We start from the raw sequence: 44,423 nt of genomic DNA on the forward strand, positions 1-44,423 counted from the left end.
TTCCTCATGTCTGCGATTCTCCTGAATGGCGGACCCCTTGCTACTTCACATTGGTACGGCCTGGGGGGAGCAGGTCAAGCCAGCGCTCGCATGACCAGCCGGAAAGCATTTTCCGCTCCCCATCTCTTGAGGCCTGTGTTCGAAAAGACCAATAAAAGGGCGATCGCCACCAAATTGATTTAAGTTCCACGGGCAATCCATATTTGTCAATACCTTAAGAAGGCTCACCAAAATTACACTGACCAAACTGGATAAAATCAGGTAAAGCAATGGGGACCGCCATTTTTTCCGCTGTTCAGATTTGGAGGCAAGTACAAATATATATAGTGCAATGATCACAACGATTGCTAGGGTGCTCAGATGCTTCCCACCCTTATGAAGCAATTTGTTTGTAACCCAATGATCATTCAAAGACCATTCATAACCCTGCAGGGCATATATTTTCTCGGCAAAGAAAAAGTCCCCTCCAAGATACATGAAATAATAAAAAATTAGCGCCAGGAAAGTAATCGGAATCAGTAAGTGATTTACAAAGAATTCTCTATTTATATTATTTGGCATCTTCCAGCTTGTCACTTTTTGAAAATATTCATTATTTCAACCAACGAAATAGTTGGCAACTACTTTGTCGCGAATTTTATTCTTCTACTACCAGAATTAAAAAAAGAGCGCAAATAAATGCGCTCTATGAATGACCAACTAAATAAAATTAAACTAATTTCGACAGCATTTGCCCCATCTCTACATATTCATCGACAGCTTGATTCATAGCGAATTGTGTACGAATAGCATTAGCTGTAAATGATGCCCTCTCTTGATCGAGATCAACCGTATTTCTATCCATTGCATTCTGAGAGACAGGGCGAAATGCAATCTGAGGATCAATTGATGTTGGAGCAATGTTCCCAAGGTGGGACTTATTCGTAGACTGCACTGTCAGCATTTGCCTTTGCGTCTCTTCAAGCGCAGCCTTGAAGTCTATATCTTTCGCTTGGTATCCAGGAGTGTCAGCATTCGCAATATTGCTTGCTAATACTTCCATCCTCTTAACTCTAAGATATAGAGCGGCATCCTCGAATCTAAGAGAATCCATAGGATTTTTCTAGTAAATTTCGAAGCTTCAATGGTAGCGAAGTTGTCCTCTCAGCAAGATTACATTTTTGACACTATTCAGCCATTTACATGGTCTGAAGATTACATTTCTGACACCTTCTTGTAATCTGAGATCTCAGGAGAACAGAGATCACCCAGCCGATCATCTGCTCTCCCTAAGTTCTAAGCAGACTTTCCGCAGTTTGAGCAAAAACGCGATCCAAGCGCCATCTGCACGCCGCATGCGTTGCAGGCCTGGGGGGCTAGGCCGCTTCCGCACTGTTGACAGAACCGTGCTTGGGGAGAGCTTTGAGTTCGGCAGTTAGGACAAATGATCCCACCGGACACTCCTGGATCGTTGTAGGAGGCGGGTGTCCGTTTTTGATGATGACCATTCCCATGATGATCGCCACCAGATCGGTGATGGCCTCCGAGTAGGCGTTCAAAAAAGCTCATAACTATCCTCACAATTCAAGCTAGTGCACACGAAAACTCTCTGTCGAATTCAGGACTTGGGCACTTTTCCAAGCAGCCTTAGCCCATTGACTACAACTAGGAGACTTGCCCCCATATCTGCGAATACCGCCATCCACATGGATGCATTCCCGAACACTGCCAAGACTAGAAATACGGCCTTGATGCCAAGAGCAAGAGTGATGTTTTGCCAAAGGATCGCATGGGTGGATCGAGACAGCTTCACTGTCTCAGCAATCCTTCGCAAGTCATCATTCATCACGACGACGTCGGCTGCTTCCATAGCGGTATCTGTACCGGCGGCACCCATGGCAACCCCGACGTCTGCTTGGGCCAGCGCTGGGGCATCATTGATACCGTCGCCCGTCATTGCTGTGAGTCCATATTGGCCCTGGAGCGTTTTGATGGCAGCTAGCTTGTCCTCCGGCAACAAGTTTCCTCGTGCTTGCTCGATACCAGCTTCACTGGCTACTGAAGAGGCGGTGGCTTGGTTATCTCCAGTCAGCATGACTGGGGTGATACCAAGCGCTTTCAATTCAGATATAGCTTCACGAGAGGAGCCCTTAATCGTGTCGGCAACTGCAAACAGTGCGATGACTCGTTCCGGGTCGGCAAGCAATGTGACAGTACGGCCGGATTCTTCATGCCGCTTGAGCGTGGCTTCAAGCTCTGAGGAGCATTGGCCACGTTCCTCAATCAAGCGATGATTCCCTAGTACATAGACTGTTCCACTCAGTTCGGCCTGCACACCTCGTCCAGCAAGTGCCGTGAAGTTCTGAATGTCTGCGTTGTTAGGCTTCAGGCCCGCTGCGATGGCGCGCGACACAGGATGATCTGAGTGGCCAGCGAGAGCTGCTGCCACCGACTCCGCGGTATCAAGGCTGCTCGCGGCATCAACCAACGACCAGTCCACAAGGCGCGGCTTGCCCTCGGTAATTGTTCCGGTCTTGTCCAGCGCGATTGCCTTAAGCTTGCGCGCCTCTTCCAGATAGATACCGCCTTTGATCAAAATACCACGGCGGGCTGCTGCCGCTAAGCCGCTCACAATCGTCACTGGTGTGGAAATGACGAGTGCGCAGGGGCAAGCAATAACTAGCAGAACCAGTGCCTTATAGACGGCCTGCATCCACGTCCAGCCAAGTAGCCAGGGGCCTACCAATGCTACGACGACGGCGATAACGAAAATTGCAGGTGTGTAAATTGCAGCAAATCGATCAACGAACCCCTGAGTAGGTGCTCGAGTCGCTTGTGCTTGCTCAACGGCATGAATAATCCTCGCCAACGTCGAGTTGGAGGCCAATGCAGTAACTTCAAACTCAAAAGTTCCAGACTCGTTGATGGTGCCCGCAAACACCGGGTCACCCACCGCCTTGTCAACGGGGATACTTTCACCAGTTACGGGGGCCTGGTTGATGCTCGTTTGTCCTGCCTGAACGACTCCATCCATAGGAACGCGCTCACCTGGCTTGACTCGCAGCGTCGAGCCCACTGCGATTTGTGCAACTGCGACGGTTAGCCAACTACCGTCACTTTGGCGAACCGATGCTTGGTCCGGAGCCATCGCAAGCAACCCCTGAATGGCATTGCGGGCCCGATCGACTGCCCTCGCCTCGATTGCCTCGGCGATGGCATACAACGCCATCACCATCGCCGCTTCAGGCCATTGACCGATGACAAACGCACCAGTCACAGCAACAGTCATCAATGCATTGATGTTCAGCTTGCCACGACGCAGTGCTCCAAACCCTTTTTTATAGACGTCAAAGCCCGCAAGCCAAATCGCAATCGCGGCGACTGCAAAGCCGGCGACTTTCCAAGCCATGGTTTCTGGCGCGAAGTAGCCGACACCTTCCGCAGCGATAGCAAGAGCAAGCGCCGCGACCAACTTTGGAGTTGTGCCACGCACAAGCTCATTGTCGTGGCTGTCGCCGGCCGCATGGCTTGAGTCCGCAGTGTTCGATGAGATCAGCTTTGGCTCAAAGCCAGCTTCAGTGATTGCCAACAATGCGGCAGCAAGGGCATCAGTGTCCGCATCAATTTTGAGAGTTCTCTGCGAGAGCTGGAATCTGAGTCCCCGGATACCTGCAATTGGTTCAAGTGCACGACGTATCTCAGCTTCCTCGCCAGCGCAATCCATCGTTGGAATGCGGTACGTTAGCCCTCGATCCAACGGAGTTGCCTCCACGCTCGGGATGGTGTGTGAGCTACAGCAATCCGTGGTGGCGGTACTAAGCATGTTGTCATCAATGTTTGGGGGCTTCATACTCGATCTCCTGTTGACCATGTGGCAATTAAAAACCTTTTAGTTAGTATAGAGTCAACTCATTTCGAACCGGGTCTATGAAGATTGGTGAACTGGCTGAGGTCGCTGGTACGGCGGTTGAGACCATTCACTTTTATGAACGCGAGAAACTGCTGCCTTCGGCTGCTACAGCTGAAAACAACTACCGTGTTTACTCGACGGACCACATAGACCAACTTGCCTTCATTCGATGCTGCCGATCGCTGAATATGACACTTGATGAAGTACGTTCTTTGCTCTCGCTACGGGAGTCATCTGCGAAGGACTGTGCAGAGGTCAATGCGCTCTTGCACACACACATAGAACATGTCAATCATCGCATCCAGGATCTGAGTGTTCTCGTTGCTGAACTTCAGACGATTCGTGCAAGCTACAGAGCTTCACAGGCACTTTCTGAATGCGGAGTTCTTTCTAGGCTGATGTCAGGTTCCACGACAAGCTGCGGGTCTCCTCGTCCCCAGCGCCATATCTACGGCGCGCACTAGGAAGCCATGCGCTGACAAATTGACCAGACGCTCATGGCTTTCTATTGTTGTGCACACGGGTAGCAATCAATGGCGCTCGAGCTCATTTTTCGCAACGTAGATCTTTAGCGTGCTACCTGCAAACGCTGCAGGTGCGATCTTCGACAGGTCGACGGGCCTATGACCCATCACATCAAATTTCCAGATGAACTGTTCCTTGCCGTTGGTGAACTCGACCGTCTCTCCACATACAAGATTGAGATATTGAGTGCTTCGTGTTGTGTCTACAACGCGTGAGACCTGAGACTCAGCACCTGCTCGTCCAAAAGTTCTGTCTGCAGTACGTGTGGTCGAGCTGGTACTTTCGAAGGACTTTGTAGTCGCGCTTTCCGATGGACCCAAGACGCCACTTTCATTTGCAGATGCAGACATTGAAACGGTGGCGCAGGACAGCACGATTGAAGCCAGAAATACGAGATTAGTTTTCATGATAAAGATTCCTTGATCAATTACTTGAAGAACGTCTGAGTGCTTTTCTACCCAGACACATCAAATATATAGATAGGCACTTTACGCAATATTGTCTGCAACATGATATTTTTGTAATCCACAGCTAAAATTAACCTGATTACTAAAATGTAATCTGAATGTCAGATTTCTGTCGGTATTGCACACATAGAGTTCTGTGCCCCTATTCCAAATCGAATTTCGATATTTCCATTAGGGTTAATAGGATTTCTATGAGCGCACCAGCATCCGAAGATAATCTTAAATTTCACCGGTCAAGAATAGCATTGTTTTTTCAAAAATCTACCGATCGCCATAAGCTATGGGTAACTATTATTGCTCTACTTGTGATGCAAGTTGTTTTTGCATCTCTAGGATATGAAGGCAGAAAAATATTACAGATAAGCGTCCTACTTATACCGACTCTATTATTGTTACTAATTCCAATCAATAACTCTAGATTAAATCTAATTAGAGCATTTCTTGTTTGGAGTTTTGTTCTTGTATTTTTATTAGACTCAGCCGTCCGAGCGCATCTCATCTCAATTTATGCTGCTGCGCCAGATAGTACGATGGTGGTAAGTGCACTTGCAAACACAAATACATCGGAAATGGGAGGCTATATCTCCACACACATCCGTGATTTCAGTGGATCTAGCATTATTTTACTTATTTCAGCGGGTGTTGCTCTCTGGTTATCTTTAAAAGGGGCAAGGAAAAGAACGAAGGTCTCGAAGATTGAGCTGATTGCTTTATCCATCATCATTTTGATATCCGCCGTTTCATACATCAGCAAGCCATGGAGAAGGATAAATCCTCTAATTTTTTGGTCTAATTTAGCTGAATCCGTAAAGAATACGAAAGATAGCTGGGCATCATATGGAAAAGAACGCGCCTTAGCACAAAGGTCAGCAAAAAGTGAGATTCCTTCGATTGCTAGAAAAGACAAATCCACCGTAGTTCTTATTATTTCTGAAAGCATAAATCGAGATAACATGCGCATTTATGGCTACGAAAGAAATACGACGCCGATGCTCGAAAAGCTTCAAAAAGATATGGGCGATAGATTTCTCGTTATCCGTAACTCATGGTCCACGGAAGCAACCACTATTCCTGCCATTGATAGCATGATGAACTTCACAACTGCTGAAACAGATACGAAACTAAACATAATTGCTCTCGCAAAAGAAGCAGGATATAAAACTTGGTGGATAAGCAATCATGATGATATTGCAATTACGCAAAAGCATGCAGCAATGGCCGATGTGATTTCCATGGAAAATAATAAACCAGGTAGATCTAGCAATTCACTTGATGAGATTTTATTACCATCATATGAGAATGCCCTTAAAGATTCACACCCTCGGAAATTGATTGTTTTACATATGCTGGGTGCTCATCCTCATTATCGTCTGCGATACCCGGAAAAGCAGCCTATATTTACCGATGATGAAGTATCAAGAATAATGTCTGCGGCTGAACGTTCAATGTGGGTTCAGGAATTTAGAAATGACTACGATTCAGCTGTTGTTTATCAAGACAGGGTAGTTGCATCTGTCTTTGAAAAATTAATAAGTTCCCCATCCAGTGCAGATGACTATAAGTCCATTATTTACGTATCAGATCACGGACAAGAAGTTGGACATCAAACAAATAAAGTTGGTCACAGTCCAAGTACTGCATCCGGTTATAAAATACCCACAATAATTTGGACATCGACTGGAACTGATGTTGCTTCTAAAAATATATCTGATAGACCATTTAGAGCTGACTGGCTCGCTTGGACCATGTCGGATTTAATGGCATTAAGATGGAATAGTTACGAGCCATCTCGAAGCATTATCAACCCAAGCTATAGCTGGGTTAGCCCAAGCTTACCTATAAAAGACCCAATAACTGGGGCGTTGTTGCACATATCAGCCCCAGGCCAGATTTCCCCAACCCCAGGCGCGGCTAGGCCACAGCCACCGTCTGCGGGCAGCCCAGTTCAGTAAACCGATTGGGGATGGCGGCTCGAATGTGCAGTTCGGCAACTTGGCGGCGACACTCTGGCTCATGCTTTTTGCACTTCCACTCGGCTTCGTCCAGGAACTTGATGCCCGTGGAGTCGACCAGTAGGCGCAGGCCGGCGGAGCTGGACCGGTAAGACTGCGTTAGCGGTTGCACAACGTGCTGAAGTCGGGAACTGGTCACAGCAGTCCAGACAACGCCAGTAGTGTCAGAACAAAGCATGTGGTCTGCCGCAAGGTCAATCCAAAGAGGTTTGATGGTCAGGCCGTACTGGATGGCCGCATCGGAGAACTTCGGGCTGTGCCCGCGTTTGCCGCTGGCAGCTGCAAACCAGCCATGCCTTTGTCCAGCCAGATGGTCGGTGAGCCCCGCGCATTGAGCGCTGCGTTGTATTGCTTCCAGTTGGTGGTGCGATAGCGGGGTTTGGACTACGGGGACTGACACATCGCACGAGGCTACCTAGCCTTAGCCGGCAATTTGAATACGAAGGACTTCCCGCCATCTTGGTCTGCTGGATACGCAGTGTCACGTTGGATCGGCAAGCCAATTTCTTCGTCATTCATCAGGAGTCGTGCCATGCAAAACATCGTCCGTGTTGGGGTAGATCTCGCAAAGAATGTGCTGCAGGCCCATGCAGTCAATGCTCAAGGGAGGATGGTCACTAACCGGGCCATCCAGCGCAGCAAGTTCTTGGCATGGTGTGCGCAATTACCTGCAGGGTGCCTGATGGTCATGGAGGCTTGCGGTGGTGCGCACCACTGGTGTTCGGCAGTTGCTGCGCATGGACTTGGATGCACGCATGATGGCAGCAGCATTGGTTGCACCCTATCGCTTGCAGGGCAAGAGCGGAAACAAAATGCCAATTATGCCGCTGCCATTTGCGAGGCAGCCAGCCGTCCTCAGATGCGCCTTGTTCCCGTTAAGACTTCAGAGCAGCAGGGCATACTATGTGTGCATCAGCCGCGCGAAGGGTCAATGAGGAACGCACAGCATGCATCAAACGTATTCGAGAAATGCTCGCCGAGTTTGGCATCGTCCTGCCGCAAAGCCCCAGAGGCTTGCGCACCTATTTGCACGATATCTTGGAAGATGCGAGCAATGACCTCGCAGGCGCAGCCCGCATTGCGCTACAGCGTGCACTCATGCATTGACAAGAGCTCGATGAACATCTTCACTGGTGTGAGCAGCGTATTACAGCTCACTGTGAAGAAGATGCCCAGGTGCAGCGAGCTGCCGCCATCAAGGGCTTGGGATCACTCACTGCATTAGCGATGGTCGGCGACTTCAAGCAGTTTAGGAAGGGTGCACAGTTTGCCGCCTGGCTTGGGTTGACGCCCAGACAGAATTCCAGCGGAGGCAAATCCAACCTCGGAGCCATCACCAAGCGAGGCGATAGTTACCTGCGCACTTTGCTGGTGTAAGGAGCCAAGGCCGTAGTGCTGACCGGCAAACACAACCTCGACCCTATCTCCCAATCGGTAATGGCCTTGAGGCCGCGCAGTGGCTGGCAAAAGGCCGCCGTGGCTTTAGCCAACAAAAATGCACGCATCCTGTGGGCGCTCATGACACAGGAGCGCACCTGTAACGCAGGCCATGCCAGCGAACGCCCTAGACCACCCATTTCTGCCGTTGCCTGAGGCAAGCACTTCAACATGCCAGACGTGAAATCAAAGATGCAATGAACAGGTTAGATCAGCAGCAGGCAAGCTCGGTTGTTGCATTGTGAGTCGCAATACGTCACGAGATTTGAATAGCACCCTGCTGCGCGGTTTGTTTCAGGGGGCGCACACCTCGTGCCTAACACCGTCTGTAGATGTGCAGTCTGTTTCTCGTTTCAAGCACCTTGATCGTCTTGGCAGTCAGGTTAGTCAAAAGTTACTGATCAGCGCTTGCGTTGACGGGAAGTCCCTGTAGTGCAACAACGCCAATGACAGTCCCTTCTTCTATCAATGGTTCGGTTTCAATTCCGTGACCATAGCTTTGCCATTGATCGACTCTGCTTGGAACTTCACCTTATCGCCAACCTTTAAGCCGTCGAGCATCTTCTTATCGGATACCTCGAAGCCCATGGTCATGGCCGGCATCGCCAGGTTCGGAATATCTCCGTGACGCAGGACGACAAGGTTCTTTTGGATGTCAACCTTGCGGACTTCACCATCAACTAAGGGCATGGTGGAAGCTGATGCACTTGCAGCTGGCTTCATTGGCATTTTCATGTCCTGAGCATGGACTGTTGTGAACGCTGCACATGTGAGGGCTGCGGCAAGTAAGTGAGTTGTTTTCATGGGTCTTTCTTTCTAAAAAATGGTTATGAAGCCTCGACTGAGGACGCTTTTAGGTTCGGAGAGTGGTGTTTAGTGATGGGGCGCTTCCGATGGATCAAGTACCAGGCAGCGGGGATGACAAGCATGCTCAATAGCGGGGCCGTGACCATCCCGCCGACCATGGGAGCAGCGATGCGGGTCATGACTTCAGAGCCGGTGCCATGTCCGATCAGGATGGGCAATAAGCCCGCCATAACCACGGCAACAGTCATGGCCTTTGGCCGCACGCGCATCACTGCGCCCTCGCGAATGGCAGCCAGCAACGTCTCCTCATTGTCTGGCTCGCCCGCGGCCAGATGCTGTTTCCATGCGTTCTGCAGGTAGACCAGCATCACGACGCCAAACTCCGCGGCAACGCCGGCCAGAGCAATGAATCCCACAGCGGAGGCGACTGACACAGCGTGGCCAAGTGCCCAGATGAACCAAAAGCCTCCCACCAACGAAAACGGTACTGCAGCCATGACCAATGCAGCGTCACTTGCGCTACGAAACAGTAAGTAGAGAAGCATGAAGATGACGGCCAATGTGAGTGGCACGACGACTGTCATGCGCTCTGTGGCACGCTCTAGATACTCGAACTGACCGGACCAAGACAATGAATAGCCAGCAGGCATGGTCACCTGTTTTCCGACTAAAGCTTGCATGTCGTGAACGACGGAGCGCAGGTCCCGGCCACGCACGTCCACATAGACCCAGCCCGAAAGCCGTGCGTTCTCACTGCGGATCATCGGAGGTCCTTCCGTGACGGCGATTCTCGCCACATCCTGCAGGAGGACGGTCGCCCCCTTGTCAGTCACGAAAGGTAGCTTGCGCAGGCGTTCCAGCGAATCACGGATTTCGCGTGGGTAGCGTACGTTCACTGGGAAGCGCTCTCGCCCCTGAATAACTTCCCCTACATTCTCACCGCCGATGGCGGTGGATATGACCGCCTGCACGTCAGCCACAGAAAGGCCGAACCGTGCCGCGGCGTGTCGGTCTACATCCACGTCAATGTACCGGCCTCCAGTCAAGCGCTCTGCCAAGGCAGAAGCAACACCAGGCACGCCGCGCACGGCGGACTCAATCTGTGCCGCGAGCTTGTCGATGGTGGCGAGGTCCGGTCCGGCGACCTTGATGCCGACGGGACTCTTAATGCCGGTGGCCAGCATGTCGATACGGTTGCGGATCGGTGGCACCCACACGTTTGATAGACCCGGAACCTTGACCACCCGGTCCAGTTCTTCAACCAACTTCTCCGGGGTCATACCAGGACGCCATTGCTCACGTGGCTTGAACTGGATCGTGGTCTCGAACATCTCCAGCGGCGCAGGATCGGTCGCAGTATCTGCTCGTCCTGCCTTGCCGAACACACGCTGAACCTCGGGCACTGTCTTGATAAGCCGGTCTGTCTGTTGCAACAACTCTGCGGCCTTTGAGACCGAAATACCAGGTAACGCCGAGGGCATGTACAACAGATCGCCTTCGTCCAGCGGCGGCATGAACTCACCGCCCAGCCGCATGACCGGAATTGCGGTGATGGCCAGGGCCAATGCCGCTGCCAGCAGCGTGGACTTAGGAAAACGCAAAACCAACTCCAAAGCAGGCCGGTAAATGGCGATAAGGCTTCTGTTGATAGGGTTCGCAGTTTCCTTTGGAATGCGTCCTCGAATGAGGTATCCCATCAGCACTGGAACCAGAGTCACCGACAAGCCAGCAGCAGCAGCCATTGCGTAGGTCTTGGTGAAAGCCAGTGGTGAGAACAGCCGTCCTTCCTGGGCCTCTAGGGTGAACACGGGCAGGAACGACAACGTGATGACCAGCAACGAGAAGAACAGCGCAGGGCCGACTTCCACGGCTGATTGCGCGATCAGTTCCCAGCGCTCGGCCACGGACGGTGGGCGTCCATGTCGTTCTTCAAAGTGCTCCAGATGCTTGTGCGCAGCTTCGACCAGGACCACCGAGGCATCGACCATAGCCCCTAGAGCAATGGCCACACCGCCCAACGAGAGAATGTTCGCGCTCACGCCTTGCCAGTGCATCACGCCAAAAGCCGCTAGCACCCCAATAGGCAGCGTTACAACGGCCACCAGCGCCGAGCGCAGGTGGAATAGGAAGATGGCACAGACTACGGCGACGACGGCGAACTCCTCCAGGAGCTTGACACGCAGGTTATCGACCGCACGATCAATGAGCTGGGAGCGGTCATAGGTTTCCACCACCTCAACGCCTTTGGGCAGACTGGGCTTTAGCGTCTCTAGCTTGGCTTTGACGGCTTCGATGGTGGCACGGGCATTCTTTCCGGAGCGCATGACCACCACACCGCCCGTGACTTCACCCTCGCCATCCAGTTCGGCGATGCCTCGGCGCATTTCTGGGCCGATCTGGACAGTGGCCACGTCTTTAAGCAGCACAGGTGTCGCTCCGCTGAGGGTGAGCGGGATGGTACGGAAGTCCTCCAGTGATTGAAGAAATCCGCGCGAGCGCACCATGTACTCGGTCTCGGCCATTTCCACTACCGAACCGCCCGACGACTGATTGGCCTTCTGCAGAGCCTGCACGACCACGGACTGCGTAATGCCGAGCACTCGCATCCGGTCCGGGTCGAGCACCACTTGATATTGACGAACCATGCCGCCGATGCTGGCGACTTCTGCCACATCCGGAACGGTTTTCAGCTCGAATTTCAGAAACCAGTCGTTGAGGGCTCTCAGCTGTCCAATATCGTTATGGCCGCTGCGGTCGACCAGCGCGTACTCGTAGACCCAGCCCACACCAGTGGCATCCGGGCCTAGCGCGGCTGTCGCACCTACTGGTAAGCGGCTTTGCACCTGGTTCAGATACTCCACCACCCGTGACCGTGCCCAGTATGGATCGGTCTTGTCGTCAAACAGGATATAGACGAAGGAGTCGCCAAAGAACGAATAGCCTCGGACGGTTTTAGCCCCAGGTACGCTCAGCATGGTTGTGGTCAGCGGGTAGGTCACGAGGTCCTCCACCACCTGGGGCGGCTTGCCTGGGTAGGTGGTGCGAACGATCACCTGTACGTCGCTGAGGTCCGGCAATGCATCGACCGGGGTGCGAGATGCCGACCAGATGCCTACCGCCACGAGGAACGCGGTGGCAATCAGCACTAGAAAGCGGTTGGTGATGGACCAACGGATCAGAGCAGCAATCACTTGGCGCCTCCGGTGGTTCCAGCGGCGCTGCCGCTTTTCTGCACGGAGATGACTTCCCAATCCATGGGCCCGCCTTTTCGGAACTCGAAGCGCACCAGATCTCCTGGCTTCAAGCCCATGAGCGTCATCGAGTCGGCCTTGCCAAAGCTCATTGTCATGGCGGGCCACTTGAGAGCCGGCACAGGGCCATGCGAGATCGTGATCCCGTCGTCATCCATGCTTTCCACCTTGCCCTCGGCGCGGAAGATGTCGGGGGCTTCGGTGGCCGTAGCGGGCACAGGCTGGGATTGCCCGGCCTCCATGGCTCCCAGAGCTGACTTGAGCCGCGCTTCCGAGTCCACTAGGAATTGGCCGCTGGCAATCACCTCTTCGCCTTCGCGCAAGCCTTGCAGCACCTCCAATTGATCACCCAAGTCCTCGCCCAGTTTGATTTCCCGAGGCTCGAAGTTGCCAGACTCCTTGCGGACGATGACCAATGCACGGGTGCCGGTACGGATGACGGCTTCGGCAGGCAGGACTAGGCGCGAGGCTGGAGCGTCGCCGACCTGCAGGCGCAGCAGCAACCCGGGTATCAGTTTGCCGCTGCGGTTATCGACCTCGAATCGCGCTTGCAGGGTGCGTGTGCTGGCGTTGACCTGTGGCAGGATTTCCTTCAACTCGCCTTCGAAGGTTTGGGATGCATCGGCTTGCAGAACGGCCTTGACCTTCTGGCCACGCGTCAGACGTACGGCTTGTGCTTCCGGCACTTCAGCCACGGCCCAGACCTTCTCTAGGCCGGAGATACGGAACAACGTAAGGCCAGGTGACACCTGGGCTCCATCTCGCACACCAAGTTCCGTCACCACGCCATTTACCGGAGCCTGCAAGGTATAGCGAGCTTGGGCGACCCCGGTTTCCTCACTCTTGCGTACCAGTTCTGCGGGGATGGACATGGCGCGCATGCGCTCACGGGTTGCCGTAATAAGCTCCTGAGGTACACCTGAACGCTTGAGTGCGAGCAGTTCGTTTTGTGGCCCCAGCCACTCGGGCGCAAAAATGGTGGCCAAAGCCTGACCTTTGCGAACCTGCTCCATGGGAGCGCGCACAGCCAAATGCTCGACATAACCGGCAACACGGGTCTGAACGGCGACACTCAGACGCTCATCGAACTGCACCGTTCCAACGGCGTCGAACGACGCGCCGATGTCGGCTCGCTTGACCGTCGCGGTCCGAATGCCGAGGTTCTGCTGCACCGTTGGACTGACTTTGACACCTGTGTCATTGGCATCGTCCGCATAGACGGGCACCAATTGCATGTCCATGAATGGCGACTTGCCCGGTTTGTCAAAGCGTGGTCCCGGCACCATGGGGTCATGCCAGTAGAGGACCTTGCGCTCGCCTGTGGGAGCCTTGGATTCCGAGGCGGCTACGGCCTGGGGGGCAGCGCCTTCGGAGGTCAAGCGGCCAATAAAGAAGCCACCGGCTGCCAGCAGTACGCCTGCCGTAACCAATGAAGTGACCAGTGCTGTGCGCTTCATTGGGCACCTCCCTGAGCGATGGGTTTGAGGTTTAGTTGGGCCTGCGTACGTACCAAATCACGCTGCAGTGCGAGGAGTTTTCTCTGAGCTTCGACCTCGGCATGTCGTGCCTCAAACACGGCGGTCAGGGCCAATTGATTTGAGCGGTAGGCGGCCAGGGCGGCGGAAGTGCGCTGTCTGGCCGGAGTCACTACGGAGCCTTGGTATCTCTCGATACGCTGCTGCAGGCGCGCGGCGTCGCTAGTCAAGGTGCGGTAATCGGCCATGGCTGCGCGCATTCCCTCCGTCAGGTCAGCCTCTGCTTTGTCGACCATGGCCAGCTTGGCCGAGGTTTCGCGGTCTTGGCGCTGGCTTGGTGCGATTTGGAGCGGGATGCTGACGCCGACTGAAACCAAATCGGAATAGCCAGTGCGCTGGCCGTAGGACACTTCCCAGGTCCAGTTGGGAGAGCGCTCCTTGGCTGCGACGTTTGCACTCTGGCGAGCAATTTCGACGTCGCTTTTTAAGCCTGCGACGGCTGGATATCTCGCCACGTAGTCCCATTCCTCGGGAGCAGGGAAGGCAGGTGGCTTGTTGAGGGCATCGGGAAGAATGCCGATCCAGCGTTGCAGACTGACCATGGCTGCAGACTGTTGTTGGCGAACCTCTTCGCTTTCATCCTCTGCAATCCCTTTGGCGGATAGGAGCTGCAACGCTTCTGCGCTGTTGCCTGTGGCAGCTGCTATGCGGCTTTTTGCCGCATTCAGCTCCTCGTGCAAGTGATGCTCGGTTTGTGTGGTTAGCTTGAGTGCTTCAGTGGCGAACCAAGCATCGACATACGCCATGCTGACCTGCAGGCGAGCCTCGGCTTCGGCAATGTCTTTTTGTACGGCATCGCGGTCGGCCCGTGCACGAGCCGCACCTTCGCGTGCGGCTCGTTTATCGGCGGAGAGCCACTCTTGGCTGATACCGATGCGCTTCATCGTCATGGACTCACGGGTACCGCTGAAGCGGTCTGAGCCGGTAACCGGCAAATTGTCGATGCCGGCCCGCAGCATGGGATCTGGCAACTGACCCGCAGCCTGTATGGAATGGACAGAGCCTTGCATCGCCGCCTGGGCTGCGCGGGCTGCTTCGGAGCGTTGGACGGCCAAGCTTATTGCCTGGTCGAATGAAATCGATTCTGCAGCAGCAACGGCCGGCAGAAATACGGCAGCCAAGGAGGCTGCTCGCAAAAAAATAGGGGACATGGAAACTCCGTGGACGAACGAGGGCATTGCCGGCGTATGGACAAGCCACGCCAGCACCAGTCAGTCGACGGAGTGATCAGACTCTGAGTCTGAGAGTAGAGAGAAAAAGAGGGTCCGGAGGCGGTCGAACCTCCAAGGTGATGGGCCAGGACACTGCAAGTGCAGCATCAAATTCGAGCACTAGCGGCAGCTCCAACACCTGCACGATGGCAGGTAATGACGCCACGGGCAGTTTGACTGCTTCGAAGGTCACATCCGGGGCATTGGTGTACTGATGACACAGAACCGGTTGCTGTTGGTCCATACCTTCGCATGGTATGCCGGCCTCCATCCTGGCCGTCATTGCATCAACGCCTTCCTCCTGTGGGCAGACGTAACCCGCCAACGCCAGCTGTGCGAACAGCAGCGAAAGCACCACAAGGACTGCGGTGGATAGGCGGTGAATGCGACTTCGTAGCATGGCAGCAGTTAGTGTAGTCAATCTACCAGGGGTACGCGGTGAAGGCCATACGTTGCTACCGATCTTTAAATGCTACAGATCTTCGGCAAGCCAGTGGTTAACTCGCATCCTAGGAGCAAACGCTACAGCTGTGTCTGAAGGAAGCGCGACACCGTATGCACAACTCAGTTCTGAAGAAGGCGGTGTCCTGTCCCATCCTCAAGTTAATGGATGAGGAAACATGCAATGTGATGCTCGGTAGCGATATCCGCCTCGGTGAGTCCGCGCATCGTTGAACCCAGTGTCGCCCCCCTAAGTGATGATTGCGATCATCTGGGCCGAAATTCTTCCGGGAAATTTGTAGTTCGCTCAAGCTGATGTTCTACATGCAGAGGCCTCTGTTGCTTGAGGCCTCTGCGGTAGATCGGAACAAAAATGCAGGAAAGAGCTGCATCCGCGATGCATGCGTCTTTGATGGAGATCAGCCTGCAAATGATTGGAGGCGAGCATCTCGCGCAGCTGGCGATTCATTACGCGTTTCGTTGATCACTTGCTCGCGGGTTTTGCTCGATCCTGTCTCGGGAGTTCCACGTGGGAAATTGCTTTCACCGTAAGAAAGGCGGCCCTGCTTCATGGCGGCTTCAGTCTCTGCCTTGACTTGAGCTCGGGTTTTCTGGCTTTCAAAGTGCTGCGGATGCACGATCACGCCTTGTTCATTGTTGGCTGGATGCTCGTAGGCTGCAGAGGCCATTCCAGGAAGAGCCAGGGTGACAACGGCAGCAACGCTTGCGAGTACGGAGGAAATGGAGATGCGGTTTTGAGACATGGTTGGCTCCTAAGACAGTTGATGAACACATCTCCTGGACCTTGATCAAGGTGAGGAGAAGATGGGTTGATCTTAGGAGTCGGAGCCCAACAAAATCAGGTCTGTCCGGTGACATTGTTGTCAGCTTTTTCGCGGCAGCTCTTACCCCAAATCTGCATACCAATAAACCCAAAGCGAAAAGCGAAGACCAACGTAGTTGACGTACACAGCGTGCTCCAGTGCATGTGCAGACAGATACTTGACATTCACATCATGTGAAGGATGAAACTTTAGCCACAAGCTTTAAAGGAGTACGTAATGGCTATTTTTCGCATCAATGACATGAAATGTGGTGCCTGTGCCGCGCGGATTCAGCGCTCCATTTTGGCGATCGATGATGAAGCAAAGATCGGAGTGAATGCGCGAGATAAAACGGTGCAAGTCTCTGGCGATCTGAGCGACGCCGACTACATGTTGGCCATCCAGACCGCTGGATACACTCCAGAATTATTGGCGTTAGCCGAAGCCGAGCAGGCAAATGCTGAGAAGCCGCAGACGAAATGCTGCGGCTCAACTTCAGCAAAGACATCTTGCTGCGGATAGTGTCTTCTTGCTTTCAAGAAAAGCCTGTTTTCTGATCTGCTTAGGAAGTCGGCTGCGGAGTGGGGAATTTCAAGGTGAAGCGAGTTCGTCCATCGGCTGAAGTGGCGGTAATGGAGCCTCCATGAGCTTCGGCAATTGCTCGGGTGATGGCCAAACCCAATCCGCTACCGTCTGAGTCCGGATGAGCCCTGGAGGGGTCTGCTCGATAGAAGCGGTCAAATAACCTGGGCAAGACTTTGGGATCAATGTCCTGTCCTGTATTTTCCACAGTGACAAGTGTCCAGGAAGCGGAGGCCGCAATGTCGATGGTGACCATGCCTGCCTGAGGCGTGTAGCGCAAAGCATTAGATAGCAAATTACTCACAGCACGATGGAACATCAGTCGATCACCATCAACGAGTCCATCGCCTTTTAACTTCAAATGAATTTGCTTTTCTTCAGCGACAGCCTCGTAGAACTCCAGCAATGCATACGATTCTTGCTTTGCGGAAAACTGTTCCTTGCGCGGCAAGCTCACGCCCCGTTCGGTTTTGGCCAGGAACAGCATATCTGACACCATGCGAGCCAAACGCTGAAACTCTTCGGCATTCGAGGCAAGAATGTCTCGGTATGTCGCGGCGTCACGCTTGGATGCCAGCACAACCTGAGTCTGCGTCAACAGGTTGCTGATGGGCGTGCGTAGTTCATGGGCCAGATCAGACGCGAAATCTGTCAGTCGCTGAAAATCGTCCTGCAACCGATCCAGCATGCGATTGAGCTCATGCGCCAAATCGGCCATTTCTACGGGTACAGCCTGGACCGGCATGCGTTCACTCATCTTCTGTCCCGTCACAACGGCCGCCCGTGATTTCATCTCTCGCAGCGGTGCCAGCCCTTGCCGAGCGGCGAGCCAAGACAGAAGTGAGCACAGCAAAATTGCTGCGATCACATAAATGGCAAAGCTTGTGCGAATTCCGTTGAGGAATTGAATGTGATGCTTGGTGTCTGCTGCGATCAGTACCTTTAATGGTGACGGTGCGTAGGCCGGTAGCGTCTCAAAGCTCAAGATGTGGAATTCTGCGTCTGCATGCCGCCACACCCCAAACGATACTTCCTTGTCGATAGAAGCCGAGTTGCGATCCGGCACTGCAAAGCCGGATGCGGGCGATTGAAATACGGTTTCTCCTTGGGCATCTTTCACCTGGACTTGAAGATCCTCGTGATAGTTCAGTGCCTCATTTAAACGCCAACGAGCATCATCGACCGACTTCGTGTTCTGGAGAATTTTCTCGATCAAATGGCGCTTGTCCTGAAGCGTCATTCGGTCCAATTCCACGAAATGCTCCTCTGTAACGACTAGGAATAGGCCGCCTAAACCTAGCACTACGGCTGCCGCAACAACCGTGAAACAGAGGGCCAAGCGACTCGTTAAAGAAAGCTTTACCTTGCGAGTGAAACGCTGCACCTATTCCTCCTCGGGGACATCAAGCACATAGCCCATTCCCCGTACGGTCTGGATCAGTTTGATCGAGTGGCCTTCGTCAATTTTGGCTCGCAGACGGCGCATGGCCACCTCAATGACGTTGGTGTCGCTGTCGAAATTCATGTCCCATACCTGCGATGCGATCAATGAACGTGGCAGCACTTCACCATGTCGGCGCATCAGCAACTCTAAGAGTCCGAACTCTTTGGCTGTGAGGTCAACACGTTTGCCATTGCGAGATACGCGACGACGCAGCAGGTCTAGCTCGAGATCTGCAACAGTCAGAGTAGTACCTTCGTTGGCCGGATGTCCACGTCTAAGAATGATGCGAACTCTGGCGAGTAGTTCTGCGAAAGAAAACGGCTTTACCAGGTAATCATCAGCGCCGAGCTCTAGTCCTTTGACACGGTCCTCGACATGGTCCCGTGCAGTAAGAAACAGGACCGGCATATGTAGTCCTCGATCACGCAAAGACTGGAGCACCTGCCAACCATTGAGGCCCGGCAGCATAACATCCAAGATCACCAAGGAGTACTCCCCTTGCAAAGCCAGATGTAAGCCGTCTGAGCCATTTGGGACGAGGTCAGCAATGTAGCCAGCCTCGGTCAATCCCTGGCGCAGGTACTCACCTGTTTTAGGCTCATCTTCAACAATCAAAATCCTCATGTACTCGCTCCGCTGCAGTGGACGATCAAGAGTGTGCCGAGTTTGAAGCCCTCTGACATGAAGATAAGAAAAATGTAATGTTCCTGAAATCCTGGCGATAGAAAGGCCAACACTGCCTCGTTGTTCCTTCCTGGGAAGTCATCAAGCGTGGCTAGCAGAGTGAACCTTTTGACTGCATCGAAGGCATTTCTGGATAGAAGCCCTCCGTCGCACCAAACATGACGCGAGCATTACATGAATGTAATGAATGAGTCACTCCTCCGAAATTCAGCACGCCCTAGCATACTGAACATATCGAGCGCTCATTGCATCAGGCAAGCGTCGCCGAAAACGAATTTCTTGGAAGCTCTGGAGGATTTCACCTTATGCCGCGTCATTCGCCATTTTTTGTCACTCCCACTCAAGGGTTCTCTCGTCGGCGCTTCGTTCAGGGGCTGGCCGCAGGAGGCGTTCTGGCGGGCCTGTCAACGCAGTCGCTCATGGCATTCGCACAGCAGAGCTCCACAGTCCGCGGGGCCGCTCCGGTGCTGAAGGGTAACGAGTTCGATTTGGTGATCGCCGAGTCCGCCGTCAACTTTACGGGCAAGCCAGGGATGGCGACAACGATCAATGGATCGCTTCCTGCACCAACCCTGCGCTGGCGAGAGGGGGAGACGGTGACGATTCGCGTCACGAACAAGCTGCGCGAGGCCACTTCTATTCATTGGCACGGCATTATCTTGCCCTACCAGATGGACGGAGTTCCAGGCATCAGCTTTGCGGGCATTCCTCCTGGAGAGACGTTTACCTACCGTTTCAAGGTTCAGCAAAGCGGTTCCTACTGGTATCACTCACATTCAGGCATGCAGGAACTCACCGGCATGTATGGAGCGATCATCATTGATCCCGCAGGACCTGAGACTATCCGTGCAGATCGTGATCATGTCGTGCTCTTCTCTGACTGGACTGACGAAGACCCCATGCGCGTTTTCGCAAAGCTCAAGGTTCAGGGCGACTACTACAATTACAACCAGCCCACGGTCTTTGATTTCTTCCGTGATGCATCGCGTGATGGCGTGTCAGCGGCATTAGACAAGCGCAAGATGTGGAACGAGATGCGCATGAATCCAACGGATTTAGCCGACCTCTCTTCTGCGACCCTGACCTACCTCGCAAATGGCGTCACACCTGCAGGCAATTGGACTGCTCTTTTCCGTCCGGGCGAGCGTGTCCGGCTGCGCATGGTCAACGGCGCGGGCAATACCTTCTATGACGTACGTATACCGGGCCTGAAGCTCACGGTGGTTCATGTTGACGGTGTCGACGTAGAGCCTGTGACTGTCGATGAATTCCGATTCGGCCCTGGCGAAACCATAGACGTGATTGTCGAGCCACGTGATGACGCCTATACGATTTTTGCCCAGTCGATGGACCGAACAGGCTACGCACGCGCTACGTTAGCAGTGCGCGAAGGCCTGCAGGCTCCAGTCCCCGCACTCGATCCCGTCGAATGGCTGGGTATGAGCGACATGATGGGCGCCATGAGCCATGGCAGTTCTGGAGCCGACATGGACATGACCGGCATGTCTGGGATGACCGGCATGTCTGGGATGACCGGCATGTCTGGGATGACGGGTATGGCCGGGATGGCTGGTATGTCGGGGGCAATGGCCGGCATGGATCATGGTGCGATGGCCGGCATGAATCACGGTGGTATGGCGATGGACCATAGTCAGCATGTCAAGCCTGCTGGGAGCTTGGCAGTGCCCAGCACCACCGCACGCCATGCTCGCACTGAATATGGCGCAAGAACAGATATGCGAGTCGATATGGCCCGAACCAATCTTGACGATCCCGGTATCGGTCTGCGCAATAACGGCAGACGGGTGCTGACCTTGGCAGATCTGCATACACCTTCAGGTCCGATGGACTCGCGCGGTCCTGGACGAGAGGTGGAGTTGCACCTGACGGGGAATATGGAGCGATATTCCTGGTCTCTTGATGGATTGGAGTTCGGGCAATCAACGCCTGTTCACTTCCGTCACGGCGAGCGTTTGCGAGTCATCCTGCACAACGACACGATGATGACTCACCCTATGCACTTGCATGGGATGTGGAGTGAACTGGAGAGCCCTGATGGTCGATTCCTCGCCCGTCGACACACCTTGCCAGTACAGCCTGCACAACGCATCAGCTTCTTGGTGACGGCAGATGCTCTGGGGCGCTGGGCATGGCATTGCCACCTGATGTTCCACATGGATGCAGGCATGTTCCGCGAAGTCGTAGTGTCTTGAACAAACCTCACAAGGAAGATCAAAAATGTCCAAAGCACTCCCTATTCGTGCATTGTCCACTGCGCTCCTCGCTCTGGTGAGTATTGCGGCCCAGGCGCAAAGCGACCATTCATCGCATGGCCAAGCGAATATGCAAATGGAAGCACCGGCAAGCCCTGCCACAACTGCAGCTGATCCACATGCAGGTCATGGTGCTATGACTGGCAGCGCTGCAAGCGGCCCTGCGATGGATCACGGCAGCATGCAGATGCAAGGGGGATCCGCACCTCCAGATGCTCGCGACCCACATGGGTATTCCAATGGGTTGACCTTGGGATCGGGCGATTACGCGGTGCCTGGCGTCCCGCGCTTGATGCTTGCGGACGAGCATACCTTTGCCTCGCTGCGTGGTGAGACCCTGGAACGCCGTTTTTCACGCAGAGGTGATGATTCAACGGCCTATGACTTGCAAGCATGGTACGGGACCTCATACAACAAAGCTGTCTTGAAGGCAGAAGGTGACGTCGCCAAAGGAAAGCTCGAAGAGTCTCGCACCGAACTGCTTTGGAGCCGTGCTGCCACAACCTATTGGGATACACAGTTGGGTCTGCGCTTAGACAACGGCGTGGGACCTAGCCGTCAATGGCTGGCATTTGGTGTGCAGGGCCTGGCCCCTTACTGGTTCGAGCTGGAGGCCACAGCCTATGTTGGCAGTGGCGGCAGAACTGCGCTTCGCCTAAATGCAAGCTACGAACTATTGCTGACTCAGCGCCTGATCCTTGAGCCAAGAGCTGAAATGCAGTTTTACGGCAAGGATGATCCAGAGCGGCATATCGGCAAGGGCCTAGCCGAAGCATCTGCGGGCCTGCGACTGCGCTACGAGTTCAGCCGTCAGTTCGCTCCATATATCGGAGTGGAACGTGCGGGAAGTTTCGGGCGAACCGCTGATCTCGTTCGTGCCGACGGTGGCCGTGCTCAGCAAACACGTTGGGTGGCCGGTGTCCGCTTCTGGTTCTAGCCAGACCAATGTCCCCTTCCTAGTTGGCGCGTCCTTGGGAGCGCCAACTCTACAGACCTAGATTCGACATCTGTTTTCAAACCACCATCACACTTAGATAGGAGTCTCTCATGAACCGCTCAAACCTGGTCGCTAAGTTCATCGCGCCAATTGCCGCAACACTGTTCGCTTCCGCAGCATTTGCACATCCTTCGTTAGTTTCCTCCTCTCCTGCGGATAAGTCGCAGGTCGCGGCACCTGCCACGATTGAGTTGAAGTTCTCGGAAACGCTGGTTCCTCAGTTCTCGGCAGCGAACTTGATCATGACGGGGATGCCCGGAATGCCGAACCACGGCGCAATGAAGGTCAGCGCAAGCGTCTCTGGCGCTAGCGATGGCAAAACCATGGTCATTACTCCCGCTCAGACGCTTCAACCCGGTGCCTATCGCGTGGATTGGCGTGCAGTGTCGTCAGACACACACCCTATCAATGGCAACGTCACATTCCAGGTGAAGTAAGCAAATGGCCGAGGATTGGTTCACCATCGTATTGCGCCTTGCGCTGTATCTGGACATGGCTGCAGGTTTTGGCGTCGCCATGTTCAGCGTCTATGCCCTTGGCCACGACGAGCGATCCTTGGCAATTGCGCGTCGCTATCGCGTTTGCGTTGGTGTATGTGCAGTAATCGGGATTGGACTGTCAGTGATTGGCATGACAGTCCTTGCCAAGGCCATGTCCGGTGCGCAAACTTACTCCGAGTTGTCAACGCATATCTTCGAGATGCTCATCACCGGCACTCACATGGGCCTTGCTTGGTGCATTCGTATTCTTGCGCTAGCGCTTTGCATCTTGATTGCCCTAGTGAAGTTCAATCCAACGTTTCGCTTCGTTGCCATGTCCGTATCTAGCGGTGTAGCGCTGGCGACACTGGCCTGGGCTGGTCATGGAGCGATGGACGACGGAATGCGTGGATACATCCACCTTGCTTCAGACATCTCCCACCTCTGGGCAGCAGGTGCATGGGTCGGCGCGTTGCTTGCTTTTTTGATCTTAGCCACAAGTAGGGCAAATGCGACACAGGACACCGTAGCCATATTGAGCCGCACATCAAACGGCTTTGCCCATGTCGGAACGCTGATCGTTTTCGTTCTTGCGGCCAGTGGTGTAGTCAACTATGTATTGATCGCAGGGCCTTCGCTTGATCCGCTTGTTTCGACACTCTATGGTCAGTTGCTGCTAGGCAAGCTAGTGCTGGTTCTCGGAATGCTTGCTTTGGCAGCTGCAAATCGGTTCCGGCTTAGTCCAAGTCTGGAGGCATCATTGGGCTCAGGGAATCGCGCGCAAGCAGTCGCTAAGCTACGCCAGAGCCTGTTCATGGAGACAACACTTGCAGTTCTGGTTTTGGCGAGTGTGGCTTGGCTAGGGATTCTTTCCCCAAAAGGAATTTGATCCTCCGAGATCAACCACCGACAGCAGAAGCGGAGCTGCTCTAAGCAGACGTAGACACTGATAGGAAGGGTAAAACGCTTCCGTCGATTCATGCTTGGATGGCGTCCGCGTCATGTAGTCAGACAAAGGCCATCTCAACAAAGAACTATTTCTTAAATTGAGATGGCCACAAGCAGCGAACTCTGATTGCGCTATCTCAGAATAGGTGGATAGAGTTGTTTTTCGAGCAGATTCTGGCTTGACATTCACATGGTGTAAGGGCCAAGAATCGATCCAACATCGTGAAGGGCCATCGGCATGCATCATCATCAGCATCGATCTTCTTCAGAGTCAGTTGAGTTGGAAAACACCATGACTGAGGCTGAGCCTTTGAAGGATCCTGTTTGCGGCATGACTGTCTCTCTACAGTCGCCTCATCAGATAGTTCACGAGGGACGGACCTATCGCTTCTGTAGTGCCGATTGCCAGCAAAAATTTGCTCATGCCCCTGCGCAATTCATATCGAGTAGCGGGCAGGCGGATCACGCAGTAGAGGGCTCAGTCTATGTATGCCCAATGCATCCTGAAGTCCATCAAGATCATCCGGGGCGTTGTCCTAAATGCCAAATGCATTTAGTGCCTGAGGCCCAGTTGCTCAGCTCGCACGAACATGCTCATGTGGCTGCAAGTCATTCAGATCAGAAATCGTTTGATGACTCGGGCGTGGTTCCCGCCGGAACGATCTATACCTGCCCGATGCATCCGGAGGTCCGGCAAGATCATCCCGGAAACTGCCCTAAATGCGGAATGACTCTGGAGCCACTGATCCCGGTTGGAGAAGAGGACAACAGTGAGTTGCAAGACTTCCAACGGCGATTCTGGTGGACGCTACCACTCACCCTGATTGTTACCACTCTGGCCATGTTCGGACACAAGTTCGGCTGGTTCACTATGCAGACCCAAACATGGGTCGAGTTGACTCTTTCCCTGCCCGTGGTGCTATGGACGGGCTGGCCCTTTTTTGTTCGAGGCTGGCAGTCAATCATCCACCGCAGTCCGAACATGTGGACGTTGATCAGCTTGGGATCGGGAGCCGCCTTTGTCTACAGCCTCGTAGCGACGCTGGCACCTGGTGTGTTTCCCGACTCGTTCGTATCCATGGGCCGTGTAGCTGTTTATTTCGAGGCAGCGGTGGTCATCATTTCTTTGACCATGTTGGGGCAGATCATTGAGCTGAAGGCTCGCTCTCAGACCTCGGCCGCTATCAAATCATTGCTTAGCCTAGCTCCTAAGACGGCAAGGCGTATCAATGCAGATGGCAGTGAGGAAGATGTTCCCCTCAGCCACGTGCATGTCGGAGACCTGCTGCGCGTACGTCCAGGCGAGAAAGTACCCGTGGATGGCATTGTCACGGAAGGTCAAAGCGCCGTTGATGAATCGATGCTCACGGGCGAGCCAATACCTGTGACAAAGCGCGTTGACGACAAACTGATCGGCGCCACACTCAATACGAGTGGAGCTCTGGTCATGAGGTCAGAAAAGGTGGGCACTGCCACCATGCTCTCCCAGATAGTTCAGATGGTTGCATCGGCCCAACGGTCTAAGGCACCGATGCAGCGAATGGCCGACGTAGTGGCTGGAAAGTTCGTTCTGGTTGTCGTGCTAGTTGCTGTAGTGACCTTCTTCGTCTGGGGAATTTTTGGCCCAGAGCCCAGTTGGGTGTTTGGGTTGATCAATGCCGTCGCGGTACTCATCATCGCCTGCCCATGCGCGCTAGGTTTGGCCACACCCATGTCAGTAATGGTGGCCACAGGGCGCGCTGCAGAGCAAGGCGTTTTGTTCCGTGACGCAGGCGCCATCGAAAAAATGCGTGAAGTGGATACGCTCATCGTAGATAAAACGGGCACCCTGACAGAAGGTCGGCCTGCATTCGATAAAGCGATTCCTGCTCCAGATTTCACCGCTGACGAAGTTTTGAGGCTTGCCGCTAGCTTGGATCAGGGGAGCGAGCATCCGCTTGCGGATGCCATCGTCCGAGCTGCACGTGAACAAGGCTTGCAACTCGCTAAACCTGTGGACTTCGATTCCGCCAGCGGTATTGGTGTACGTGGAACCGTTGAGGGGCGGCGCTTGGCATTAGGCAACACCACACTGATGGCTCAAGAAGGCGTTTCTGTATCTTCCTTGCAAGCGGACGGAGAACGCCTGCGAGGAGAGGGTGCAAGCATCATGCATTTAGCGGCTGATGGGAAGTTCGCAGGCATCCTGGCAGTAACAGACCCTATCAAAGCTAGCACTTTGGATGCCATTCAAACGCTTCATGCAAGCGGCTTGCGAATTGTCATGGCAACCGGAGATGGTCTTACCACAGCCAAGGCTGTTGGTGCCAAGCTTGGAATTGATGAAGTCCATGGCGAAGTCAAGCCCGCCGACAAGCTAGCTCTCGTGGAGCGATTGCAAAGTGAAGGCCATGTGGTTGCCATGGCTGGTGATGGGATCAACGATGCGCCGGCCTTGGCAAAAGCTGATGTAGGTGTGGCCATGGGAACCGGGACCGACGTAGCAATGAACAGCGGTCAGATCACGCTGGTCAAGGGTGATTTGCGTGGCATTGCCCAGTCGCGTGAAATCTCAACTGACACAGTGCGCAACATGCGGCAGAACTTACTATTTGCCTTTATATACAACGGAATTGGTGTGCCGATTGCTGCGGGAGTTCTGTACCCGTTCACTGGGTGGCTTCTTTCGCCAATGATCGCAGCGTTAGCAATGAGCTTAAGTTCAGCATCTGTGATCTTCAACGCGCTGCGGTTGAGTAAGTCGAATCGCCTCAACTGAATTAGCGACCAGTGTCTACGAAATCACTGATTCGGCCCCTTTCGCCATAAGCTGCATTTATGGAGGGGTCGACTTTGCTCATAGCTCTATACATTAATTCAATAATTGATGTATTATCAACTCATGCAAGAAGCAAACGTCATTCGCTCACTCTCCGCTCTGGCTCACGAGGCCCGATTGCGCGTATTTCGCGCCCTTGTTGTGGCCGGACCTGAAGGCCTGACACCTAGTGCATTAGCTGAGCAGCTAGGCATCGCGCCGAATGCACTGTCCTTTCATTTGAAAGAGCTTTTTCATGCCGACCTGGTCAGCCAGGAACGGCAGGGCCGAAACGTGCTCTATCGCGCGGCCTTCCCCGTGATGAACGATCTGTTGGCATATCTCACCGAGAACTGCTGCCAGGGCGCGGTTTGTACCGATGACGCCGCTATGCCATGCCAGTGCTAGACGTCGCTGCAAGCTTTTCCCACACCCAAGTCCTGCTGCCAAAACCATGTCTGACAACAAAGCTCCCCTGAACGTCCTGTTCCTGTGCACTCACAACTCGGCACGCAGCATCTTGGCCGAGGCCTTGCTCAACGATATGGGTCAAGGCCGTTTTAAGGCCTATTCGGCGGGCAGCAGCCCCCGAGAGAATCAGCAACCCAATCCGCTGGGGCTGCAAGTGCTGCAAAAGGCCGGTGTCTCGGTAGATGGTTTGCGCAGCAAGAGCTGGGACGAGTTTGCGGTGTCTGGCGCGCCGCATATGGATCTGATCATCACCGTGTGCGACAACGCCGCTGGTGAAGTCTGTCCGTTTTGGCCTGGTCACCCCGCCACAGCGCATTGGGGCTACCCGGACCCCTCGGAAGGCGATGCCTCTGACGATGCAAAGCTGGAAGCCTTCCGGCAGACGATGCACATGATTCGTCGTCGCCTGGAGCTATTGGTGAACCTGCCGGCGCAAAAGCTGGAGCAGGCTGTGCTGCAGTCCACGGCGCGTGAACTCTCTTCGCACTGAATCCCGTTACTGCCATTGCGATCCAGCTCCAAAGTCTGGATTGCAGCACCAGGCTTCACTGACGTCCGCACGCTGTGGGCGGCACTGATGCCGACTCATAGCTTTTCTAGGACCTATACGTCATGTTGACGGCCATCCTTATTTTCATCTTCACCCTGGCGCTGGTTATCTGGCAGCCACGCGGCCTTGGTATTGGTTGGAGCGCTTCGATTGGGGCCGGTATCGCGCTGCTGATGGGAGTCGTGCACTTGGCTGATATTCCGGTGGTCTGGCATATCGTCTGGAATGCCACGGCGACCTTTGTCGCCGTCATCATCATCAGCCTTTTGCTGGATGAGGCCGGTTTCTTCGAATGGGCTGCATTGCACTTTGCCCGCTGGGGTGGTGGCAGTGGAGTCAAGCTGTTTGCTTTCATCGTGCTGCTGGGGGCCGCCGTTTCGGCCCTGTTCGCCAATGACGGAGCAGCCCTGATTCTCACGCCCATCGTGATGGCCATGCTGGTGGCGCTGGGCTTTTCTCCGGCAGCAACGCTGGCATTTGTCATGGCCGCCGGGTTTATTGCCGACACCGCGAGTCTGCCGCTGATCGTCTCCAATTTGGTGAATATCGTTTCCGCCGACTTTTTCAAGATAGGCTTCAACGACTACGCATCGGTGATGGTGCCGGTCAACATCGCCTCGGTCCTGGCCAGCCTCGGTGTGCTGCTGCTGTTTTTCCGACGCGATATTCCTGCCACCTACGACGTGGCCCAGCTCAAACAGCCCTCGGCTGCGATCAAGGATGTGGCCACCTTCCAGGCCGGCTGGGTCGTGCTGGTCTTGCTGCTGGTCGGCTTCTTCGCGCTGGAGCCCCTGGGCGTCCCTGTCAGTGCCGTGGCCGCCGTGGGAGCTGCGATCTTGTTGGCGGTGGCTGCGCGTGGCCATGTCATCAGCACCAGGAAGGTGCTTCATGGCGCTCCATGGCAGATTGTGGTGTTCTCGCTGGGTATGTACCTGGTGGTCTATGGGCTGCGCAACGCGGGGCTTACGGATTACATCGCCATGTTGCTGAAGCAGTTTGCAGCCGGTGGCGTGTGGACCGCTTCACTGGGCACAGGCGTGCTGTCTGCGGTGCTGTCTTCCATCATGAACAACATGCCCACGGTCTTGATCGGAGCTTTGTCCATCGACGCATCCACGGCCAGCGGGACGGTCAAGGAAGCCATGGTCTACGCCAATGTGATTGGCTGCGATCTCGGCCCCAAGATCACGCCGATTGGCAGCCTGGCCACGCTCCTCTGGCTGCATGTGCTCGCCAAGAAAGGCGCAACCATTGGCTGGGGCTACTACTTCAAAGTCGGTGCGGTGCTGACCATGCCCGTGCTGCTCATCGCACTTGCAGCGCTGGCCTTGCGGCTCAGCGTGGCGTCTTGAATCTTTGCAACGGAAATCTAGCGCTATGAGCGACATCACGATCTACCACAACCCTGCTTGCGGTACCTCTCGCAATGTTCTGGCCCTGATCTGCAACAGCGGGGAAGAGCCCACGGTCATTGAATACCTCAAGACGCCTCCTGATCGCGCCACGCTGGCGGGCCTGATCCAGGCCATGGGCATGCCAGCGCGCGATCTGTTGCGCCAAAAAGGTACGCCGTATGACGAGCTTGGCTTGGGTGCGCCCAAATGGACGGACGAGCAATTGATTGACTTCATGCTCCAGCACCCCATCCTGATCAATCGCCCGATAGTGGTCACCCCTCTGGGAACCCGCTTGTGCCGTCCCTCGGAGGCCGTGCTGGACATCCTGTCAAAGCCTCAGCAGGCCGCATTCTCCAAAGAAGACGGGGAAGCCGTCATTGACTCGAAAGGAAATCGAATTGGCAATCTCTGATCTACCGAACCTCGACGAACAAGTCTTTGAAAAGCCCAGCCTGGAAGGCCTTTTACCCGCACAGCGCGCGACGCATGCGCCTCGCATTCTGCTGCTGTATGGCTCGGTTCGTGACCGTTCCTACAGCCGACTGCTGACCGAAGAGGCGGCGCGCCTGCTGCGCAAGATGGGTGCCGAGACCAGGATCTTCGATCCGCGTGGCCTGCCGCAGCCCGATGGTGCCCCCGACGATCACCCGAAGGTCAAGCAACTGCGTGAGCTGGCTGTGTGGGCCGAGGGGATGGTCTGGACCTCTCCAGAGCGTCATGGTGCCATGAGCAGCATCCTCAAAGCGCAGATAGACTGGATTCCTTTGTCCGCTGGTGCCGTGCGACCGACGCAAGGCAAGACATTGGCGGTGATGCAAGTCTCGGGTGGTTCGCAGTCCTTCAATGCGGTCAACCAGATGCGGGTGCTGGGTCGCTGGATGCGCATGATCACCGTCCCGAATCAGTCGTCCGTTGCCAAGGCATTTTCCGAGTTCGACGAGACTGGCCGGATGAAGCCCTCTTCGTATTACGAACGGGTGGTGGACGTGATGGAAGAGTTGGTCAAGTTCACGCTGCTGACGCGAGACTGTTCGGACTACCTGGTGGATCGCTACAGCGAGCGCCGTGAAAGTGCCGAAGAACTGTCCAAACGGGTCAACCAACGCAGCATTTAAACGATACAGATGGCACTGAGCCGCACGCAAGTCACAGTCATGCTCGGGATTGCCCAGACCCTGTCCTGGGCCTCGTCGTACTACTTGCTCGCGGTGCTGGCCAGGCCAATCAGTCAGTCGACAAGCACCTCGTACTCTCTGGTGTTCGGCGCTTTCTCGGCAGCCTTGCTGGTGGCTGCGGCGGTAGGCCCCATCGCGGGCCGACTGATTGATCGCTTTGGCGGAAGGTCGGTGCTTCTCGCCAGCAATCTGGTTTTTGCCTGTGGCTTGCTGATGTTGAGCCAGGCCACGCAGACACTGCATATCTTCGTGGCGTGGGCGTTCATGGGCGTGGCGATGGGCAGCGGCCTCTACGAAGCCGCGTTTACCAGTGTGGTGCACCTGTATGGGGTCGCCTCAGAAAACGGAAAATAAAGCACGTTAAGGCAAAACGGCTCCGCCGTTGGGCATCAATACGGCTTTGTCATTGACGCGCTGTCGCGCATTCCTGGCAGAACACAACAGCAGGATCGGCGTTCAACAGTTCCGGCTCCAAATCACTGTGACAGGCGCAGCACAGCCCATAGGTGCCAGAGTCGAGGCGGGCCAGCGCAGCTTCGACCTTGCGCTTGCGAATGGTCAGCCGCTCCCGCAATCCTTGGGCAAGAGCCTGTTGTTGGAGGGCGTCGATACGCGACACCCTACCGACACAGGATTGATCCAGCTCGACCGGCGCGGCGGACTGTTGAGCCTGCTGGATTGCCTCAACGGTTTCCCTTTGCTCGATCAGCAGTCGAGCGCGGAACTGTTCCATGTCCATTGAGGCGACTCCTTCGCTATCGCAGTAGAAGCGTGGGGATGGTCGAGGAACGCAGCAGGTCAGCGGTCTTGCTGCCGAACATCAAAGTGCGCAGCGGCGAGTGACCGAATGCGCCCATGATGAGCATGTCGATGGACTGCTCCTTGACCGTCTTGGCGATGATGCTTTCCGCATCGCCGGGGATCAGTGAGGCGGTGACGTCGAAGCCAGCCGATTCCAAGGTGGTCTTGGCCCAATCAAGCTGCTTGGGTGCATCCTGGCTTTTCTTCCCCGACATCAGCAGGATGATAGGCAAACCTCGGAACAGCGGGCTGCCAGCGACCATTTCGACGCCACGCCGGGTCACGACACCGCCGTCGAAGGCGATCATCACGCGCTGCGGCTCTTTGAAGCCTTCGGTCACGGTCAGGATCGGTTTGTGCAGCGAACGTACCACCCGCTCCACATTGCGGCCCAAGTCGCGCTGTGTGGCTTCTGCGGCTTCGCCACGGCGTCCGAGTATCAGCAGGCGCACGCCGTCTTCCTGTTCGGCCAGCGTTGCTTCAAGTTCGCCGTGCCGCTGGCGAACATCGACCAGCGCGGCACCGGCAGCGGTGGCCCGTTCGCGCAGTCGGTTCAGGAAGATGCGGCCTTGCTCGCGAGCATTCTTGGTGCGGGCCTCGTCTTCGGCGGTGAGCTTGGTCAGCAGATTTTCCTGGGCGTCAATGCCGATGGCACCGCTGTGATCTTCGCCCGATCCCTGCTCGGGGTGGCGGTCGATGACGTGCAGAAACTCCAGCGGCGCGTCCATTCGGCGAGCGGCCCATGCGGCGTAGTCGGCCACGTAATCGGCGAAGTGGGATTGATCCACGCAGGCCAGCACTTTGTTTTCGTTCTTCATGATCCTGTTTCCTCTCAGTGGCCCATCAGCATGTCTTCGGCACCGTCTTTGTCATGCACGGCGAACTTGTCCACCATTGTGGCGCTGGCCTCGTTCAAGCCGATGACTTCGACCTCGGTGGCTTCACGGCGGAACTTGATGACCACCTTGTCTAAGGCGCTAACAGCGGTGATGTCCCAGAAGTGGGCGCGACTTACGTCAATGCGCACTTTCTCGATGACTTCCTTGTAGTCGAAGGTATTGATGAAGCGATCCGCCGAGGCAAAGAACACTTGGCCGGTAATGGTGTAGGTGCGCACGCGGCCTTCGTCCTCGGTGCGAGAGGTGACGCGCAGAATCTGGCCCACCTTGTGGGCGAAGAAGAAGCCCGACAGCAGCACTCCGATTAGCACGCCCTTGGCCAAGTCGTGGGTGCCAACCGTCACTACCACGGTGGCCAGCATCACCATGCTGGAACTTTTTGGGTGCTCGCGCAGATTGCGGATCGAGGCCCAGTTGAAGGTGCCGATAGACACCATGATCATCACCGCGACCAGTGCGGCCATCGGAATGCGGGCCACCCAGTCACCGATAAACACCACCATCAGCAGCAGAAACACGCCAGCGGCCAGCGTGGAGAGTCGGCCACGACCGCCGGATTTTACGTTGATGACCGACTGGCCAATCATGGCGCAACCTGCCATGCCGCCGAGGAAGCCGGTAGCAATGTTTGCCACACCTTGACCCACGCATTCGCGGTTCTTGTTGCTGTTGGAGTCGGTCAGGTCATCGACGATGGAAGCCGTCATCATGGATTCCAGCAAGCCGACGACCGCCAAGGTGGCCGAGACAGGGAAGATGATCTTGAGCGTTTCGAGGTTCAGCGGCACATCAGGCAGCAGGAACACCGGCAGACTGTCAGGCAGTTTGCCCATGTCGCCCACAGTGCGAATGTCGAGGCCGAGGAAGATCGCCACTCCGGTCAACACGACGATGGCAACCAGCGGCGACGGCACGGCCTTGGTGATGTAGGGAAAGCCGTAGATGATGCCGAGACCTGCCGCCGTCATGGCATAAACGTGCCACGTCACATTGGTCAGCTCGGGCAACTGCGCCATGAAGATCAGGATGGCCAGCGCATTGACGAAGCCGGTGATGACCGAGCGAGAGACAAAGCGCATCAATGCGCCCAGCTTGAGCCACCCCGCGAGAATTTGCAGTACGCCGGTCAACACGGTGGCAGCCAGCAGATATTGCAGGCCGTGGTCTTTGACCAAGGTCACCATCAGCAGCGCCATTGCACCTGTGGCCGCAGACACCATGCCAGGGCGACCACCGGCAAAGGCAATGATCGCGGCAATGCTGAATGAGGCGTAAAGACCGACCTTCGGATCAACGCCCGCAATGATCGAGAAGGCGATTGCCTCGGGGATGAGCGCTAGCGCGACGACGATGCCCGCTAGTAAGTCGTTTCGGACATTGGAAAGCCAGTCCTGGCGTAAGGATTTCATCATTCTTCTATTCCGTTGTGGTTGCCAGCCAGTGGTGGCAGTTGGGGCGAACGCAAGCGCGTCTTCCCGGCCAGCGGAATAGAGAACGAACCCCGAGTAATCCAGGGCCAGCAAGACGCAGTGAATCGGACGTGCAGCCTCGTGCGAGCGTGGTGTGTATTGAAGCTGGCTCGCAGCGAGAAAGAGGCTTACACGGGTAGGAACTCCGATAGTTGGCTTGCTGATTCTTTGGGAAAAGGCATTTTACCTTCTTTGCGGCGGCGCAACAATAATAATGTCAGTCTGAGCTATACCCTAACTTGGCGTCAGACCATCCGGCGCTAAATCGTCAGAATAGAGTTGCCTTCCGAATTGATTGACATACGCCGTCAAGGGTCATAGATTTCTTCCTGACACATTTCCCTCAGGAGGATACCTTGCACGGTCAGCGCATCGGTTACGTCCGCGTCAGCAGCTTCGACCAGAACCCAGAACGGCAGCTCGAACAGATCCAGGTGGATAAAGTGTTCACCGACAAGGCGTCGGGCAAGGACACACGGCGGCCCGAACTGGAACGGCTGCTCGCCTTCGTGCGCGAAGGCGACACGGTCGTGGTGCACAGCATGGATCGTCTGGCGCGCAACCTCGACGACCTGCGCCGCCTGGTGCAGGGCCTCACCCAGCGCGGCGTACGCATCGAGTTCCTTAAGGAGCATTTGACCTTCACCGGCGAGGACTCACCGATGGCGAACCTGATGCTGTCGGTAATGGGCGCGTTCGCCGAGTTCGAACGCGCCTTGATCCGCGAGCGGCAGCGCGAGGGCATCGCGCTCGCCAAGCAGCGCGGGGCCTACCGTGGCAGGAAGAAATCCCTGTCGTCTGAGCGTATTGCCGAACTGCGCCAACGTGTCGAGGCTGGCGAGCAAAAGACCAAGCTGGCTCGTGAATTCGGAATCAGTCGCGAAACCCTGTATCAATACTTGAGAACGGATCAGTAAATATGCCACGTCGTTCAATCCTGTCCGCCGCCGAGCGCGAAAGCCTGCTGGCGTTGCCGGACACCAAGGATGAGTTGATCCGTCACTACACGTTCAGCGAAACCGACCTCTCCATCATCCGGCAGCGGCGCGGCCCGGCCAACCGGCTGGGCTTCGCCGTGCAGCTCTGTTACCTGCGCTTTCCTGGTGTCATCCTGGGCGTCGATGAGCCGCCGTTTCCGCCCTTGTTGAAACTGGTCGCCGACCAGCTCAAGGTCAGCGTCGAAAGCTGGGACGAATACGGGCAGCGGGAGCAGACCCGGCGCGAGCACCTGGTCGAACTGCAAACGGTGTTCGGCTTCCAGCCCTTTACCATGGGCCACTACCGGCAGGCCGTCCAGTTGCTGACCGAGATGGCCTTGCAGACCGACAAGGGCATCGTGCTGGCCAGCACCTTGATCGAGCACCTGCGGCAGCAGTCGGTCATTCTGCCTGCCCTCAACGCCGTCGAGCGGGCGAGCGCCGAAGCAATCACCCGCGCCAACCGGCGCATCTACGATGCCTTGGCCGAACCGCTGTCGGACGCGCATCGCCGCCGCCTCGACGATCTGCTCAAGCGTCGGGACAACGGCAAAACGACCTGGCTGGCCTGGCTGCGCCAATCGCCCGTCAAACCGAATTCGCGGCACATGCTGGAACACATCGAACGCCTCAAAGCGTGGCAGGCGCTCGACCTGCCTTCTGGCATCGAGCGGTCGGTGCACCAGAACCGCCTGCTCAAGATCGCCCGTGAGGGTGGCCAGATGACGCCCGCCGACCTGGCCAAGTTCGAGGCGCAGCGACGCTATGCCACCCTGGTGGCGCTTGCCATCGAGGGCATGGCCACCGTCACCGACGAAATCATCGACCTGCACGACCGCATCCTGGGCAAGCTGTTCAACGCCGCCAAGAACAAGCATCAGCAGCAATTCCAGGCGTCCGGCAAGGCGATCAACGCCAAGGTGCGGCTGTTCGGCCGCATCGGCCAGGCGCTGATCGAGGCCAAGCAGGCGGGCCGCGATCCGTTCGCCGCCATCGAGGCCGTCATGTCCTGGGATGCCTTCGCCGAGAGCGTCACCGAAGCGCAGAAGCTTGCGCAGCCCGAGGACTTCGATTTCCTGCACCGCATCGGCGAAAGCTACGCCACGCTGCGCCGCTACGCGCCGGAATTCCTTGCCGTGCTCAAGCTGCGGGCCGCTCCCGCCGCGAAGGACGTGCTCGACGCCATCGAGGTGCTGCGCGGCATGAACAGCGACAACGCCCGCAAGGTGCCCGCCGACGCGCCGACCGAGTTCATCAAGCCGCGCTGGCAGAAGCTGGTCATGACCGACACCGGCATCGACCGGCGCTACTACGAACTGTGCGCGCTGTCGGAGATGAAGAACGCGTTGCGTTCCGGCGACATCTGGGTGCAGGGGTCGCGCCAGTTCAAGGACTTCGAGGACTACCTGGTGCCGCCCGCGAAATTCGCCAGCCTCAAGCAGGCCAGCGAATTGCCGCTGGCCGTGGCCACCGACTGCAACCGGTACCTGAACGACCGGCTGACGCTGCTGGAAACACAGCTTGCCACCGTCAACCGTATGGCGACGGCCAACGAGCTGCCGGACGCCATCATCACCGAGTCAGGCTTGAAGATCACGCCGCTCGACGCGGCGGTACCCGACACCGCCCAAGCGCTGATCGACCAGACGGCAATGATCCTGCCGCACGTCAAGATCACCGAACTGCTGCTGGAGGTGGACGAATGGACGGGCTTCACTCGGCATTTCGCGCATCTGAAATCGGGCGACCCGGCCAAAGACAAGAACCTGTTGCTGACCACGATCCTCGCCGACGCGATCAACCTGGGCCTGACCAAGATGGCGGAGTCTTGCCCCGGCACGACCTACGCCAAGCTGGCTTGGCTGCAAGCCTGGCACATCCGCGACGAAACCTACGGGGCGGCGCTGGCCGATCTGGTCAACGCACAGTTCCGCCATCCCTTCGCCGAGCACTGGGGCGACGGCACCACCTCATCGTCGGACGGCCAGAACTTCCGCACCGGCAGCAAGGCCGAGAGCACCGGCCACATCAACCCGAAATACGGGAGCAGCCCAGGGCGGACGTTCTACACCCACATTTCTGACCAGTACGCGCCATTTCACACCAAGGTCGTGAACGTCGGCGTGCGCGATTCGACCTACGTGCTCGACGGCCTGCTGTACCACGAGTCCGACTTGCGGATCGAGGAGCATTACACCGACACGGCGGGCTTCACCGATCACGTCTTCGCCCTGATGCACCTCCTGGGCTTCCGCTTCGCGCCGCGCATCCGCGACCTGGGCGACACCAAGCTCTACATCCCGAAGGGCGACGCCGCCTATGACGCGCTGAAACCCATGATCGGCGGCACGCTCAACATCAAGCACGTCCGCGCCCATTGGGACGAAATCCTGCGGCTGGCCACCTCGATCAAGCAGGGCACGGTGACGGCCTCCCTGATGCTCCGAAAGCTCGGCAGCTACCCACGCCAGAACGGCCTGGCCGTGGCGCTCCGCGAGCTGGGCCGCATCGAGCGCACGCTGTTCATCCTGGACTGGCTGCAAAGCGTGGAACTGCGCCGCCGCGTGCATGCCGGCCTGAACAAGGGCGAGGCGCGCAATGCGCTGGCCAGGGCAGTGTTTTTCAACCGCCTGGGTGAAATCCGCGACCGCAGTTTCGAGCAGCAGCGCTACCGGGCTAGCGGCCTCAATCTGGTAACGGCTGCCGTCGTGTTGTGGAACACGGTCTATCTGGAACGGGCTGCGCACGCGCTGCGTGGCAACGGCCATGCCGTTGATGACGCGCTGTTGCAGTACCTGTCGCCGCTCGGTTGGGAGCACATCAACCTCACCGGCGATTACCTCTGGCGCAGCAGCGCCAAGATCGGCGCGGGCAAGTTCAGGCCGCTACGACCGCTGCAACCGGCTTAGCGTGCTTTATTTTCCGTTTTCTGAGGCGACCCCATCTCGGAAGCCGGTGTCAAAGGCTATGACATGGGCTACTGGTTTGCCGCTTACACACCTGCCAATACACCAGCACCTGTGGCGGGCAGACTCAACCAATTGCTGGCCAAAGCCGTGAACAGCGCTGCAGCAAAGTCCTTCTTCAATATGTCCGGCTCCGAAGCCTGGACCACCTCAGCCTCGGAGTTGGCAAAATTCCAAGCCGCCGAAACCACCAAGTGGGGACAGGTCATCAAGGCTGCAGGCATTACCCCTGAATAAAGCAGAGGCAGTGCGACAGCTCAACATCCTGGCCGAGGCTTCGGTACATGGCACGGAAGTTCTGAGCAAGCTGGAGGCGGGTATCACGGTCGTGACGCCTCAGTCCGAACCTCTTCCTTAGTAGATGCGATGTATACGTTTTTTAACGACTGCGCTATCGTTTTTGATTGTTGCCGTATCGATTGTTGAATCTCCGTTGTAGGAAATACCCAACATCGCCGCCGCGCCAACGGCTTGGCCCTTTCCCAGAATGTCTGCCAGCAGCGCCCCCTTTCGGTTTGCTGCGTTTCTTTCAATGATCGCGTCAATGGCAGCTTGACGTGCATCCATTCCAGCTATTTCGGCTATTTCAGCAGCGACCTCTGGTGACAGTGGTCGCTTTCCTTTTTTCAGATTTGTTACGTCAGCAGGGTAGATTTCTAGCCTTCTTGCGAGTTCAGCAGCAGACCCGCACACATTGACTGCTCTGTCAATAAGTGTTTGTGCTAAATGCATATTAGAAACCTTTCTAACAAACTCCGGCCGAGTTAGAAACATTTCTAACACTTTGGAGCGGCCAAATGTCAACTTCCCCAGATTATCCAGAAAACGTCCCTAGCGCCAAGCATGGCACCGCCGATAGCCTGGCCGCTCCCGGTCGTGTCGGCGCTGGGGGCACCAAATTGCACGCCTTTGCTCAACGCTATGCCCTTGAGCTGCTGTTTGTCCAGGTCGTTGCTGTCATCTTGAATGTTGCGGCCCTGGGCCTGAACGTCACAAAGCTGCTGGGGGTCTGCAAATGATTTCCGTCTATGAAGGAAAGCCCGGTGAGGGCATGCAGTACCGCAATCAAGCGCAGTGGATGTCTATTGCTGACTTCCTGACTCGGCAAAACGTGCGCCTCGTGCTGCAAGCGCGTCAGCGTTCTGTAGCGGCCAGCGCGGCGGGTGCGGCGCAAGCCGCAAGCGCCGCGCTGGGCGCGTCCCAAACCCTCCCCGTTGGTAATCACGGGGAGATCGTTGCCAAGGGAGTGGGCGCATGACCTCCCCACAAATTCTTTTGCTGTCGGTTCTCGGAATCTACGTCGTCGGCCTGCTTTACCTGTTCGTCGTTGATTGTGTTGGAGGGATCAAGGTATGACACGTCCCTCTCTGGTTCTGGATGGCAATGAGGTCAAGCTGCGTTTGCAGGCTGAGCGCACAAAGTCCTCTGGCTTTGTGCATATCGACTGGCTGCGCTTCACGACCGACCTCAAACACGCACCTATTCCCACGCTGGAAGTGCTGTTCCCAACGCCAGTGCAGGACTCGCTCCTGAACCCGCGCAGCATCGCTGAGTTGGACATTGAGCAATATCGACGCATGAAGCTATTGCGCATCCTGCGCGACATGCCAGATCAGGACTTCGCGGCAAGCGCTCAAGCGCATGCCCTGGCACAAAAGGTCTGCAAGGCCCTCGGCCCAGATTTCAGCATCGAACCCGAAGTCAAAAAGGGCCATGACTTCTACCGCTTCCGGTGGTCGATTGTTCGCAATGACGCGGAATGCGCATGGGTGGGCTTCCTGGCCTCGGGCGAAAGCCCACGCCAGCAGGCCCAAGCCAAGACCATTCACGCCAATGTCTACGGCTCTGCATGCACCTTCGCTCGTGGTGACTGGCGCCACCGCATGGCAAACCTCATTGAAGAGGTCAACGGAAAGATCACCCGCATCGACTACGCCCTCGACTTCTTCGACGGCATCCGGGGCGGTCTAGAGCGCATTCGTGATGACTGGCATGCCGGCCTGATGGATGTGAACGGTCGCAGGCCCAAAGCCAACACCGTCGGCCCCTGGGTCGATGGCGGTCGCGGTCGCTCCTTCTACTTCGGTAGCAAGGAAGCGGGCAAGCAAACCAATGTCTACGAGAAGGGCGTCCAGCTCTTCGGCGAACTGGATGCAACGCACTGGGAACGTGTGGAACTGCGCTACGGCAACAAGCTGCGCGACCTGCCGGTCGACATGCTCCGTCGTGCTGATGACTTCTTTGCAGGAGCTTCCGACTGGCATCAAAAGATGCTGGCAGAGCACGGCAAATATGCCGAGGGCGAGGGCGTCAAGGTGCGCTCGAAACAGGCCGTCCAGACAGTCAAGGCCGAGGTCACGCGCGCTCTGCGCTGGTTCACCAATACCGCCGGTGCATCGCTTGCACTGCTGGTTGAGTTCTGCGACTACGACGACCTCAAAGAGGTTGCGACAGGCCGCAAAAAGCCGGGGCGTCTAGCCAAGTTTTCCGACTCAGAAATCAGTGCCGCATGTGCGTCGCTGCATACCCAAGTTTTTCAACCCAAAGTCCGTTCGATCGGACTAGCCCACTAAGGAGCGGCTCCCATGAAGATGCAATCTCAAGCCCTGTTGTTTGGTATCGAATCCAGCAAGGGCACCTTTGAAGGCACGGCCTTTGATTCCACCAAGTTCCATCTGTCTGTTGACCTGGGCCAAAAGTCCACAGGCGAAACCATCGGTTTGGTGACTCGTCCTTTCAAGTTCGGTGACTCCACAGAAATTCAAAAGTGGATGCATCTGAAAGCGCACTTTGCTGCAGGTAAGCCAGTCTTGTGCAACTGCGAATTTGACGTCGTTGCTGGTTCCGGTACTGACGTGAAGCTCACTCTGCTGGGCATCCAGGCTGCCCCTGCAAACAAGACGGCTGCAGCCGCTTCCTAACCATGCCGCGCTTTGTCATTCAGTCGGCAGCTACCGGGCGCTTTTTGGCGGCCGATCCTGATGGAGGGGAACCCATGTGGGTTTCCCTGCTGCAACAAGCGGGCGGTGGCGTCACTGATGACATGGAGCGCATCGCTCAGCTCGTCGGTGAGTACTGCGAGCCAGAAGACTTTCCGCAGGTGGTCGACCTCGACCGCCTTGGAACTGCAAATGACTACTGAAATGGCTGAGCAAGTCATTCAGTGTTCTCAAGCCTGCACGATCACCGTGCAGCATGAATTTGTCTTCCCCGTGCTCAACCTGACCACGGAGGAAGGCGCAGCAATCAGCGGTGCCGTCCTGCTGGTCTGGGCTGCTGGGTGGGCCTTTCGTGTGCTCATTCAAACGCTCAGAGATACCGACGGAAATCAACCTAACCAGGAGTAATTCCTATGCGTACTTCCAAGACCCTTGCCCTGCGTGCTGCTGTTGCTGCAGGTGCTGTTGCTGCCGCATCGGCTGCTAATGCTGCTGCTGTGGATGTGGCCGGTGTCGTGACTGACATCGGTGCGCAAGCTGCGCCCATCGGCCTGATCGGTGCTGCTGTGCTGCTGATCTATGTGGGGGTGAAGGCCTTCCGCTGGGTGCGTTCCGCGCTGTCCTGATCGGGGGCTAACTCCGCAGACCGGCCGGCTGCGGGGCTTTCTCAAAGCGTCAACGGTGGTGCTTTGAAAAAGCTGAGGGGGTTACATGGGCCTGTTCGTCATCATCGCAATGCTGGGGGCCGCATGGCTAATCTTTACAGCCTGACTCGCAGAGTGCTTCCTGCGCTGTTGCTGTTCTTCCTAACCCTGCTTTCTGGGTATGCCCGGGCTAGTTTCCCTGCGTCTGTTCAAACCGTTTTTACGCATCCATGGTTTCCGGGAAAAGTGTTTGCCACGCCGAAAGAAGTGTGTGATGCAACGGGTATGCAGGTTCAGGGTCGCCCATTCCATGTGGGACCTGAATACGGCTGGGGTTTCGACTGTTTGTCTGACGGTGGCAGTTCTCAAACTCAGGCTTTTAGGGGTACTTCGGAGTCATGCCCCGCTAATGCTACTCAGAGCGGTAGCACTTGTACCTGCAAGTCTGACTTTGTCGAGAAAGGCAATCAGTGCGTCTCTAAGCAAGACCCTGACATGAAGTGCGCAACGGACTTTGCAATGGCCGGCTTCGGTATTGGTCAGGGCCTAGGAACTATTCGCGACACCAAGACCATGAATGGTGTGGTTCCTTCGGGCGAAATGTGCTGGCCCCATGAGAGCGCAACAAGCGGCTGTCTCGTCGTCTTTGACCGCACAAGCTTGACCACCATGCCTGATGGCTCTATTCAAAGCGGTGGCGCGTTCTCCATGTACAAGGGCGGCGTTGGCGGCAAGGCATGCACGCTGGAGCCGGCACAAGACCCCGGCTCGACGGTCGAAGAAAAGTGCGAACAAAAGGGCTCTTACACCGACTCCAAAGGTACTCATAGCTTGTGCCTAGATCCACCTGAGTGCGAAGGTGGATTCATGGGAACGGTGTCCTATCTGGGTGGTGAGGTCTGTGTCAAAGACAAGGGCGGAAACGTCATCGAAACCAGCAAAGACACTATCAAGAAAAATGAGGACGGCAGTACCGACAAGGTCACGGAAAAGACCACCTGCAAGGGCAATGTCTGCACCACGGAAAAGACCACCACGACCACCACGAATAACAACACCTCCAGCTCGTCTACCACGACCAAAACCGAGAGCAGAGAGGACTACTGCAAGGCAAACGCTAATGCGAAGCAGTGCAAGGGTGACGAGGAGCAAGAGGGTAAGTTTGGCGGTAGCTGCTCTGCTGGCTTTACGTGTGAGGGCGATGCGCTGCAATGCGCGATTGCCAAAGATCAGCACAAGCGTAATTGCCAGATGTTTGATGACAAGACTACTGAGTCCCGGCTTTATGACTCTGAGGTCGCTAAAGGCTCAAACCGTGACGTCACCAAAGACCTCCCCGGAAACACTGAGGTGGACGTTGCAGGGAAGCTCAGCTCTGAGGACGTTTTAGGAGGTGGGCGCTGCATTGCAGACCTAAGCGTGCAGGTTTGGAGATCTAGCGTCACTTTGCCATTTAGCAACATCTGCCCGTCGCTTGGTTATCTCGGTTGGGTGCTCGTCGCAGTGTGTTCACTGGCTGCCTTCCGCATCGTTTCAGGACCGTCAAAGGAGGACTAAAAAATGCCAGTGATCATCGCGTCTCTGCTCGGTGGTTTATTGAATGTTGCCGGGTCATTGGTTGGTCGGGTGCTGATTGCTTTGGGCTTGACGGTTGTTAGCTACACGGGTGTCGACACGGTTCTGGGCAAGCTCAAGGCTGATGCGATTGCTGCTCTGATGGGCCTGCCGCCTGATTTGGTTGCGATGCTCGGTTACATGAAGGTCGGTGTTTGCATCAGCATCATTGCGTCGGCGGTTGCTGTTCGCATGGGTTTGTCGGGTCTTGGCGGCGTCGTTAAGCGTCTGAGGAGGGTGTGACATGCTGCACCTGATTACGGGCGCAAACGGCGCTGGGAAGACTCTTAATACGCTTAAGTGGGTACGAGAGCGCAGCCTCAAGGAAAACCGGCCTGTGTGCCATAACGGGCGGTTTGAGCCGGTGTCCGGTGGTGAGTTGTCGAGCTGGAAAAAAATTGACTTCAAGGACTGGCAAAAAGAGCCGGACGGCACGATCTTCTTGATCGATGAGTGTCATAACGATTTGCCCGTGCGCAGCAGTGGCGCGGCGGTTCCTGAGGAAGTCCGAATGCTCGCTGAGCATCGCAGGCGCGGCATGGATTTCTACCTGGTCACGCAACACCCTCAGAACCTCGATAACTTCGTGCGGCGACTGGTGGGCTCTCCGGGCTGGCATCGTCACCTGAAGCGCACGTTCGGTGCTGACTTGGTGAGCTGCATCGAATGGGAAGCCGTCAATCCGAACTGCGAAAAAAGCGGCAGTGGCAAGTCCGGCACGGTCACCATGGTGGGCTTCCCCAAAGAGGTCTACGGCTGGTACAAGAGCGCCAGTCTGCATACCGGTAAGAAGAAAATTCCGCGTGCCGTATGGACGGTCCTGGCCACGGTCGTGCTCGTGCCGATCATGGGCTATCTGGCCATCACGGGCGTCTATAAAAACGTCACCAAGGGCGCGCCACAAGCTGCGGAAACGGCTGCGGCAAAGCCGGGTGCAGTGGGCGCTACAGATGCCGCCAAAACGCGTGTGGTGACGCCTTATGAGTACGTGCAAAGTCGTACTGCACGCATCGCCGGATTCCCTCACACAGCTCCGGCATATGACCAGGTCGCGCAGCCTGTTGAGGTGCCCTATCCGGCTGCATGCGTGACGATGCGTGATGAGTGCCGGTGCTACACCCAGCAGGCCACATTGATGACGATGGATGAAGCCACATGCATGCTGATCGTCAAGCGCGGTTTCTTTGTTGACTTCAAAAGGCCCAACGCCGATATGCCACTGCAGCGGCAAGAGAAACCGGCAATCATGGCTCAGTCGGCGCCAGTGCCTCAGACCGTTCCTATGCCCGAGCCTAAAGAGCGTCCAGCTCCAATGTCTCAGGACTCTTACACGCAAGGCTTGGCGGCTCGTAACGCCCAAGTCCGCTCAGTATTCCAATGATGGGGGTATCGGGGGCCGCGCCCCTGATGTTCACCCGTTAATCAGGCAAGGCCGGCCGAAAAATGAATCACGCGATCGCGGCACCGCTCGCAAGGCGTTGCACTGGTTCGCGTGGCGCGCTACTGGCAAAGATCGGGCCTTCGCTCCGTGTCCTGAAAACAACCGCCGTAGGCGCTCTGTCCTATGATCCGCCCAAAGGAGATGGGTCTATGGGGCAGATGGATCGTGATTACTGGCGTGATCGCTACAACAAAAAGACGAATGCAGGTAAGGATTTGAATGAGGTGCGTGCCGAGCAGTACAGGCCGCCAAAGCCACCGCGTGATCTGACCTTCGTAGAGAAGTTTTTCACGACCATTGCGGTCGTGTTGATCTGTGCGGTTGTCTATCGTTATGCCAGATAGATGAGTGGCTGCTTATCCAGGCGCGATAAAAGCTGAAGAGCTTTCTGATAGATACGATGTATATTATGTTTAATCGCATCGCACACCGTTTGCGTAAAAGGCTGCTGACACAGCGCGCACTGCTCAAATTTTC

Annotated in this window: 44 protein-coding genes and 3 pseudogenes; 29 read left to right on the forward strand and 18 right to left on the reverse strand. The window is 55.9% G+C overall.

Annotation, left to right across the window (positions count from 1 at the left end; genetic code table 11):
- Positions 1-45: 45 nt before the first annotated feature.
- The 5 genes from ACWGXF_RS21390 to ACWGXF_RS21410 form a co-directional block, all read right to left on the reverse strand.
- Entirely contained in the window at positions 46-576 is a 531-nt protein-coding gene (locus ACWGXF_RS21390) for a phosphatase PAP2 family protein (RefSeq protein ID WP_452102471.1), read from the reverse strand.
- Between the two features lie 133 nt (positions 577-709).
- Positions 710-1,093, reverse strand: coding sequence for a flagellar basal body rod protein FlgB (flgB, locus tag ACWGXF_RS21395; protein ID WP_003069800.1), 384 nt, complete (start codon positions 1,091-1,093; stop codon positions 710-712).
- 182 nt (positions 1,094-1,275) lie between these two features.
- The gene (locus ACWGXF_RS21400; protein WP_223305788.1) at positions 1,276-1,428 is read right to left on the reverse strand and encodes a double zinc ribbon domain-containing protein; all 153 of its coding nucleotides are present in this window, start codon (positions 1,426-1,428) and stop codon (positions 1,276-1,278) included.
- Entirely contained in the window at positions 1,356-1,538 is a 183-nt protein-coding gene (locus ACWGXF_RS21405; protein ID WP_003069802.1) for a hypothetical protein, read from the reverse strand. Before ACWGXF_RS21405 ends, ACWGXF_RS21400 begins: the two co-directional genes overlap by 73 nt.
- 59 nt (positions 1,539-1,597) lie before the next feature.
- Positions 1,598-3,829, reverse strand: coding sequence for a heavy metal translocating P-type ATPase (locus ACWGXF_RS21410; RefSeq protein WP_087083411.1), 2,232 nt, complete (start codon positions 3,827-3,829; stop codon positions 1,598-1,600).
- Positions 3,830-3,906: 77 nt separating this feature from the next.
- On the opposite strand from ACWGXF_RS21410, the gene ACWGXF_RS21415 reads away from it, so the two are divergent.
- The gene (locus tag ACWGXF_RS21415) at positions 3,907-4,353 is read left to right on the forward strand and encodes a Cd(II)/Pb(II)-responsive transcriptional regulator (RefSeq protein ID WP_003075108.1); all 447 of its coding nucleotides are present in this window, start codon (positions 3,907-3,909) and stop codon (positions 4,351-4,353) included.
- Between the two features lie 66 nt (positions 4,354-4,419).
- On the opposite strand, the gene ACWGXF_RS21420 is transcribed toward ACWGXF_RS21415, so the two are convergent.
- Positions 4,420-4,821 (reverse strand): CzcE family metal-binding protein, encoded by a 402-nt coding sequence (locus ACWGXF_RS21420; protein ID WP_003075109.1) that lies wholly within the window; start codon positions 4,819-4,821, stop codon positions 4,420-4,422.
- A gap of 251 nt (positions 4,822-5,072) precedes the next feature.
- Between ACWGXF_RS21420 and ACWGXF_RS21425 the strand changes: the two genes are divergently transcribed.
- Positions 5,073-6,833, forward strand: a complete 1,761-nt coding sequence (locus ACWGXF_RS21425) for a phosphoethanolamine transferase (RefSeq protein WP_238553892.1) — start codon at positions 5,073-5,075, stop codon at positions 6,831-6,833.
- Here ACWGXF_RS21425 and ACWGXF_RS21430 read toward each other — a convergent pair.
- Positions 6,793-7,293 (reverse strand): transposase, encoded by a 501-nt coding sequence (locus ACWGXF_RS21430; protein ID WP_452102472.1) that lies wholly within the window; start codon positions 7,291-7,293, stop codon positions 6,793-6,795. The two genes, ACWGXF_RS21425 and ACWGXF_RS21430, sit on opposite strands and share 41 nt — an antisense overlap.
- Positions 7,294-7,425: 132 nt before the next feature.
- On the opposite strand from ACWGXF_RS21430, the pseudogene ACWGXF_RS21435 reads away from it, so the two are divergent.
- Positions 7,426-8,486, forward strand: a pseudogene (locus ACWGXF_RS21435) (IS110 family transposase).
- A 309-nt stretch (positions 8,487-8,795) separates the two neighbouring features.
- Here ACWGXF_RS21435 and ACWGXF_RS21440 read toward each other — a convergent pair.
- The 5 genes from ACWGXF_RS21440 to ACWGXF_RS21460 form a co-directional block, all read right to left on the reverse strand.
- On the reverse strand, positions 8,796-9,134 hold the full coding sequence (locus ACWGXF_RS21440) for a copper-binding protein (protein WP_012838514.1): 339 nt from the start codon (positions 9,132-9,134) through the stop codon (positions 8,796-8,798).
- Between the two features lie 23 nt (positions 9,135-9,157).
- Positions 9,158-12,328, reverse strand: coding sequence for an efflux RND transporter permease subunit (locus ACWGXF_RS21445; RefSeq protein ID WP_452102473.1), 3,171 nt, complete (start codon positions 12,326-12,328; stop codon positions 9,158-9,160).
- On the reverse strand, positions 12,325-13,845 hold the full coding sequence (locus ACWGXF_RS21450; RefSeq protein WP_034384438.1) for an efflux RND transporter periplasmic adaptor subunit: 1,521 nt from the start codon (positions 13,843-13,845) through the stop codon (positions 12,325-12,327). The genes ACWGXF_RS21445 and ACWGXF_RS21450 overlap by 4 nt, the downstream gene beginning before the upstream one ends.
- Positions 13,842-15,074 (reverse strand): TolC family protein, encoded by a 1,233-nt coding sequence (locus tag ACWGXF_RS21455; protein ID WP_003080381.1) that lies wholly within the window; start codon positions 15,072-15,074, stop codon positions 13,842-13,844. The genes ACWGXF_RS21450 and ACWGXF_RS21455 overlap by 4 nt, the downstream gene beginning before the upstream one ends.
- Positions 15,075-15,994: 920 nt before the next feature.
- The gene (locus ACWGXF_RS21460; RefSeq protein ID WP_012838519.1) at positions 15,995-16,339 is read right to left on the reverse strand and encodes a DUF4148 domain-containing protein; all 345 of its coding nucleotides are present in this window, start codon (positions 16,337-16,339) and stop codon (positions 15,995-15,997) included.
- 297 nt (positions 16,340-16,636) lie between these two features.
- On the opposite strand from ACWGXF_RS21460, the gene ACWGXF_RS21465 reads away from it, so the two are divergent.
- On the forward strand, positions 16,637-16,921 hold the full coding sequence (locus ACWGXF_RS21465) for a heavy-metal-associated domain-containing protein (RefSeq protein WP_003055071.1): 285 nt from the start codon (positions 16,637-16,639) through the stop codon (positions 16,919-16,921).
- Between the two features lie 40 nt (positions 16,922-16,961).
- On the opposite strand, the gene ACWGXF_RS21470 is transcribed toward ACWGXF_RS21465, so the two are convergent.
- Both ACWGXF_RS21470 and ACWGXF_RS21475 read right to left on the reverse strand, forming a co-directional pair.
- Positions 16,962-18,365, reverse strand: a complete 1,404-nt coding sequence (locus tag ACWGXF_RS21470; protein ID WP_452102474.1) for a heavy metal sensor histidine kinase — start codon at positions 18,363-18,365, stop codon at positions 16,962-16,964.
- Positions 18,366-19,049, reverse strand: a complete 684-nt coding sequence (locus tag ACWGXF_RS21475) for a heavy metal response regulator transcription factor (RefSeq protein WP_003062229.1) — start codon at positions 19,047-19,049, stop codon at positions 18,366-18,368.
- 365 nt (positions 19,050-19,414) lie between these two features.
- Between ACWGXF_RS21475 and ACWGXF_RS21480 the strand changes: the two genes are divergently transcribed.
- The 11 genes and pseudogenes from ACWGXF_RS21480 to ACWGXF_RS21530 form a co-directional block, all read left to right on the forward strand.
- Positions 19,415-21,322: a copper resistance system multicopper oxidase gene (locus tag ACWGXF_RS21480; protein ID WP_003055077.1), complete on the forward strand. Its 1,908-nt coding sequence runs from the start codon at positions 19,415-19,417 to the stop codon at positions 21,320-21,322.
- A 25-nt stretch (positions 21,323-21,347) separates the two neighbouring features.
- A complete protein-coding gene (locus ACWGXF_RS21485; RefSeq protein WP_003055078.1) occupies positions 21,348-22,319 on the forward strand; it encodes a copper resistance protein B in 972 nt (323 codons plus the stop codon).
- A 110-nt stretch (positions 22,320-22,429) separates the two neighbouring features.
- A complete protein-coding gene (gene copC / locus ACWGXF_RS21490) occupies positions 22,430-22,816 on the forward strand; it encodes a copper homeostasis periplasmic binding protein CopC (RefSeq protein ID WP_003078546.1) in 387 nt (128 codons plus the stop codon).
- A gap of 4 nt (positions 22,817-22,820) precedes the next feature.
- Positions 22,821-23,747, forward strand: coding sequence for a copper homeostasis membrane protein CopD (copD, locus tag ACWGXF_RS21495; RefSeq protein WP_012838523.1), 927 nt, complete (start codon positions 22,821-22,823; stop codon positions 23,745-23,747).
- A gap of 351 nt (positions 23,748-24,098) precedes the next feature.
- A complete protein-coding gene (locus tag ACWGXF_RS21500; RefSeq protein ID WP_087083403.1) occupies positions 24,099-26,564 on the forward strand; it encodes a heavy metal translocating P-type ATPase in 2,466 nt (821 codons plus the stop codon).
- Between the two features lie 123 nt (positions 26,565-26,687).
- Positions 26,688-27,011, forward strand: coding sequence for an ArsR/SmtB family transcription factor (locus ACWGXF_RS21505; protein ID WP_012839066.1), 324 nt, complete (start codon positions 26,688-26,690; stop codon positions 27,009-27,011).
- Positions 27,012-27,057: 46 nt separating this feature from the next.
- Entirely contained in the window at positions 27,058-27,564 is a 507-nt protein-coding gene (locus tag ACWGXF_RS21510; protein ID WP_034366674.1) for an arsenate reductase ArsC, read from the forward strand.
- 122 nt (positions 27,565-27,686) lie between these two features.
- Positions 27,687-28,976, forward strand: a complete 1,290-nt coding sequence (locus tag ACWGXF_RS21515; RefSeq protein ID WP_087083401.1) for an arsenic transporter — start codon at positions 27,687-27,689, stop codon at positions 28,974-28,976.
- Between the two features lie 25 nt (positions 28,977-29,001).
- The gene (arsC, locus tag ACWGXF_RS21520) at positions 29,002-29,433 is read left to right on the forward strand and encodes an arsenate reductase (glutaredoxin) (protein ID WP_087083399.1); all 432 of its coding nucleotides are present in this window, start codon (positions 29,002-29,004) and stop codon (positions 29,431-29,433) included.
- Positions 29,420-30,136: an arsenical resistance protein ArsH gene (arsH, locus tag ACWGXF_RS21525; RefSeq protein WP_087083397.1), complete on the forward strand. Its 717-nt coding sequence runs from the start codon at positions 29,420-29,422 to the stop codon at positions 30,134-30,136. Before arsC ends, arsH begins: the two co-directional genes overlap by 14 nt.
- Before the next feature lie 9 nt (positions 30,137-30,145).
- A pseudogene (locus tag ACWGXF_RS21530) lies at positions 30,146-30,526 on the forward strand (MFS transporter); the annotation flags it as partial.
- 73 nt (positions 30,527-30,599) lie between these two features.
- Here ACWGXF_RS21530 and ACWGXF_RS21535 read toward each other — a convergent pair.
- The 3 genes from ACWGXF_RS21535 to ACWGXF_RS21545 are packed head-to-tail and all read right to left on the reverse strand — an operon-like array spanning position 30,600 to position 33,308.
- Positions 30,600-30,935 carry a TraR/DksA family transcriptional regulator gene (locus ACWGXF_RS21535; protein WP_011518936.1) on the reverse strand — a complete coding sequence of 112 codons (336 nt, stop codon included), beginning with the start codon at positions 30,933-30,935 and terminating at the stop codon, positions 30,600-30,602.
- 16 nt (positions 30,936-30,951) lie between these two features.
- A complete protein-coding gene (locus tag ACWGXF_RS21540; RefSeq protein ID WP_011518937.1) occupies positions 30,952-31,815 on the reverse strand; it encodes a universal stress protein in 864 nt (287 codons plus the stop codon).
- 14 nt (positions 31,816-31,829) lie between these two features.
- A complete protein-coding gene (locus ACWGXF_RS21545; protein WP_011518938.1) occupies positions 31,830-33,308 on the reverse strand; it encodes a SulP family inorganic anion transporter in 1,479 nt (492 codons plus the stop codon).
- A 413-nt stretch (positions 33,309-33,721) separates the two neighbouring features.
- Here ACWGXF_RS21545 and ACWGXF_RS21550 point away from each other — a divergent pair, with 413 nt between their 5' ends.
- The 3 genes and pseudogenes from ACWGXF_RS21550 to ACWGXF_RS21560 form a co-directional block, all read left to right on the forward strand.
- Positions 33,722-34,282 (forward strand): recombinase family protein, encoded by a 561-nt coding sequence (locus ACWGXF_RS21550; protein ID WP_003124096.1) that lies wholly within the window; start codon positions 33,722-33,724, stop codon positions 34,280-34,282.
- Positions 34,283-34,284: 2 nt separating this feature from the next.
- Positions 34,285-37,251 (forward strand): Tn3 family transposase, encoded by a 2,967-nt coding sequence (locus ACWGXF_RS21555; RefSeq protein WP_001138070.1) that lies wholly within the window; start codon positions 34,285-34,287, stop codon positions 37,249-37,251.
- Between the two features lie 33 nt (positions 37,252-37,284).
- A pseudogene (locus tag ACWGXF_RS21560) lies at positions 37,285-37,545 on the forward strand (tripartite tricarboxylate transporter substrate-binding protein); the annotation flags it as partial.
- Between the two features lie 117 nt (positions 37,546-37,662).
- Here ACWGXF_RS21560 and ACWGXF_RS21565 read toward each other — a convergent pair.
- Positions 37,663-38,040 carry a YdaS family helix-turn-helix protein gene (locus tag ACWGXF_RS21565; RefSeq protein WP_452102475.1) on the reverse strand — a complete coding sequence of 126 codons (378 nt, stop codon included), beginning with the start codon at positions 38,038-38,040 and terminating at the stop codon, positions 37,663-37,665.
- 65 nt (positions 38,041-38,105) lie between these two features.
- On the opposite strand from ACWGXF_RS21565, the gene ACWGXF_RS21570 reads away from it, so the two are divergent.
- The 11 genes from ACWGXF_RS21570 (at position 38,106) to ACWGXF_RS21620 (ending at position 44,290) form a co-directional block, all read left to right on the forward strand.
- Positions 38,106-38,327 carry a hypothetical protein gene (locus ACWGXF_RS21570; RefSeq protein WP_452102476.1) on the forward strand — a complete coding sequence of 74 codons (222 nt, stop codon included), beginning with the start codon at positions 38,106-38,108 and terminating at the stop codon, positions 38,325-38,327.
- Entirely contained in the window at positions 38,324-38,566 is a 243-nt protein-coding gene (locus ACWGXF_RS21575) for a hypothetical protein (RefSeq protein ID WP_452102477.1), read from the forward strand. Before ACWGXF_RS21570 ends, ACWGXF_RS21575 begins: the two co-directional genes overlap by 4 nt.
- A 142-nt stretch (positions 38,567-38,708) precedes the next feature.
- Positions 38,709-39,881 (forward strand): replication initiation factor domain-containing protein, encoded by a 1,173-nt coding sequence (locus ACWGXF_RS21580; protein WP_452102478.1) that lies wholly within the window; start codon positions 38,709-38,711, stop codon positions 39,879-39,881.
- Positions 39,882-39,893: 12 nt separating this feature from the next.
- The gene (locus tag ACWGXF_RS21585; protein ID WP_452102479.1) at positions 39,894-40,229 is read left to right on the forward strand and encodes a hypothetical protein; all 336 of its coding nucleotides are present in this window, start codon (positions 39,894-39,896) and stop codon (positions 40,227-40,229) included.
- 74 nt (positions 40,230-40,303) lie between these two features.
- Entirely contained in the window at positions 40,304-40,450 is a 147-nt protein-coding gene (locus ACWGXF_RS21590; RefSeq protein WP_452102480.1) for a hypothetical protein, read from the forward strand.
- Complete coding sequence (locus ACWGXF_RS21595; protein WP_452102481.1) at positions 40,440-40,655, forward strand: hypothetical protein; 216 nt, start codon at positions 40,440-40,442, stop codon at positions 40,653-40,655. The genes ACWGXF_RS21590 and ACWGXF_RS21595 overlap by 11 nt, the downstream gene beginning before the upstream one ends.
- Positions 40,656-40,660: 5 nt before the next feature.
- Positions 40,661-40,873, forward strand: coding sequence for a major capsid protein (locus ACWGXF_RS21600; RefSeq protein WP_332293681.1), 213 nt, complete (start codon positions 40,661-40,663; stop codon positions 40,871-40,873).
- Between the two features lie 123 nt (positions 40,874-40,996).
- Positions 40,997-42,448, forward strand: a complete 1,452-nt coding sequence (locus ACWGXF_RS21605) for a hypothetical protein (RefSeq protein WP_452102482.1) — start codon at positions 40,997-40,999, stop codon at positions 42,446-42,448.
- Positions 42,449-42,451: 3 nt separating this feature from the next.
- Positions 42,452-42,748, forward strand: coding sequence for a DUF2523 domain-containing protein (locus ACWGXF_RS21610; protein ID WP_332293685.1), 297 nt, complete (start codon positions 42,452-42,454; stop codon positions 42,746-42,748).
- Position 42,749: 1 nt separating this feature from the next.
- Positions 42,750-43,886 carry a zonular occludens toxin domain-containing protein gene (locus ACWGXF_RS21615; protein ID WP_452102483.1) on the forward strand — a complete coding sequence of 379 codons (1,137 nt, stop codon included), beginning with the start codon at positions 42,750-42,752 and terminating at the stop codon, positions 43,884-43,886.
- Between the two features lie 209 nt (positions 43,887-44,095).
- Complete coding sequence (locus tag ACWGXF_RS21620; protein ID WP_452102484.1) at positions 44,096-44,290, forward strand: hypothetical protein; 195 nt, start codon at positions 44,096-44,098, stop codon at positions 44,288-44,290.
- Positions 44,291-44,423 lie beyond the last annotated feature (133 nt).

Source organism: Comamonas sp. HJ-2, from assembly GCF_053615495.1.

Bases quoted from the DNA above. Each gene is read 5' to 3' on its own strand.
- flgB (WP_003069800.1), bottom strand. From the start codon at position 1,093: ATGGATTCTCTTAGATTCGAGGATGCCGCTCTATATCTTAGAGTTAAG.
- ACWGXF_RS21410 (WP_087083411.1), bottom strand. From the start codon at position 3,829: ATGAAGCCCCCAAACATTGATGACAACATGCTTAGTACCGCCACCACG.
- ACWGXF_RS21415 (WP_003075108.1), top strand. From the start codon at position 3,907: ATGAAGATTGGTGAACTGGCTGAGGTCGCTGGTACGGCGGTTGAGACC.
- ACWGXF_RS21420 (WP_003075109.1), bottom strand. From the start codon at position 4,821: ATGAAAACTAATCTCGTATTTCTGGCTTCAATCGTGCTGTCCTGCGCC.
- ACWGXF_RS21425 (WP_238553892.1), top strand. From the start codon at position 5,073: ATGAGCGCACCAGCATCCGAAGATAATCTTAAATTTCACCGGTCAAGA.
- ACWGXF_RS21440 (WP_012838514.1), bottom strand. From the start codon at position 9,134: ATGAAAACAACTCACTTACTTGCCGCAGCCCTCACATGTGCAGCGTTC.
- ACWGXF_RS21450 (WP_034384438.1), bottom strand. From the start codon at position 13,845: ATGAAGCGCACAGCACTGGTCACTTCATTGGTTACGGCAGGCGTACTG.
- ACWGXF_RS21455 (WP_003080381.1), bottom strand. From the start codon at position 15,074: ATGTCCCCTATTTTTTTGCGAGCAGCCTCCTTGGCTGCCGTATTTCTG.
- ACWGXF_RS21460 (WP_012838519.1), bottom strand. From the start codon at position 16,339: ATGTCTCAAAACCGCATCTCCATTTCCTCCGTACTCGCAAGCGTTGCT.
- ACWGXF_RS21465 (WP_003055071.1), top strand. From the start codon at position 16,637: ATGGCTATTTTTCGCATCAATGACATGAAATGTGGTGCCTGTGCCGCG.
- ACWGXF_RS21475 (WP_003062229.1), bottom strand. From the start codon at position 19,049: ATGAGGATTTTGATTGTTGAAGATGAGCCTAAAACAGGTGAGTACCTG.
- ACWGXF_RS21480 (WP_003055077.1), top strand. From the start codon at position 19,415: ATGCCGCGTCATTCGCCATTTTTTGTCACTCCCACTCAAGGGTTCTCT.
- ACWGXF_RS21485 (WP_003055078.1), top strand. From the start codon at position 21,348: ATGTCCAAAGCACTCCCTATTCGTGCATTGTCCACTGCGCTCCTCGCT.
- copC (WP_003078546.1), top strand. From the start codon at position 22,430: ATGAACCGCTCAAACCTGGTCGCTAAGTTCATCGCGCCAATTGCCGCA.
- copD (WP_012838523.1), top strand. From the start codon at position 22,821: ATGGCCGAGGATTGGTTCACCATCGTATTGCGCCTTGCGCTGTATCTG.
- ACWGXF_RS21500 (WP_087083403.1), top strand. From the start codon at position 24,099: ATGACTGAGGCTGAGCCTTTGAAGGATCCTGTTTGCGGCATGACTGTC.
- ACWGXF_RS21505 (WP_012839066.1), top strand. From the start codon at position 26,688: ATGCAAGAAGCAAACGTCATTCGCTCACTCTCCGCTCTGGCTCACGAG.
- ACWGXF_RS21510 (WP_034366674.1), top strand. From the start codon at position 27,058: ATGTCTGACAACAAAGCTCCCCTGAACGTCCTGTTCCTGTGCACTCAC.
- ACWGXF_RS21515 (WP_087083401.1), top strand. From the start codon at position 27,687: ATGTTGACGGCCATCCTTATTTTCATCTTCACCCTGGCGCTGGTTATC.
- arsC (WP_087083399.1), top strand. From the start codon at position 29,002: ATGAGCGACATCACGATCTACCACAACCCTGCTTGCGGTACCTCTCGC.
- ACWGXF_RS21535 (WP_011518936.1), bottom strand. From the start codon at position 30,935: ATGGACATGGAACAGTTCCGCGCTCGACTGCTGATCGAGCAAAGGGAA.
- ACWGXF_RS21540 (WP_011518937.1), bottom strand. From the start codon at position 31,815: ATGAAGAACGAAAACAAAGTGCTGGCCTGCGTGGATCAATCCCACTTC.
- ACWGXF_RS21545 (WP_011518938.1), bottom strand. From the start codon at position 33,308: ATGATGAAATCCTTACGCCAGGACTGGCTTTCCAATGTCCGAAACGAC.
- ACWGXF_RS21555 (WP_001138070.1), top strand. From the start codon at position 34,285: ATGCCACGTCGTTCAATCCTGTCCGCCGCCGAGCGCGAAAGCCTGCTG.
- ACWGXF_RS21565 (WP_452102475.1), bottom strand. From the start codon at position 38,040: ATGCATTTAGCACAAACACTTATTGACAGAGCAGTCAATGTGTGCGGG.
- ACWGXF_RS21570 (WP_452102476.1), top strand. From the start codon at position 38,106: ATGTCAACTTCCCCAGATTATCCAGAAAACGTCCCTAGCGCCAAGCAT.
- ACWGXF_RS21575 (WP_452102477.1), top strand. From the start codon at position 38,324: ATGATTTCCGTCTATGAAGGAAAGCCCGGTGAGGGCATGCAGTACCGC.
- ACWGXF_RS21585 (WP_452102479.1), top strand. From the start codon at position 39,894: ATGAAGATGCAATCTCAAGCCCTGTTGTTTGGTATCGAATCCAGCAAG.
- ACWGXF_RS21590 (WP_452102480.1), top strand. From the start codon at position 40,304: ATGTGGGTTTCCCTGCTGCAACAAGCGGGCGGTGGCGTCACTGATGAC.
- ACWGXF_RS21595 (WP_452102481.1), top strand. From the start codon at position 40,440: ATGACTACTGAAATGGCTGAGCAAGTCATTCAGTGTTCTCAAGCCTGC.
- ACWGXF_RS21600 (WP_332293681.1), top strand. From the start codon at position 40,661: ATGCGTACTTCCAAGACCCTTGCCCTGCGTGCTGCTGTTGCTGCAGGT.
- ACWGXF_RS21605 (WP_452102482.1), top strand. From the start codon at position 40,997: ATGGCTAATCTTTACAGCCTGACTCGCAGAGTGCTTCCTGCGCTGTTG.
- ACWGXF_RS21610 (WP_332293685.1), top strand. From the start codon at position 42,452: ATGCCAGTGATCATCGCGTCTCTGCTCGGTGGTTTATTGAATGTTGCC.
- ACWGXF_RS21615 (WP_452102483.1), top strand. From the start codon at position 42,750: ATGCTGCACCTGATTACGGGCGCAAACGGCGCTGGGAAGACTCTTAAT.
- ACWGXF_RS21620 (WP_452102484.1), top strand. From the start codon at position 44,096: ATGGGGCAGATGGATCGTGATTACTGGCGTGATCGCTACAACAAAAAG.